Here is a 55,580-nt window from a genome sequence, read left to right on the forward strand (position 1 = left end):
GACGCTGCTGGACGCCCAGTGGGGCGACGGGCGCATCCCGCACATCGTGTTCAACCCCTCCGTGCCGCTCGACGCGTACTTCCCCAGCCCCGACTTCTGGCGCTCCTCGACCGCGGGGCGCGCCGCGGGCGCCCCGCGCACCGTACAGACCTCCGGCATCGTGCAGCCACCGGTGCACGCGCTCGCGGCCTGGCTGGTGCACTGCGCCGACCCGGGGCTCTCGCGCGCCAGCGGATTCCTCACCCGGGTGTACCCCCGGCTGGCCGCCTGGCACCGCTATCTGCTGCACCGGCGCGACCTGGGCGGGGGCGGGCTGGTGTCCGTCGTCCATCCGTGGGAACAGGGCATGGACAACGCACCGAGCTGGGACGCGCCGCTCTCCCGGGTCACCCCGGCCCCGGCCCGCTCCTTCCGGCGCGCCGACCTCGACCACGGGGCGCCCGAGGACCGTCCGACGGACCTGGACTACGGGCGCTACGTGCGGCTGGCCACGGAGTACCGGGACGGCGGATACCGCGACGGCGGGGTCTGGGACGACGGCCACCGGGACGGGCCCGGTGGGGGAGGTCATGGCGCCGGGGGCGCGGAGTTCGCCGTCGAGGATCCCGCCTTCAACGCGCTGCTCATCGCCTCCGAACACGCCCTGGCCCGCATCGCGACCGAGCTGGGCGCGACCGGCACGGCCCGCCACGCGCGCGCGGAACGGCTGACGGCGGCGCTCGTCGAGCGGCTGTGGGAGCCGACGGAGGGCATGTTCTTCTGCCGTGACCTGCGCGGCGGGGATGACCTGCGCGGCGGGGATCCGGACCCGGGCCGGCGCCCGCTCACCGGGGCCCTCGTCCCCGAGCGTGGCGTCTCCGGTCTCGTCCCCCTTCTCCTGCCCGGCCTGCCGCGCGAGGTGGCCGCCGCCCTCGTCGGCACCCTGCGCGGCCCGCACTTCGGTCTGGGCGCCACCACCCGCCTCGCCCCCAGCTACGACCTGCTCGGCGAGGCCTTCGACCCGCACCGCTACTGGCGCGGCCCGGCCTGGTTCAACACGAGCTGGCTGCTCGAGCGGGGCCTCAGGCTGCACGGCAACCAGGCCGACGCGGACGCGCTGCGCCGGGCCGTGCTGGACATCGCGGACACCTCCGACTTCGCCGAGTACGTCGACCCGTACACCGGCGAGGCCTGCGGCGCGACCGGCTTCAGCTGGACCGCCGCGCTCACGCTCGACCTGCTGCACGAGGACACCACGTCAGGCACGGGTGTCATGGCCGGCCCGGACATCACGGCCGGCACGGGTATCACGGCGCTCAAGGGAGGGGACCGGGGATGACGGACCGGCATCATCTGCTCGTGTACGGCGGGACGTTCGCCGCCGTGGGCGACCGCGGGGACATCAGCGGCGTACGGGGCTCCGGGGTGGCCGACGGGTCCCCCGAAGGGTTGTTCGTCCGGGACGCCCGGCATCTCAGCCGCTGGCAGCTGACGGTCGACGGCGCCGTGCCGGAGGTGCTCTCGCCGGTCGCGGACGGGGACACCACGCGGTGCGTGCTCGTCCCGCGCGGCGGCCGCAACGAGCCGCCGTCCTGCACGCTCTTCCGCGAACAGGCCGTCGGTGACAGCTCGTTCGTGGAGACGCTGCGGGTCGTCAGCAACCGCCCGGTGCCGACGACGGTCCGCCTCGCGGTCACCGCCGACGCCGACTTCACCGACCAGTTCGAACTGCGCTCCGACCACCGTACGTACGCGAAGACCGGCGTCGTACGCCGACGCCAGATCCTCGACGACGGCGTGGAGTTCACCTACCGGCGCGGCGAGTGGAAGTCCTGTACGACGGTGACGGCCGAGCCCGTGCCGGACGGCGTCGAGGAGACCGGCACCGGCGCCCGCCGGCTGGTGTGGAAGCTGGAGCTCGAACCGCACGGCTCCGCCGAACTGACCCTGCGGGTGATGGCCCGGCCGCACGGTGAGAAGCGGACCCTGCGGGTGCCCCGCTCACCGGCCTCGGTCACCGGGCAACTCCTCGCGCAGGAAGGCGAGTTCGCGGAGGGCGTGGCCTTCCCGACCGGCTGGCCCGAGCTGGCCGCGGCCTGTGCGCGCGGTCTCGCGGACCTGGCCGCGCTCCAGGTCCAGGCGACCGGCCCGGACGGCGAGGAGCTGCGCGTCCCGGCGGCGGGCGCCCCCTGGTTCCTGACCCTGCTGGGCCGTGACGCCCTGCTCACCTCGCTCTTCGCCCTCCCCTACCGCTCCCGCCCGGCCGCCGCCACGCTGCTCGCGCTCGCCGCGGCCCAGGCCACCGAGACCGGCCCGCGGGCGGTGTCCCAGCCCGGCAAGATCGTGCACGAGGTGCGGCACGGCGAGCTCGCCCACTTCGGGCAGGTCCCGTACGGCCGCTACTACGGCTCGGTGGACGCGACCCCGCTGTTCCTCGTCCTCCTCGGCGCGTATGTCGAGCAGACCCGTGACCTGGCGCTGGCCCGCCGGCTGGAGCCGCACGCCCGCGCGGCGATCGGCTGGATGCTGGACCACGGCGGGCTCACCTCCCGCGGCTACCTGGTGTACCGGGCCGACCAGGGCGGTCTGGCCAACCAGAACTGGAAGGACTCCCCCGGCGCCATCTGCTCCGCGGACGGCACCCGCGCGACCGGAGCGGTGCTGGCGGCGGGGGCCCAGGGCTACGCGTACGACGCGCTGCGCCGCACGGCGTGGGTGGCGCGCACGGTGTGGGAGGACGAGAAGTACGCGGCCCTGCTGGAACAGGCGGCCGCCGACCTGCGGGACCGGTTCCAGCGGGACTTCTGGATGCGGGAGCGGTCCTTCCCGGCGCTCGCTCTGGACGGCGAGGGCCGCCAGGTCGACGCGCTCGCCTCGGACGCCGGGCATCTGCTCTGGTCGGGCCTGCTGGACAAGGAGTACGGGGAGGTCGTCGGCCGGCGGCTGCTCGAACCCGACTTCTTCTCCGGCTGGGGCGTGCGCACCCTGGCGTCCGGACAGCCGGCGTACCACCCGCTCTCCTACCACCGCGGTTCGGTCTGGCCGCACGACAACGCGCTGATCACGCTGGGCCTCGCCCGCTACGGCCTGCACGACGAGGCCCGTACGGTCGCCCACGCGCTGGTCGACGCGGCGACCGCGACCGGGCACCGTCTCCCCGAGGTCCTCGCGGGCTATGGCCGCGACACCCACGCGGAGCCGGTACCGTACCCGCACGCGTGTGTACGGGAGTCCCGTTCGGCGGCGGCCCCGTTGGCGCTGCTCACGGCGGTCGGGGGCGCGTAACCTCCCCCGGTCCGGCCCCGGTCCGGCTGCTTGGCGTGCCGTTTGCGCGGTGTTTGCCGAGCGCTGGCCGAGGGGGGTTGAACGCGGGCCGAAGGCAGGCCGTACGAAACTGTGGCGGATCCGGCCCCATGCCGGATCCCCCGAACCGCCGGGCTTCGTACGGAAGGACCCTCGGGTGCCTGTCACCACTCACTCATCCCAGCTGCCCACACCGCAGGACCCCGAGGACGACACCCCGCCCCCCACGGCGACGGCCCAGCCGGAACCTCCATCACCAAAGACCCCGCCGGCTGCAACCCCGTCCGCCGAGCCCCGGTCGACGGAGACTCCGGCCGCCGACGGCGAGGCCGCCGAGTCCGATGAGCCCGGCGCTTCCGCCGAGGCCGCTGAGCCCAGCGAGTCCGGTGAGCCCGCCGAGCCCGCCGAGCCCGCCGCGTCCGGCGCGTCCGGCGCGTCCGGCGCGTCCGGCGCGTCCGCAGAGCTCAGCGAACCCGCCGAGGCCGCTGAGCTCAGCGAACCCGCAGAGCCCAGCGAACCCGCCGAGGCCGGCGGACCCGCCCAGTCCAGGCCTCGTGGGCTTCGGGCGCGGGTTTCGTACTGGCGGGGCTGGCGGGGGCGGTATCCGGGGGCGGCTCGGGTGGTGTGGTGGACGGCGACCGTCGTCTCCCTGGTGCTCGTATTCGGGGCGCTGTCGCTGCCGAATCGTCTCTTCGCGCTGCACCTGAGCCGGTTCGTGCGGCTGCCGGGTGAGGCGATCATCGGCGCGGCCGTGCTGCTGGCGCTGCCGCGCCGGCCCCGGGTGGCGCTGGCGGCGCTGGCCGGCGCGGCTCTCGGCGCGCTGACCATTCTGAACGTGCTCGACATGCAGTTCGTGGAGTACCTGGGCCGCGACTTCGACCTCGTCCTGGACTGGACCCTGCTGGACGACGCGCAGTCGTACGTGGCGGACTCGATGGGCGGGACCGTCGCGCTGGCCGCGTCGATCGGGCTCGTCCTGCTCGTCGTACTGATCATGGCCGTCATGGCGCTGGCGACGGTCCGGCTGAGCGGCATCCTGGTGCGCGACACCCGGCGGGCGACCCGGGGCACGCTGATCGCGGGCACCGTCTGGATCACCTGCTCCGTCCTCGGTGTCCAGTACGCCGCGCTGCCGGTCGCCTCCGACCAGGTCGTGAACACGCTCGTCTCCGAGGCCAGGCGGGTGCGGGTGACCATCCAGGACGAGGCGACGTTCGGGAAGGTGGCCCGCAGCGACACGTTCGGAGCCACCCCGGCCGCCCAGCTCGTGCCGGACCTGCGCGGCAAGGACGTGATCTTCACCTTCATCGAGAGCTACGGCCGCAGCGCCATCGAGGATCCGGGCATGGCGCCCGGCGTCGACGAGACCCTGGACACCAGCACCGCGGCCCTGGCGAAGGCCGGCTTCAGCGCGAAGAGCGGCTGGCTGACCTCGGCGACGTACGGCGGCAGCAGCTGGCTCGGCCACTCCACCACCCTGTCCGGCCTGTGGGTCGACACCCAGCAGCGGTACCGCACGGTCATGGCCAGCGACCACCTGTCCCTGACCAAGGCGTTCCAGAAGACCGGCGCCTGGGACACGGTCGGCATCATGCCGGGCGTGCAGAAGGGCTGGCCGGAGCAGGGGTTCTACGGCCTGGACAAGGTCTACAACGCCTTCCAGATGGGCTACCAGGGACCGAAGTTCAGCTGGTCGACCATGCCCGACCAGTACGCCCTGGAGGCGTTCCAGCGGCTGGAGCACGGCCGCACCGACCGCGACAAGCCGCTGATGTCGGAGATCATCCTGACCTCCAGCCACCAGCCCTGGGCGCCGATCCCGAAGATGGTCGGCTGGGACGAGCTCGGCGACGGCTCGGTGTTCGAGGACATCCAGGCGGCCGGCGAGAAGGCGTCCGACGTCATCGCCGACTCGGCCAGGTCCAAGAAGGAGTACGGCAGGTCCATCCAGTACTCGGTGACCGCCCTCACCCAGTGGCTGGAGCGCTACGGCACCGACGACACCGTTCTGGTGTTCCTCGGCGACCACCAGCCCATCAGCCGGGTCAGCGGCAACAACGCCAGCCGGGACGTGCCGGTCTCGATCGTCGCCAAGGACCCGAAGGTCCTCGACAAGATCGCCGCCTGGAACTGGACGGACGGTCTGAAGCCGGCCCACGACGCCCCGGTGTGGAAGATGAGTTCCTTCCGCGACAAGTTCCTGACGGCGTACGGCTCGACCCCGCACCCGTCGACCGGCTGAGCGCGCGACGGGACGTCAGCCGCCGGAGGTGTCCAGTTCCGCGTCCTCGCTGATGCCCGCGCAGTCGTACGGGTCCTTCAGCCAGCCGTCCGGCAGCACGACCCTGTTGTTGCCGGAGGTGCGGCCCCGGGGGCCGTCGGCGCCGGTGGGCCAGGGCTGGTCGAGGTCCAGCTCGTCGAGACCGGCCCGGAGTTCGGCGAGGGACGAGGTGATGGCCAGCCGCTTGCGCATCTCGGAGCCGACGGCGAAGCCCTTGAGGTACCAGGCGACGTGCTTGCGGAAGTCGATGACCCCGCGCGGCTCGTCGCCGATCCACTCGCCGAGCAGGGTGGCGTGCCGGACCATGATGTCGGCGACCTCACGGAGCGAGGGCCGTGCGATGTCGTCGGTCCGCCCCTCGAAGGCGGCCACGAGGTCGGCGAACAGCCACGGCCGGCCGAGGCAGCCGCGTCCGACGACCACGCCGTCGCAGCCGGTCTCGCGCACCATGCGCAGCGCGTCCTCGGCCGACCAGATGTCGCCGTTGCCGAGGACGGGGATCTCCGGGACGTGTTCCTTCAGGCGGGCGATCGCCTCCCAGTCGGCGGTGCCGCCGTAGTGCTGGGCGGCGGTGCGTCCGTGCAGCGCGATCGCGGTGACGCCCTCCTCGACGGCGATCCGGCCGGCGTCGAGGTAGGTGATGTGGTCGTCGTCGATGCCCTTGCGCATCTTCATCGTCACCGGGAGGTCGCCGGCCCCGCTCACCGCCTCCCGCAGGATCGCCCGCAGCAGGTGGCGCTTGTAGGGGAGCGCGGAGCCGCCGCCCTTGCGGGTCACCTTGGGGACCGGGCAGCCGAAGTTCAGGTCGATGTGGTCGGCGAGGCCCTCCTCCGCGATCATGCGGACGGCCTTGCCGACGGTGGCCGGGTCGACGCCGTACAGCTGGATCGAGCGCGGCTTCTCGGTCGCGTCGAAGTGGATCAGCTGCATGGTCTTCTCGTTGCGCTCGACCAGCGCCCGGGTCGTGATCATCTCGCTCACGAACAGCCCCTTGCCGCCGCTGAACTCCCGGCACAGGGTGCGGAAGGGAGCGTTGGTGATCCCGGCCATGGGGGCCAGGACGACCGGCGGGGTGACGGTGTGCGGGCCGATCCGGAGGGTCGTGTTCTGCGTGGGCGCGGTCGTGGGCATCCACCCATTGTCACGCATCGGACGGCGTGCCCGGCCGCATATTCCCCGTGGCCGCCGACGGATCATGTAGCGACCATTAGTTAGGCGCACTATTGATATCGGCGTACGATGGAGCGCATGCCCGAGCTCAGCCCTCGGCGACGTCTCCTGGTCCTCGCGATCTGCTGCATGAGCCTGCTGATCGTGAGCCTCGACGTCACCGTTCTCAATGTCGCCCTGCCCGCGATGCAGCGCGATCTGCACGCCTCCACCGCCGGCCTCCAGTGGACGATCGACGCGTACACGCTCGTGCTCGCCGTGCTGCTGATGCTCGCGGGGTCGACCGCCGACCGGATCGGCCGCAAGAAGGTCTTCATGGCCGGGCTGGTCGTGTTCACGATCGGCTCGCTGCTGTGCTCGCTCGCCCCGAACCTGGAGCTGCTGATCGCGGCCCGGATGGTGCAGGCGGTCGGCGGCTCGATGCTGAACCCGGTCGCCATGTCGATCATCACCAACACGTTCACCGACCCCCGCGAGCGGGCCCGCGCGATCGGGGTCTGGGGCGCGGTCGTGGGCATCTCGATGGCCGCGGGCCCGCTGCTGGGCGGACTCCTGGTGGAGTCCGTCGGCTGGCGGTCGATCTTCTGGCTCAACCTGCCGATCGGCCTGGCCGCCCTGCTGGCGACCCTGCGCTACGTCCCCGAGTCCCGCGCGCCCAAGGCCCGCCGCCCCGACCCGGTCGGCCAGCTGCTGGTCATCGCCCTGTTCGGCCCCCTCACCTACGCGATCATCGAGGCGCCGGAGGCGGGCGCCTCGACCAGCCTCCCCTTCGCCGCGGTGGCGCTGGCCGCGCTGATCGGCCTGCTCCGGTACGAGCCCCGGCGCGATGAACCCCTCGTCGACCTGCGCTTCTTCCGGTCGGTCCCGTTCAGCGGGGCGACCGTGGTCGCGGTCGCCGCGTTCGCCGCGCTGGGCGGCTTCCTGTTCCTGTCCACGCTGTACCTGCAGAACGTACGGGGCCTCGACGCCCTGCACGCCGGGCTGTGGATGCTGCCCATGGCCGTGCCGATGTTCCTGTGCGCCCCGCTGTCCGGACGGCTGGTCGGCAGCCGGGGACCGCGGCTGCCGCTGCTGATCTCGGGCGCCGCGATCACGACGAGCGGGCTGCTGTTCGCCGTCTTCGAGGCGGAGACGTCCGACGCGACCCTGTTCCTCGGGTACGTGCTGTTCGGGGTGGGCTTCGGGTTCGTGAACGCGCCGATCACGAACACGGCGGTGTCGGGCATGCCCCGCGGTCAGGCGGGGGTCGCGGCCGCGGTCGCCTCCACCAGCCGTCAGCTGGGCCAGACACTGGGCGTCGCGGTGATCGGCGCGGTCCTGGCGGCGGGCGTGAGCCCCTCGGCGTACCGCGACACCTTCGTCTCCGCGGCCCTCCCCGGCTGGTGGATCCTCACCGGCTGCGGTGTCGTCGTCCTCGCCCTGGGCGCCGTGACCACCGGGTCCTGGGCCCGGCGGACGGCGGAGCGGACCGCGCGGCGACTGGAGGCGCCGGAGATCCGGGAGGCGGCGAGCCTCAGCGCCTGACCCCGCTCCCGGCGGTCTCGGCACTCTTGGCGGTCTCGGCACTCTTGGCGATCTCGGCGATCTCGGCGGTCTTGGCGATCTCGGCGGTCTCGGCACTCTTGGCGATCTCGGCGATCTCGGCACTCTCGGCACTCTTGGCACTCTTGGCACTCTTGGCGATCTCGGCACTCTTGGCGGAGGCCGCCCGCGCGAACGCGTACAGCTTCTCCAGCCGCTCCCGCGTCACCTCGTCCGCCGGTGCGTACGTCACCAGGCGGGCCCCGAGTTCCGGGCTCAGCCAGAGGTCGGTGTGGGTGAGTTCGAGGAGGCCGACCTGCGAGTTGCGGAACTGTTTGGTCTTGCTGCGGGTCGCGACGACCTCGTAGCGCTCCCAGTTCTCGCGGAACTCCGGGGACTCCGACTGGAGCCGCTTGACCAGCATCTTCCAGGCGGGCTCGGTGAGATGGCCGGCCATGGAGGCGCGGAGCTTCGCGGCCATCAGGCGCATGGTCTCGTCGAGGTGGACGATCGACTCGCGCCACTGCGGGTGGGTGTGGACGAGGACCATGCAGTTGCGGTCCTCGGGCGGGATCGCGTCGAGGTCGCAGAGCAGACGGGCGTAGGTGCGGTTGTAGGCCAGGATGTCGTAGCGGCTGTTCTGGACGCAGGCGGGCAGCGGGTCGAGCTGGTCGAGGACCTCGCGTACGGCGTCGGTGACGCCGGTGCAGGACGAGGCGGGGGTCGGGTCGGTCGCGGCGGCCAGCTGGAAGAGGTGCGCCCGTTCGCTCGGGTCGAGCAGCATGGTGCGGGCGAGTGCGTCGAGGACCTGGACCGAGACCTGGATGTCCCTGGACTGTTCGAGCCAGGTGTACCAGGTGACGCCCACCGCCGAGAGATGGGCGACCTCCTCGCGGCGCAGCCCCGGCGTACGGCGGCGCGCCCCGCGCGGGAGCCCCACCTGCTCGGGCGTGATCCGCTCACGCCGGCTGCGCAGGAAGGCGGCCAGCTCGTGGCGCCGGATCTCCGAGCCCCCGGCGCCGTGCGACTCACGGGCCTTCTGAACCTCGCGGGCCTCCTGGGCCGCACGGCCCTCCTGGGCCTCCTGGGCCTCACGAGTCCTCTGAGCCCGGCGCACTGCCTGGGCCTCGCGCGCGCGTGTTTCCTGGGCCATCGTCGTCATGCCTCCAGCGTGCGGCCGCCCGGACCCTGTTGCCAGGTACTCCTTCTACCAGGATAAGACGAATCTGGTACCCGTCTGGGCGACGGCGCAGGCTCGGGGGCGTGACTGAAACCATCACCACCCCAGCCGCCGCACGGACGGTCGCGGCACCCCGCGCGCTCGGCTCGCTCGGGCTGTTCACCGTGCTGCTCGGCGCGGCACTTCCCCTGATCGACTTCTTCATAGTCAACGTCGCCCTGCCCACCATGGGACGGGATCTCGCCGCGAGCGAGTCCGTCCTCGAACTCGTCGTCTCCGGGTACGGGCTCGCGTACGCCGTGCTGCTCGTGCTGGGCGGCCGGCTCGGCGACCTGTTCGGCCGGCGGCGGCTCTTCCTGGGCGGCATGGCCGTCTTCGGCCTGACCTCACTGGCCTGCGGCCTCGCGCCCGACGCGTGGTCCCTGGTCGCGGCGCGGGTCGCGCAGGGCGCGTCGGCCGCCGCGATGGTGCCGCAGGTGCTGGCCACCATCCAGTCGTCCACCGAGGGGCCGCGTCGCGCCAAGGCGATGAGCCTGTACGGCGCGACCGCCGGGCTGTCCATGGTCGCGGGCCAGATCCTGGGCGGCGTACTGGTCGCCGCGGACCTCGCCGGCAGCGGCTGGCGGTCCGTGTTCCTCGTGAACGTCCCCGTCGTGGTCGTCGGGCTCGTCCTCGCCGTCCGTACCGTCCCGGAGACGCGCTCACCGCGCCCCGAGCCCGTGGACGGACCCGGCACCGTGCTCCTCGCCGCCGCCCTGCTGACGCTGCTCGCCCCGCTCACCGAGGGCCGGGCGGCGGGCTGGCCGCTGTGGACGTGGCTGTCGCTGGCCGCGTTCCCACTGGTCACGGGCGCGTTCCTCGCGGTGGAGCGGCGGGCCGACCGGCAGGGCCGTACCCCGCTGGTGCCGCCGAGCCTCTTCGCGCTCACCCCGCTGCGGCGCGGCCTCACGCTCATGGTGCCGTTCTCGATCGGCTTCAGCGGGTTCATGTTCGTCATCGCCGTGGCGCTCCAGAGCGGGGCGGGGCTGGGTCCGGTGCGGGCCGGACTCGCCCTCGCGCCGATGGCTCTGGCGTTCTTCCTGGTGTCGCTGGCCGGGCCGCGGCTGGTGGCGCGGTTCGGGGCCCGGGTGGTCACGGCGGGCTCGGTGGTCCAGGGCGTGGGCGTCGTCCTCATCCTGCTGGCGGTGCGCGCCGACTGGCCGGACGTGGGCTTCGTCGCGCTGCTTCCGGGCGCGGCGGTCGCCGGTGCGGGGCAGGCGCTCCAACTGCCCGTCGTCATGCGGATCGTGATGTCCGAGGTGCCGCCGGCCCGCGCGGGCGTCGGCAGCGGGGTGATGGTGACCACCCAACAGGCCTCGCTGGCACTGGGCGTGGCCACCCTCGGCACCCTCTTCCTCTCCCTGGTACCGGGGATGGGCATGCGGAACGCCCTGGTCACCACGCTGGCAGTGCAGTTGGGCGGGGTCGTCGTGACGGGGCTGCTGAGCCTGCGGCTGCCGCGCAAGGTGGGCTGACTCCGGCGCCCCGGACCCGACTCGGGAACGGCTCGGTCAACTCGACGGGCCGAAACCCCTGTTGATGTTGGTATTGCTGCACACTCCTTGCTGGCCGAGATTTCGGGAGGCGTGGTGCTGGAGATCAACACGAGCAAGGTGAGCCGGTGGGACCAGCACGGACGGGAGCATGTCGTCAGAGTGCGGCGCGCGGGTGTGCAGCGCACCATCAGATGCGACACCTGCGGCTGGCACCAAAGAGCGCAGTTCCTGCCCTGGCTGAAGGCCGAGGAACACCTCGTGGAGGCGCATCAGGCGACGGTGGACCCCTCGGAGGGCCGCGAGCCGCGATGACGTCCGGCCGCCCCGGGAGCCGCCGGTTCGCCGGTTCGCCGGTTCGCCGGTTCGCCGGTTCGCCGGTTCGCCGGCCAGGATGGAGCCGATGTCGGTGCCCGACAAGAGCGGGTACGGATCCCGGCCCGTCAGGCGCGGTTCGGTGCCGGCCCCGGCTCCGGCTCCGGCTCCAGCGCGGGCGCCGGCTCCGGCTCGGAGAGGCGCGCTGCCGCGCGGCGGGGCAGCAGCAGCGGGGTGGCCAGCAGGAACACGCCGGCCAGGCCGATGGCCGTACGCGGGCCGAGCAGGCTGCCCAGCACGCCCCAGACGGCCGTCAGGAGCGCGGTCGACGCCTTGGCCGTCACCGCCCAGGCGGACAGTGTGCGGGCGACCCGGTCGGTCGCGGTGCGCTCCAGTCGGTAGGTGGCGTGGACGGGGTTGAAGACCCCGCAGCAGAAGATGAGCCCGAGTTCGACGCCCACCACCAGCAGCAGCCCGCCGGTGCCCGGCCCGAGGAAGGCCAGGCCGACGGGCCAGACCGCGCGCAGCGCCCCCGACCCGACCAGGACCCGGTGCTGCCCGAACCGGGTGACGAGCGGTCGGGCCAGCCGCGAACCGAGCAGCCCGCCGATCGCGGGCGCGGCGAAGGCGAGGCCGTACTGCCAGGGTGCGAACCCGAGCCGGCCGAGCATCAGGACGGCCAGCAGCGGCTGGGCGGCCATCACCAGGCCGTTGAACAGGGCCGTGTTGAAGAACAGGGGACGCAGCGTCGCGTCGGCGAGGATGTACCGCCAGCCGTCGAGCAGGTCCCCTGCCCGCATCCGCGCGGCCTCCCGGGGCTCGGGCCGCTGCTCGTGTCCGCCCATCGCGCGAAGGCCCAGGGCCGAGAGCAGGTAGCTGACCGCGTCGGCCACCACGGTCGCCACCGGACCGAGGAGTCCGATCGCCGCGCCGCCCAGCGGCGGGCCGATGATGGTGGTCGTCCAGGCCGTGGACTCGAACCGGGCGTTGGCTACGAGCAGGTCCTCGGCCGGCAGCAGCGTCTTCAGGTACGCGCCGGAGGCGGCGCGGAAGGTGATGTCGGCCGCCGCGACGACGATCGAGACCAGCAGGAGCTGAAGGAAGGTGAGGACGCCGAGCGCGAACGCGGCGGGGATCGTCAGCAGCGCCGCGAACCGCACCAGGTCCATCGCGATCAGCACCGGCCGCTTGCGGCGGAACTCCACCCACGGTCCGAGCGGCACCGCCACGACCGCGCCCACCGCGGCCCCCGCGGAGGAGAGCGCGGCGACCTTGGCCGGTCCGGCGTGGAGCACCTGGACGGCGATCAGCGGGAACGCGCCGAAGGCGAGCCAGGTGCCGAGCGCGCTCGTCCCGTACGCCCCCCAGAGCCACCCGAACCGCCTCCCCAGCCGATGCCCGAGCAGACGTCTGCGCAGACCTCCGCGCAGCTGTCCCAGCCGGTGCCCGCTCCACATGCCCGCCCGCCCCTCGCCACTCACCCGCACAACCGATCCGCGTTCGGAAGCATCAAAGCGAGCACCGCACCCGGGATCAAACAACCGTGGGACCGCCTGGCCACAACCGACGGTTGTATCCATAGGGTGGGGACATGGACCTAGAAACCGTCCGGACCTTCGTCGCCGCCGCCGACGCGGGGCAGTTCCAGGAAGCCGCCGCCGAGCTGGCGGTCACCCAGCAGGCCGTCTCCAAGCGCATCGCGGCGCTGGAGCGCGACCTCGGGGTGCGGCTGTTCACCCGCACCCCGCGCGGCGCCGAACTCACCATCGACGGGCAGGCGTTCCTGCCCCACGCACGCGACCTGCTGCGCGTCACCGAGCGCGCGGTCGCGTCCGTACGCACCGGCCGGCGTCCGCTGCGCGTCGACGTGATCGCCTCACGCGGCGCGGCGACGGGCCTGATGCGCGGCTTCCACCGCGCCCACCCCGAGATCGACCTCGACGTGGTGATGCTGTTCGAGATCGAGACGGCCGTCGCCGCCCTCCGGTCCGGTGCCATCGACGCGTCCTTCCGCGCCGTCGCCGCCCCCGGCCGGCCCCTGCCCGAGGACATCGAGTCCGTCCGGGTGCTCGACGAGCCGCTCCAGCTCCTCACCGGCTCCGCCCACGCGCTGGCGGGCGTCCGGTCGGTGCCCCTCGCCCAGCTCGCCGGGCACCGGATCTGGATGCCCGGTCTCGCCCCCGGAACCGAGTGGGCTGCCTACTACGACGATCTCGTCGCCGAGTTCGGTCTCACCATCGAGGCGACCGGCCCCAACTTCGGCTCCGACGCCCTCCTCGACACCATCGCCGACACCCCGGCGCTGGCCACCTTCATGGGCGGGCGGACCCGCCTCGTCTGGCCCGCGGGCCACGGCCTGCGCCTCATCCCGGTGACCGACCCGACCCCCGTCTACCCGCACTCGCTCCTCTGGCACCGCGACAACCCCCACCCGGCGCTGGCCACCCTGCGCGCCCACCTCGACGCCACGGCGGCCGGCCACGACGCCGCCGGGACCTGGGCGCCGGGCTGGGTGATTCCGCGTTGAACTTGGGTCAGTTCGAGTGAGGTGCCCGGTCGCCGCGCGCGTCGAGGTCGCTGACCAGGCCCCGCAGCACCGGCCCGTACTCGGGGTGGGCCAGGGCGTGGGCCAGCTGGGCGACGAGGTAGTCGGCCGGGTTGCCGGTGTCGTACCAGCGGCCCTTGATGACCTGGCCGTACACCGCGCGGCCGCGGGCGTAGGCGTTGATGGCGTCGGTCAGGTAGATCTCACCGGTCCGGTGCTCGTACCAGCGGCGGGTCTGCTCGCGCAGTTCGTCGACGATGCCGGGGGTGATGACATAGCCGCCGATGGCCGCGTACGACGACGGCGCGCAGGCCGGGTCGGGTTTCTCGACGAGGCCGGTGATGCGCAGGGTCCCCTCGCCGAGGTCTTCCTTGACGACGGGGACGCCGTAGCGCTGTGAGTCGGCGGGGTCCATCGGCAGCAGTGCCAGCACCGGGCAGCCGGTCTGCTCGTAGGCGCGGATCAGCTGCTGGGCGCGGGGGGTCTCGGCGACGAAGACGTCGTCGGGCCACAGGACCAGGACCGGCTCGTCGCCGAAGGATCGGGCGGCGTTCAGCACCGGGGTGCCGTTGCCGTACGGGCCGCGCTGGTCCAGGTAGGTGATGTGGCCCTTGCGGGCCAGCTCGGCCACCTCCTCGACCGCGTCCGCGTAGGCGGTCTTGCCGTCGGCGCGGAGCTGCTCGACGAGGGCCGGGTTGGGGCGGAAGTGGTCCTGGATCAGGCTCTTGCCGCCGGAGACGACGATGGTGATGTCGGTGATGCCCGAGTCCACCAGCTCGCGCACGGTGTGCTCGATCACCGGCTTGTCGCCGACCGGGAGCATCTCCTTCGGGATCGCCTTCGTGAGGGGCAGCAGCCGGGAGCCCAGCCCGGCGGCGGGGATCACGGCCCGTCGGATCGTCGGGGCCATCAGACCGTCCCCCGCAGCCCGCGCAGCAGCAGGTCCACCAGCGCCGTGAAGTCCTCCTGGGCCCCCGGTCGCTCCCACACCCGGTGGTAGCCGGGGTCGTGGAAGCGGCCGGTGGCATGGAAGACGGCGCCGGCGGTGGTCCTCGGATCGGGGGCGGTGAAGTCGCCGGACGCGACTCCCGCCTCGATGATCCGGGTCAGCTGGCCGGTCAGGTCGGCGAGGTGCTCGCCGACCACCTCACCGGCCTCCCTGGTCAGCACCATGTAGGTGGCGAACAGTTCGGGGTCGTCGCCCGCCTTGCGCCGCTTGGCCTCGAAGAGCGCCGCGAGCCAGTCGCGCAGCCGGGTCTCCGGGGCGCGGGACTCGTCGGCCGTGATACCGGCGAGGGTCTCGAACATGCGGTCCAGCCACCGTTTCGTGACCGCCTCGCGCAGCGCCGCCTTCGTCCGGAAGTGCCGGTAGACACTGCCGTGACTGACACCGAGCGCACGGGCCACGTCGACCACGGTGGCCTTGGCCGGGCCGTGGCGGCGCAGCACCTCCTCGGTCGCCTCGAGGATGCGCTCGGCGGTCAGGGTCTCGGTGGTCGGTGACATGCTCAGACCGTACCCGGAGGGCGGGTCAGCGCTCGCTGTCGAGGTGGGCCATCGCGGCGGCCGAGTAACGGTCACCGGCGGCCGCGTCGGCCGGGACGGCGCCCTCGATCGCGGCGAGGTCGGCGGCGTCCAGGACGACGTCCAGCGCGCCCAGCGACTCCGCCAGCCGCTCCCTGGACCGCGCGCCGATCAGCGGCACGATGTCCTCGCCCTGGGCCAGCACCCAGGCGATGGCGATCTGCGCGACGGAGACGCCCTTCTGCTCGGCGATCTTCCGCAGAGCCTCCACCAGGTCCAGGTTGTGCCGGAGGTTGTCGCCCTGAAAGCGGGGCGAGTAGAGACGGAAGTCGTTCGCGGCGAGCTTGCGGTCGGCGGTGAAGTGCCCGGAGATCAGCCCGCGCGACAGCACGCCGTACGCCGTGACCGAGATCCCCAGCTCACGGGTGACCGGCAGGATCGACTTCTCGATGCCTCGCGAGATCAGCGCGTACTCGATCTGGAGATCGGCGATCGGCGCGGTGGCGGCGGCCTTGCGGATGGTCTCGGCGCCGACCTCGCTGAGGCCGATGTGCCGGACGTACCCCTTCTCGACCAGCTCGGCGATCGCGCCGACCGTCTCCTCGATCGGCACGTCGGGGTCGAGCCGGGCGATGCGGTAGACGTCGATGTGGTCGACGCCCAGGCGCTGTAGGGAGTAGGCGGCGAAGTTCTTCACGGCCCCCGGACGGCCGTCGTAGCCGCTCCAGCCGCCGTCCGGGTCGCGCAGGGCGCCGAACTTCACGCTGACCTGCGCCTGTTGGCGGCGGGCGGCGGGCGCGGTGCGCAGGGCTTCGCCGATCAGCAGCTCGTTGTGGCCCATGCCGTAGAAGTCGCCGGTGTCCAGCAGCGTCACGCCGGCCTCGAGGGCGGCGTGGATCGTCGCGATCCCCTCGGTCCGGTCCGCGTCGCCGTACAGCGCGGACATGCCCATGCAGCCGAGGCCGAGGGCGGAGACCTGGGGACCGGTGGTGCCGAGGGAACGGGTTCGCATCGTCATGCCCACCACCTTGACATGACAGCTGACAGATTTCAACATCTGTCAGCTGACAGTCGTCATCCGTTTTCCGCCATCTGCCATCTGCCATCTGTCATCTGCTGTCTGCCATTCGATATCTGTCCGGTCGACGGGGCGGGTGCTCCGAGGACAATGGGAGATGTCGGTGCGCAGTCACCTCGGCGGCGCCTGCCGCCGGCCGAGCGGCCCTTCTGCGCCGCCATGGAGGCCTGCCATGAGCATTCGCATCGCCACCTTCAACATGGAGAACCTCTTCCGCCGGCCCGCGGCCTTCCGCCTCACGGACCCGGTCGAGCGCAAGGAGATCCTCGACGACTTCGCCGCGCTGGTCGCCCTCCTCGACCTGCTCGTATACCGGGACGAGGACAAGACGGAGATCGCCAGGATCATCAAGAAGCACCGGGCGTACGACACCGACCCGAGGCACCCGACGCCGCCGATCTTCGTCAACCAGGTCCGGCCGGGCAAGGACGCCGGACTGTTCAAGACGTCCGGGTCGGGCAAGAGCACCGTCGTCGAGGTCACCGCCAAGGGCCGTACCGCGTGGGCCGGTTGGGCCGAGCTCGGGCAGGACGACCTCGATCTGGACGTGGTGCGCAACACCGGCCGGGTGGTCTCGGAGGTCGACGCCGACATCCTGCTCACCGTGGAGGTCGAGGACCGCCTCACCCTGGAGCGCTTCAACACGCAGGTGCTGGCCGGGGCGCTCGGCCGGCGGCCGTACCCCTACGCCCTGCTGATCGACGGCAACGACAGCCGGGGCATCGACATCGGGATCCTCAGCCGGTACCCGGTCACGTCCGTCCGGTCCCACCTCTTCGACACCCACCCGGACCGTCCCGACCAGCGCCTCTTCAGCCGCGACTGCCCCGAGTTCGAGATCCAGCTCAACGGCACGCCCCTGGTGATCCTCGGCAACCACCTGAAGAGCAAGTTCCACGACGACCCGGAGCTGCGGCTGGCCCAGGCGAAGCGGGTCGCGGAGATCTACCGGGCCGCGCTGGAGCGCACCCCGCACGTCATCGTCGCCGGGGACCTCAACGACGACCCGGACAGCGACCCGGCGGCGGCGCTGGGGGGCACCGGGCTGCGGGACGTGATGAGCCACCGGTCCTATCGCGGGCCGCTCGGCACGCACGGGAACTGCAAGAGCGAGCGGGACAAGATCGACTACCTGCTGCTCTCACCCGAGCTGTGGCCGGAGGTGCAGCACGTCGGCCTGGAGACCCGCGGCATCTTCGAGAACGGCATCAAGGCCTTCGACACCGTGACCTCGAAGGCCAACGCGGCCTCCGACCACGCGGCGCTCTACGCGGACGTCGACCTGTAGGCACGGACGAAGTGGCCCCAGGCGTCCGCCCCGAAGAGGAGCGCGCCTCGCGCGGGATCCTTGCTGTCCCGCACGGGGACGAGGGAGGGCACGTTGTCGGCGACTTCGAGGCAGTTGCCGCCGTCGGAGTTGCTGTAGCTGCTCTTGCGCCAGGCGGCGGCGCTGAGGAGGTCGTCGGAGACCTCGACACAGTTGCCGCCATCCGTGTTGCTGTAGGAACTCTTGCGCCACGTCACGCTGCTCAGGTCGATGGCTCGCACGGCACTTCCTCCAGCACTCGCAAGATGAACGTCCGCGACTCGGCAGGGCTCAGCGCCAGGTCACGCACCGCATCATATGTGCGGTGCAGGCGTTCAACCTTGCCCGTTTCCTCGACCAGTTCACCTCGCACGTCGTTTTCTGTATAGGCCACGGTACGGCCGTCCAGGAGCCGCAGGAACATCGTGTCCGTATTCATCAGGCCGTGCGGGCCGGTGCCGAACGGCAGCACATGAAGGGTGATGTTCAAGTACTCCGAGGCCTTCACCAGGTACTCCAACTGCCCCCGCCACGCTGCGGGGTCGCGCAGCGAATTGCGCAGCACAGCCTCGGAGAGGATCGCCCGGAACGGAGGGGCTTCCACCCCCTCCAGCAGCTTCCGCCGACTCGTGCGCGCCTCAACCTGCTGGTTCAGCTCCTCACCCTTGAGGCCGCCCGCCGTGAGCGCTTCGTGCGCATAACCGTCCGTCTGAAGCAGACCCGGCGGCGCACTCACCGAGTACTGCCAAAGCCCGATCGCCTCGGCCTCCAGCAACATGTACCGCCGATACTGCTCCTTGAACTGCGAAGGATCCGCGACCGCCAGCTCCCACAGCGTGAGCAGCATCGGGGTCGTCCCGTAGTGCTGGTCCAGCGCCTCCACGATCTCCGGGCTGCCCAGGCTCTGGCCGCCCTCCATCTTCCCGAACGTCGACGCGTTCCAGCCCAGGACGACTTCCAACTGCCGCAGGCTGTCGCCCTTCTCGGTCCGGAGCAAGCGCAGCTCCTCCGCGAAGCGTCGCCGAGGTTCCTGGCTGCGTCCCGTGATCACCCGCCTCGACGGCATCTCACCCCTCCGGAATTTGTGGAATATGCGCTACCCGACGACGCCGAGCCCCACGTCAGCGGCGTGCCGACCCCGATCGCGGGCCATCCTGACGACGACCCCCACCACGCAGAGTAGCCCAACTGTCACAATTAGTATGTAAGTTGGGTGAAAGGAGCGAAAGACATGCGCGACGCGCAGCCTGAGCCGGGCACCCTGTTCTACGACCCCGCGACGGACAAGGTCGGCGAGTACCAGGACCGGACCGGCCCCTACGCGATGCTGCGGCCGGTCGGCGGCGGCCGGGAGTGGCAGGCCGACCCGGCGGCGCTGCGGCCGGCGACCGCCGAGGAGCGGCTGAGCGCGGGCGTACGGGCGGCGAACCGGCGCGCCCGGACCGACGCGCCGTTCATGGTCGGCATCGGCACGCCGCGCCCGCCCGTACCGGAGCCGGACTGCACCGAGTGCGACGAACTGGCGTCGCGCCGGGAGAGCGCCCGCGCCACGCACGACTACAGCGCGGAGACGGACGCGAACGTGCTGCTGCGCGGCCATCAGCGGCGGGAGCACCGGGAATGACGAGTGCCGGGCCCCTCGGAAGGGGCCCGGCACCGGTCAGGCTACGAAGAGAGAACGCGAGGTCAGCAGCCGATCAGGCGGCCGGCGAGGTAGCTCTCGATCTGGTCGAGGGACACCCGCTCCTGCTTCATCGAGTCACGCTCGCGGACGGTGACCGCGTTGTCGTCGAGGGTGTCGAAGTCGACGGTCACGCAGTACGGGGTGCCGATCTCGTCCTGGCGGCGGTAGCGGCGGCCGATGGCGCCGGCGTCGTCGAACTCGATGTTCCAGTTCTGGCGCAGCGCGGCGGCGAGGCCCTTGGCCTTGGGCGACAGCTCCGGGTTGCGGGACAGCGGCAGGACCGCGACCTTCACCGGGGCGAGGCGGTGGTCGAGGCGGAGAACGGTCCGCTTCTCCAGCTTGCCCTTGGCGTTGGGCGCCTCGTCCTCGATGTAGGCGTCGAGGAGGAAGGCCAGCATCGCGCGGCCGACACCGGCCGCGGGCTCGATGACGTAGGGGGTCCAGCGCTCCTGGGCCTCCTGGTCGAAGTAGGAGAGGTCCTGGCCGGAGGCCTTGGCGTGGGCGGAGAGGTCGTAGTCGGTGCGGTTGGCGACACCCTCCAGCTCGCCCCACTCGTTGCCGCCGAACTGGAAGCGGTACTCGATGTCAGCGGTGCGCTTGGAGTAGTGGGAGAGCTTCTCCTTCGGGTGGTCGTACCACCGCATGTTCTCCTCGCGCAGGCCCAGGCCGGTGTACCAGTTCCAGCGCTGCTCCATCCAGTACTCCTGCCACGTCTCGTCCTCGCCCGGCTTGACGAAGAACTCCATCTCCATCTGCTCGAACTCGCGGGTGCGGAAGATGAAGTTGCCGGGCGTGATCTCGTTGCGGAAGGACTTGCCCATCTGCGCGATGCCGAACGGCGGCTTGCGGCGCGAAGTGGTCTGCACCTGGGCGAAGTTGGTGAAGATACCCTGGGCGGTCTCGGGGCGCAGGTAGGCGATGGAGCCGGTGTCCTGCGTGGGGCCGAGGTGGGTGGAGAGCAGACCCGAGAACTGCTTGGGCTCGGTGAACTGGCCCTTGTTGCCGCAGTTGGGGCAGTTCACGTCCGCCAGGCCGTTCTCCGGCAGACGGTTGTGCTTGGCCTCGTACGCCTCTTCCAGGTGGTCCGCGCGGAACCGCTTGTGGCAGGAGGTGCACTCGGTCAGCGGGTCGGAGAAAGTGGCGACGTGGCCGGAGGCCACCCAGACCTCGGGGGCCAGGATGACGGACGAGTCGATGCCGACCACGTCCTCGCGCGACGTCACCATGTAGCGCCACCACTGGCGCTTCAGGTTCTCCTTGAGCTCGACACCCAGCGGTCCGTAGTCCCAGGCGGCCTTCTGGCCGCCGTAGATCTCACTGCACGGGAATACGAAGCCACGGCGCTTGCTCAGGCTGACGATGGTGTCGATCTTGTCGGCGGCCACGGTGCTCTCTTCATAACGACGACGGGCGACGAAGCGAGATGCGCTTCCAGAGAAGACTTCAGGGTACCGGCGGGGACTCCCCCTCGACCAAATCGGATCCCTACCCAGACCCTTACCCAGCCGTTACCAGGCCTTGTTGACAACGGTTTCCATATTTGTTGAAAATGACTGTCATGAACGTACGACGACGACTCATATCCGGCACGGCGGTCGCCGCGGCCACCGCCCTCGGCCTCGGCACCCTCTCGGCCTGCTCCTCCGACAGCGCGGCCGCGGCCAACACGGACAAGTTCGACGTCGTCGCGTCGTTCTACCCGATGGCCTTCCTCGCCGAGCAGATAGGCGGGGACCATGTGAACGTCAGCAGCCTCACCGAGCCCGGCCAGGAGCCGCACGACCTGGAGGTCAGCGCCCAGCAGACCGCCGCGCTCCAGGAGTCCGACGCGGTGCTCTACCTCAGGAACCTCCAGCCCTCCGTCGACGACGCGGTGGCCCAGTCCGAGGTCAAGACCAAGATCGACGCGGCCTCCCTCACCACGCTGGAGAAGCACGGCAACGAGGTCGGCGGCCACGCGGCCGGGCACGACGACCACGAGAACGAGGAGCTGTCCGGCCTCGACCCGCACATCTGGCTCGACCCGGTGCGCTACTCCCAGGTCGCCGAGGGCGTCGGCAAGGCCTTCGAGAAGGCCGACCCGGACCACGCGGCCGACTACAAGACCAACACCGCGGCCCTCGTGAAGAAGCTCGACGCCCTGAACACACAGTTCGAGGACGGGCTGGCGAACACGAAGACCAAGGTCTTCGTCACCACCCACGCCGCCTTCGGCTACCTCGCCGAGCGCTACGGCCTGACCGAGGAGGCCATCAACGGCCTCGACCCCGAGTCGGAGCCCAGCGCCGCCCGCGTCAAGGAGCTTGAGAAGATGGCCAAGGCCGACGGCGTCACGACCGTGTTCTACGAGACGCTCGTCAGCGACAAGACCGCGAAGACCATCGCCTCCGACGCGAACCTGAAGACCGACGTCCTCGACCCGATCGAGGGCATCACGAAGAAGTCCCGGGGCACGGACTACTTCTCGGTCCAGGAGGCGAACCTCAAGGCGCTGAAGACAGCCCTGGGAACGAAGTGATCTCTACGGAGGGCGTCATGGACCCGAGCGTCACCGGCGTGAAGGCCGAGTCCGTCTCATCGGAATCCGTCTCATCGGAGTCCGTCCGGTCGGAGTCCGTCCGGTCGGAGTCCGTCCGGTCGGAGTCCGTCATCTCCCTGCGCGGGGTCCGCGCGGAGCTGGGCTCGCGCCCGGTCCTGCGGGGCATCGACCTCACCGTGCGGCGCGGTGAGGTCGTCGCCCTGCTCGGCGCGAACGGCTCGGGCAAGTCCACCGCCGTACGCACCGTGATCGGCCAGGTCCCGGTCGGCGCCGGGGAGGTCGAGCTGTTCGGCACCCCGCAGCGCCGGTTCCGGGACTGGGCGCGGATCGGATACGTGCCGCAGCGCACGACGGCCGCCGGCGGGGTCCCGGCCACGGTGACGGAGATCGTCTCCTCGGGCCGGCTCTCCCGCACCCGCTTCGGCGTCTTCCGCAAGGCCGACCGGGAGGCCGTGCGGCACGCCCTGGACCTCGTGGGCATGGCCGACCGGGCCAGGGACAACGTCGACGCCCTCTCCGGCGGCCAGCACCAGCGCGTGCTCATCGCCCGCGCACTGGCCGCCGAACCCGAACTGCTGATCATGGACGAGCCGATGGCCGGCGTCGACCTGGCCAGCCAGGAGGTCCTGGCGCGGACCCTGAAGGACCAGGTCGCGGCCGGTGCGACGGTCCTGCTCGTCCTGCACGAACTGGGCCCCCTGGAGCCCCTGATCGACCGGGCGGTCGTCCTGCGCGACGGCTGCGTCCTGCACGACGGCCCGCCCACTCCGGCCGTCGGCCAGCACGCGCTGCCCGGCCACGACCACGTGCACCCGCACGCACCCGCGGGCGCCGAACCGATCCGCACGGGACTGCTGAGCTGATGGACTTCCTGAACTACGCCTTCATGCAGCGGGCGCTGCTGGCCGCCGTCCTGGTCGGCATCACGGCCCCCGCCGTCGGCATCTACCTCGTCCAGCGCCGCCAGGCCCTCATGGGCGACGGCATCGGCCATGTCGCGATGACCGGCGTCGGCCTGGGCTTCCTGCTGTCCTGGTCCCCGGTGTGGATGGCCACCGCCGTCTCGGTCCTGGGCGCGGTGACCATGGAACTGATCCGCTGGTACGGGAAGACCCGCGGCGACATCGCCCTCGCCATGCTCTTCTACGGCGGTATGGCCGGCGGCGTGATGTTCATCAACCTCGCTCCCGGCGGCTCGAACGCCAACCTGACGTCGTACCTGTTCGGATCGCTGTCGACCGTCTCCGAGTCGGACGTGACCGCGATCTGCCTGCTCGCGGCCTTCGTGGTCGTCGTCACCCTCGGCCTGCGCCGCCAGCTCTTCGCGGTCAGCCAGGACGAGGAGTTCGCCCGGGTGACCGGCCTGCCGGTCCGCGCGCTGAACCTGCTGACGGCGATCACGGCGGCGGTCACCGTGACGGTGGCGATGCGGGTGGTGGGCCTGCTGCTGGTGTCGGCGCTGATGGTGGTCCCGGTGGCCGCGGCCCAGCAGCTCAGCCGCAGCTTCGCCGCCACCTTCGCGATCGCGGTGGCGATCGGCGTGACGGTGACCATCGGCGGCACGGTGACCTCGTACTACCAGGACGTCCCGCCCGGTGCGACGATCGTGCTGCTGACCATCGCCGCGTTCATCGCGCTGAGCGTGCTGGCCGCTCCACTGGCCCGCCGCCGCGCCCGCGCGCTGGCGTCGGCGCAACCCGCAGGCGATCCGGCGGAGTGTGCGATTCCGGCCACCCGGGCGGCGGGGGACGAGGTCGGCGTCTGACCGCGCACAGCGGGGGCTGGCACAATGGCCCGGCAAGCCGCAGACGTGAGGAGGCAACGGTGACAACCGCTGGACCGCCCGTGAAGGGCCGTTCCACCCGGCAGCGTGCCGCCGTGGCGGCGGCGCTCGACGAGGTCGACGAGTTCCGCAGCGCCCAGGATCTGCACGACATGCTCAAGCACAAGGGCGACTCGGTGGGCCTGACCACGGTCTACCGCACCCTCCAGTCCCTCGCCGACGCGGGCGAGGTCGACGTCCTGCGCACCTCCGACGGCGAGTCGGTGTACCGCCGGTGCTCCACCGGTGAGCACCACCACCACCTCGTCTGCCGCGTCTGCGGCAAGGCCGTGGAGGTGGAGGGACCGGCGGTGGAGAAGTGGGCCGAGGCCATCGCCGCGGAACACGGCTACGTCAACGTGGCCCACACGGTGGAGATCTTCGGCACCTGTTCCGACTGCGCGGGTGCCTCCGGCGGCTGAGCGGTCGTACGGTGCGGGTCGGGTGGGGTGACCGGACCCTGGGGGCTGCGCCCCCAGGCCCCGCTATCGGCCCTGAACGGGCCTCGTCCTCAAGCGCCGGACGGGCTGAAGACACTCAGCTGCGGCCGAAGCACCGTTCCAGTTCGTTCAGGTCGTAGAACTTGCCGCCCTTGGATATCGGGGTGCAGGCGGGAGGCTACGAGGTGACCTCTTCGTCCGGAGTCGTCCCCTCCATGGCCAAGAGTTCCTCGTTCGTGATCGCGCCGCCGAAACGGCGGTCCCTGGACGCGAACTCGACGCACGCCCGCCACAGGTCACGGCGGTCGAAGTCGGGCCACAGGACGTCCTGGAAGACCAGCTCGGCGTACGCGCTCTGCCAGAGCAGGTAGTTGGAGGTACGCTGCTCGCCGCTCGGCCGCAGGAACAGGTCGACGTCCGGCATGTCCGGGTAGTACAGGTACTTCGCGAGGGTCTTCTCGTTGACCTTCGACGGGTCGAGCCGGCCCGCCTTCACATCCTCGGCGAGCGCCTGCGCCGCGTCCGCGATCTCCGCCCGGCCGCCGTAGTTCATGCAGAAGTACAGGGTGAGACGGTCGTTGTCCTTGGTCTGCTCCTGGGCGACCTGGAGCTCCTTGGCGACCGACTTCCACAGCTTGGGCATCCGGCCCGCCCAGCGCACCCGGATGCCGAGCTCGTCGAGCTGGTCGCGGGTCTTGCGGATGAAGTCACGGTTGAAGTTCATCAGGAAGCGGACCTCGTCGGGCGAGCGCTTCCAGTTCTCGGTGGAGAAGGCGTACAGCGAGATGTTGCGCACACCCATCTCGACCGCGCCCTGGAGCACGTCGAGGACCTGCTCGGCGCCGACCTTGTGCCCCTCGGTGCGCGGCAGCCCGCGCTCCTTGGCCCAGCGGCCGTTGCCGTCCATGACGATCGCCACATGCTCGGGGACCAGCTCGCCCGGGAGCTTCGGCGGGCGCGCGCCGGACGGGTGCGGCTCCGGCGTCCTGTACTCCCGACGCTGCCGCCCCAGGAACCCGCGTACGACCATGTGCCTCTCGTCTCCTCTGACTTTCGCTTGCCGGTTTCTTCGTTGTTTCTCTGCGCTTGTTTTTCCGCGCTTGATCTCTGCGCCTATTTCTCTACGTACCTGAGCGAGCGCAGCCCGCGCTCCAGGTGCCAGTGCAGATAGGCGGACACCAGCCCGCTGCCCTCCCGGACGTGGCGCGCCTCGCACGCGTCCGCCGTCTCCCAGTCTCCCGTGAGCAGCGCGCCCAGCAGGACCAGGGTCTGCGGCGAGGGTACGACGCTGCCGGCCACCCGGCAGTCGACGCAGACGGAGCCGCCGGCCGCGACGGAGAAGAACCGGTTGGGTCCCGGCATTCCGCACTTGGCGCAGTCGCCGAAGCTGGGGGCGTATCCGTTGACGGCCAGCGACCGCAGCAGGAACGCGTCGAGGACGAGGTGCGGGGCGTGCTCCCCGCGGGCCAGGGTGCGCAGCGCCCCGACGAGCAGCAGGTACTGCTGGACGGCCGGTTCGCCCTCGTGGTCGGTGAACCGCTCGGCGGTCTCGAGCATGGCGGTTCCGGCGGTGTAGCGGGCGTAGTCGGTCACGATCCCGCCACCGTAGGGAGCGATGATCTCGCTCTGCGTGCACAGCGGCAGCCCGCGTCCGACCAGCTCGCTGCTGCCCCGCGCGAAGAACTGCACGTCGACGTGGGAGAAGGGTTCGAGGCGGGCGCCGAACTTGGACTTCGTCCGCCGCACCCCCCGCGCCACGGCACGCACCCGCCCGTGCCCGCGCGTCAGCAGCGTGATGATGCGGTCGGCCTCGCCGAGCTTCTGGGTCCGCAGGACGACGCCGTCGTCCCGGAAGAGACTCATCGGGCACCGCCGGGGACGGCCTGCCGGGGGCGCGGGAGGCCGCGGTCCGCCGCACCCGGCTGCCGGGTGCGGGGCGCGTTGCCGTCGTCGCTGAACAGGCTCATACGGCCATTCTCGCCTACGCCGGAGGGGCTGTGTGCCCGCCCGCCACGATCCCTCGGGCGACGCGGCGGGCGCCGGTGCGCGGCTTCGGGTGGCTGACCAGGGACGGCGCAACCGAGGGGAGCGCAGAGGCGTCCGTGACAGAAGAAACCATGATCCTCGACGGATGGAGAGAACGATCTTAAGCTCGCGCCTTTCCCCCAGGCCCTCCCGCCGCACCCTGCTGACGGCCGGCGCGGCCACCACGGCCGTCCTGCTCACCGCGGGGCCCGCGGGGGCCGTCACGGACCCCGTCACCGACCGCCTGCGCGACCTCGAAGCCGGGCACGGCGCCCGGCTCGGCGTGTTCGCGTACAACGTCCGCACCGGGCGCTCGGTCCGCTACCGGGCCGACGAACGCTTCCCGGTCTGCTCCCTGTTCAAGACCCTGGCGGTCTCGGCCGTTCTGCGGGACCTGCCCGAGGGAACACTGGACCGCCGCGTCTTCTGGACGACGGCGGACGTGGTGGAGAACTCCCCCGTCACCCAGGACCATGTGGCCGACGGCATGACGATCGCCGAGCTGTCCGCCGCGGCCATCCGGCGCAGCGACAACACGGCCGGCAACCTGCTCCTGCGCGAGCTGGGCGGCCCCACGGCGATCACCCGCTTCGCCCGCTCCGTCGGCGACCGCGTCACCCGCCTCGACCGCTGGGAGCCGGAGCTCAACTCGGCGGAGCCGGACCGGATCACGGACACCACCAGCCCGTACGCGATCGGCCGCACCTATGCCAGGCTCGTCCTCGGCAATGCGCTGGCCCCCGCCGACCGCCGCCGCCTGACCGACTGGATGCTCGGCACGATCACCAGCGCCAACCGCTTCCGCGCCGGACTCCCCCCGGCCTGGACGATCGCCGACAAGACCGGCGGCGGCTGGTACGGCGCGAACAACGACGCCGGAATCGCCTGGACCCCGGACGGCGCCCCCGTCGTCCTCGTCGTCCAACTCACCAAGCCGGACCGGGACGCCGCCTACGACAACGAACTGATCGTGAAGACGGCGGGGGTGCTGGCGGAGACGCTGGGCCAGGGCCGGGCAGGCCCCAGGACCTAGGACCCGCTCGGCCTCAGCCGGACGCTGTCGGGGGTGCCGTTCGGGGAGGTGCCCGGGGCGGCGGCCTCCCACAGCTGGTCGAACCGGCGGATCAGGGGCTGGACCTCGTCGGCCCGGGCGTTCACCGTCGTCGAGGTGTTCACACTCAGCTGGTCCGCGTGGATCTCGTACGACAGCACCCCGTCGAAGACGATGCAGTCGATCATCTTGCCGCGGCGCAGATAGAGCGGAAGCTCTTCCAGGGCCACCACCTGGACCTGGATGCCCATCTCCCGCTGCTCCGCGCAGATCGGTTCCAGGGCGGCCAGCTCTTCGGGCCGCTTCACGATGAACAGGCGCCGGACCGCGATGCGCCGCTCGAGGATCGCCTCGCGCTGGGCGGTCAGATAGCGTCCCGCCGGTTCGGTGTTCCAGAACCCGTCGTCGACGACGGTGGTGCTGATGGCGTCGATGGTGGTCCTCGCGCACTTGGTGAGGGTCAGGAGCCAGTCGTGGTTCTCGCCCGCGCACTCGGCGCTGAGGTTGGTGAAGTCCTCCATCTGCGCGGCGAGACGGTCGATCTCCGTATGCGCGAACTCGTGCAGGATGTCGGGCCCCATGGACACGACCTTGGTGGCGTGCTCGGCGAGCCGGGGCACCCCGTCGCCGCGCAGCTTCTCCACCTCGGTGAAGAGCTTCGTCGCCTCGCCTATGTCGGCGAACCGCTTGTCCACCGACTCCCGGAGATCGCCCAGCTGGCTCACGAAGGACGCCAGGAACTGCACGATCAGCACGATGCCACCGCACAGCACGGACAGCACGAGCTGCCACGGACCGTCCTCCTCGGACGGTCCGACGACATTGGTGAGCAGATAGACACCGCCACCCGTCACCACGGTGATCAGGATCTTCTGCGTCACATGCCGGGCGCCTTCGCCGTCCCGGATCCGGTCGCCCCGGAAGTTCGGATTCGTCGGTGCAGGCATCTCTCTTTTCCCCCCGTCGGGATGCTGCGCGAGCAGCTGTCGTGGTGCGTCAGGACAGGGCCGGCACCTCGCCCCGCACGAGGTTCTGCAGTGCCAGCTGGTCCCGGATGCGCTGTGCCATGGTGTTCCACTGTCTGCTGAACCCCGGGTGCCGCTCCAGCTCCTCCCAAGGCGGACTCAGGTCACGGTCCAGGCGCGCCTGAGGCATCCACAGGTGCAGCAGATGCTCGACGAGCGGACGCAGCACCTTCATCGCGGCCGTCTGGTTCTCGGAGCCGGGCGGCAGGCCGTCGAGCTTGTCCCCGACGGTCGTCAGCAGCCAGTCGTGCAGGGCGAGGTCCTCGCACAGCGTGGCCGCAGCCACGGGCGTGGTCCCTCGTGGCAGCCGCAGTTCGACGATCCGCAGGCCCGATCCGAGTTCGGTGAAGAGCGCCGACGCCGGCTCGCCGTCGTCGGCCGGTGACGCGGTCCAGCGCAGGCTGGTGTCGGTCGTGGTGAGCGGGGCGTCGTGGTCCAGGAGGTCGTGCCGGCGGGAGATCCTCGCCAGCAGACTCTCGGCGATCGAGCCGACGTCCAGCCGGTCCTGCTGATGTCCGGTCAGGAAGCCCTCGGTGACGGACTTCTCGGGCAGCCTGCCGACCGGGACCAGGGACCCGGGCCTGACCAGGTAGTACCCCCAGGGCCGGCGCCGGTCGGGTCCGGTGGCCGGGGCGGAGAAGTACGCGGTCGACTGGAGGACGCGGCCCTCGACGAGCCCCGCGTGCGCCGCGACGGTGCCGACGGCGCGGATCTTGGCCCCGGTGGCGGTGGGCAGCCGGCAGTCGACGCCGGTGAGGACGTCCGGGGAGAGGGCGTGCCGGTTGGGGCGCCGGGAGGTCCGGACGGGTTCGTCGGCGCGCAGCCGCAGCAGCCGCACGGCCGTCCGCTCGTCCACCGCCCTGCGGGTGGGCAGCAGACAGGTCCGCACCTCGCCGCAGACGAGGACGGGACCGGAGGTCGTGCCCAGGCCGCTCATGTCACAGCCCCGGCGGGAACACGTAGGACGTGCGGTCCACGACCCCCGCGGGCATCGTGAAGCCCTCGCCGGCGGACCGCTCGGCGACCTGTTCGAGCGCCTCGGCCTCGACGTGGACCTGGTCGAGGATGACGCGCACGGCGTGCTCGACGGGCAGGAACCGGCCCGGCAGGACGCTGCACGTGCCGTAGGCGGTGAAGGGCGTCGCGGAGGGGTTGAGCTGGAGGACCGGCGGCAGCGCGTCCCACTCGGCCGGGAACTCCTCGCCCTGCCAGCGGGTGGGGGTCAGCACGGCCGCGCCGTTGTCCCGCAGCAGCCCGAGCCGGACCAGTTGCCAGACGGAGGCCAGGAAGGCGCAGGACCAGGTGCGCGCGTCCTCGGGCCCGTTCCACAGTTCGACGTCCAGGAACACGGAGTGGCCGCGCGCCTCGGTCTCGCTCGGCGGCTGCCAGACGCCGCTGGAGTCCAGGGCGGCCGAGGTCCGCTGGGAGGGGGCGCGGCGGCCGTTGGTGAGCCAGCCGGTACGGCCGACGGGCGGGCGGAAGCCGTTGCTGCCGGGCGGCGGGGACTCCACCAGCCGGTGCAGTACGGACTCGGCGAGCGCGGCCCGGTCGCGGTGCGCGGAGCCGCCGGGGGCGAGGGCGGGGCCGGCGCACCCCGACTCGCGGGCCAGGTAGTCGATGGTCAGCCCGGCCTCGGCCGCCGCCTCCAGCAGGGGCGGGATCAGCTCGGCGGGGGTGGACAGCCGGGAGAAGTAGTCGTCGATCAGGAAGCAGGTGCTGATCCGCGGCCGGCGGCCCGGTGGGAGCGGGCCGAGACCGGCCCGGGCGGCGTCCACCCAAGGACGTACGCCGGCGAAGTGACGACGCAGCCGCGTGGCCCCCTCGGCGAAGTCCTCCATGTACAAGTGGCCTAATTCCAGGGAGAGATGGGAGAAGGGCACGGATTCGGTGCGCGGGTCGGCGCTGCTCTCCCGGAAAACGGTGCCCGGCCCCTTCACAACTGCCCCCAGAACTTGTCGTCGGTCAGCCGTTGCGCGAGATCCCCCATGGCCTGCCAGGTCTCGTTGTTGGCGATCCGGCGGTCGTGCACGTCCTCGTCGGTGATGAGGCGTTCCTGCCACTGGAGGACGGGTTCCAGGGGAATGGACGCCAGCACCCTGGTTCTGCCGATGCCCCGGCCGGCCGCGAGTTCCTCGAGCTCCTTGTCGCACTGCCGCATCCACGCGTACTGCGCGGGCGACACCTGGGACCACAACGGCGACTCCAGATCGGGCACCGCGGCGCGCACGAACCTGATGGCGCCGCCCAGCACGTCCGGGTCGTGGCCGATGGCCGTACCGGCTTGCACAATGCCCTGTTTTCCGAATACGAGTTCGGCTGCCGCCATGACGTGCTGGCGGGTCCAGCGGTGATAGACGAGCCAGCGGTTCTTGAGGCGGCCGAGCCCGCCCCGGGGCGAAGTCGCGGCGAGCGCGAGGTCCATCGCATAACTGCGTCCGGCGCTCAGGTCGATGATGATGACGTCGAATTCGCGTTTCAGCCGAAGGACGAGGTCCACACAGCGGTGCAGGTTCTCCTCGTCGGTGACGAATTCACCGGCCGTGCGGTCGCCGGGCAGCAGCACCAGCCGCCCGGACCCACCGGGCCTGCCCCGCAGCACCGGGTGCTCGGTGCGCGCCCAGACGTCGACCCGCAGCGGCTCGCCCGTCTTGCCCTTCAGATAGGAGTGCAGGCCACGCCCCTCGGCCTCGGAGAGGACGTCGGGCAGGTCGAACACGGCGGCGGCGGTGGGCGAGCCGAAGTCGAAGTCCAGGTAGCAGACGTCGTCCCCGTCCAGCGCGCGGTGGTACGCGAGGTTGGCGCTGGTGACGGAACGGCCGGTGCCTCCCTTGTCGGAGGCGGCGAAGACGATCACCTTCACACCTCCCGGGCGTCGGCGCCCCGGGCGCGGGCCAGGGCGTAGAGCCGGGCGAGGACGCCGAGGGCGAGCGAGTGGGCGGTGCCGGGCTGTTTGTCGACGAGCTGACGGGCGCGACGCAGGTCGGCCTCGATGCCCTTGATCTCTTCTCCCTGGGGGCTCTTGGGGGCGGGGGCGGGCTGCTCCAGCTGCTCCTTGCCGAACAGGTGGGCGGCCTCGCTGAGCGCCGCCTGCGCGAGGGCGGTCATCTCGGAGCTGCGGATCGGGTCCTGCGCGTAGAGGGCGTGCGCGGCGACCATGCACTCGGTGACGCGCTCGGTGATGCTCCAGGACAACGGTCCTGTGCGGACCGGTGACTCGGGGTACACGGCGTGCACGTTGTCCCACAGGCCGACGCCCTCACCGTCGCTGACGCGGCGCGCCCAGAGGTGGTCGAGGATGTCCTCGGCCAGCGTGAGCAGACGGTCCTGCGAGCCGATGTTCCGCGACAGCGCGCAGAGTTGGACGGTCCGCTTGAGCAGCTGTGCGGAGAAGTCGCCCATCGTCCACTTCATGGCCGGGCCGATCTCCTCACTGCCCAGCAGCGGGAGGGTGACTCCGGGGTTGTGCAGACCGATCGCCGGGTCCTCGCGGGCCGTGCGGCTGGTGATGCGGCCGCGTTCGGCGAGCCGTTCCATGACGGCGACGGTGCGGGTGAGGTCGTCGTCGGTGGCGCGGCGGCGCAGCAGGTCGTGGACGAGGATCGAGGCCACGGACAGGGAGAAGTACTCGGACTCCAGCTGCTGGAGCGTCGTACGCCAGGGGATCTCCTCCAGCGGCCAGGTGGCGGCGTCGAAGCGGGCGATGCCCGACCAGTACTGCTGAGTGATCTCCCAGCGCAGCCGCAGCGCGTCGGCGAGCTTCTGCTGTTCGGCGGTGAGCAGGCCGAGGACGAGGGTGCGCTCGGAGGACAGGTCGGGGATGCCGTCGAGGGCGACGACGGTGAAGTACAGGTACGGCACGGCGTGGGCCACGCCCTGGGGCTGCTTGCCGATGTCCTGGGCGGTCTGCGCCTCGACCTCGACCTCGGGGGCGTCCTTCACCAGGCTCCAGGCCCAGCCGCACTCGAACAGCCGGTTCTCGTTACGGAGTTGGTCGGCGACATCGGTGTCCAGGCCGAGGGTGACGCTCTCGCTGATGAGGGCGCGCAGCGACTTGAACCGGTCCTGGAAGCGGTGCAGGACCTGGCGGTCGGACAGCCGGCCCCGGCCGAGCAGCCGGGCGAGCGCCTGCCCCTGGTCGGAGGCGATGTCGACGACGTTGACGGTGAAGGAGCGCAGCAGGCTCACCATGGCCGCGGTCAGGCGGGCGCTGGTCGCCTCTCTCAGCTTGTCGATGCGGGCGAGGGTGCTCGCCCGCTGGGTCTTGCCCCGGTACACCTTGAGGAAGCCGAGGGTGGCCAGGCAGAGGGTGATCGACATGGAGTAGGAGTCGACGACTCCCACTTCCTCCTGCTCCTTGGAGAGTTCCTGCTCCGGGTCCTCCGGGGCGAAGTAGTAGCCGCCGGCGAAGGTGGGGCTCTCCTCGCCGCGGTGGTTCTCCATGAAGTCGCCGAGGATCTCCAGGAGGTTCATGGGGATCTCGCTGGAGTCACCGGCGTTCCTGAGGGCCCTCTCCACGTCCAGCTGTGTGGTGTCGGGGTCGTCCAGGCGGAACGGTTCGATTTCGGTGGCGGGGTACAGAAGGCAGAGCAGACGCTCCGCGTCGGCGACGCTGCTGCGACCGCCCCATTCGCCCCATTGCCATTCTCCGTTGTCGAAGGAATGGCGGGCGATGGCCTGCCACACCTCGAGCAGATTCTGTCTCGGTTTGATCTGCATGCCCATTCCCCTCGCACAGGCCCGTCACCATGTAGAAGAACTCCGACATCTCATTCGTCGCGTCGCTCTTTACGTTGCCCGCAGGCCAGGATCATACCCGTGTAGCCGTCCCGTACAAGTTGCTTGGGATTGGCTGTGCGGTGGATCTCCACATGGTCCGCGTAACCGCCGAGAACCGCCCGCACTTCGGATTCGTCGATATCGCGGGCGGGGAATACATGGGGGCCGACACGGTATCCTTCGGAATGCTCCATGAAGGCGGCCGCGAAAGGCGCACCGGAATTCAGGGCGTTCATGAAGCATCCCACCCCTCGCCGGAATTCGGCGAGCGAGGTGGTGATGGATTCGGCGACGAAGAACATCGTGCCGAGGTCCCAGCGGCGCTTGTCGGCGCAGAGATCGAAGAGACTGCCCGACTCGGGCTGCTGGACGGCCTCCTTGAACCGGACCCTGGGCGTCATGCCGAGCGTGGCATATGCCTCGTCCTTGCACAGGACGTTCCAGAACTGATCCCAGTGGGGCGCATAGTCGGGGCACTGCCCCCGGAGGTAGTCCAGATTCCGGGCGGACCGCTCCAGAAGCGTGATCCGGTCGCACCAGGGGAGCATGGCCAGGGCCGGATAGAGATTGGGCCCCGCGCCGACGTCGATACCGGAAGCCACCCGCCCGCGACCTCGGAAGTGATCACTGAAGTGATCGCGCACATGGGAGAGGATCTCCTCGTCCACGGCCTGCATCTCGAGGTAATTGTGGCTGATGTACACACCGGGATCGAAGTCGTCCCAGAGCACATCACCATTCAGCTTTTGGTCAGCGGCGGGCGGTACCGAGGTCATGATTCAGCGTAGCAGGACGCATGGGTCTTGAAGGAGTGGCTGCACGGAGCAATGATGGAGATCAGGTACGCAAATCGCACTGGCTGCAATTCGATTTGTCGACATTCACAAGGGGACGGCATGACTCCTCTTCCCGGAGATCGTTTTCCGTCGGGCACCGGTTCGATAATGAGCCAGATGTCCGGAGAAAGACCCTTACGGATCAGAGCGGTCACCGAGGCGGATCTACCCCATATCGTGCGCCTCGATGCCGATGCCTTCCCCCACGGCCCCTACCCCTACTTCGTCCTGCGCCAACTCCTCGCCGCCTGCGTTGACCTCGTGTATGTCGTGGACGACGGCTCGGACCTCTACGGATACGTGCTCGGGACCTCGCCGAACGACGCGCAGAGCTGGGTTCTCAGCCTCGCCATCACCCCTGGACTGCGCGGAAAGGGGTTCGGCCGGCAACTGCTGACGAAACTGCTCGGTCAGCTACGGGCGAAGGGCGCCCATTCCGTCCGGCTCTCCGTGGAGCCGCGCAACGACTCGGCCATCGCCCTGTACCGCTCCCTCGGCTTCGTCGCCGACCCCGACGGGCCCCGCGCGGACTACTTCGGCCCCGACGAGGACCGTCTCCTCATGACGCTCACTCTGTGAGTCCCCCGAACCCCCGCACATACCTGCGCTGCCAGGGCGTCTCCACCGCGCGCCGGTCGTAGTGACGTCGGACGTAGTCCACCGCCTCGCCCGGCGGTACGCCGTCCAGGACCGCCAGGCACGCCAGGGCCGTTCCGGTGCGGCCGCGGCCGCCGGCGCAGGCCACCTCCACGCGTTCGCCGGCCGCGCGGCGCCATGCCTCGGTGAGGGTCTCCCGGGCCTGCGCACGGTCGCCGGGCAGGCGGAAGTCGGGCCGGCGGAGCCAGCGGGACTCCCAGGGCGGGTGCGGGGGCCGCGCGCCGAGTAGGTAGACGCCGTACGCGGGTGTGGGGGCCGTGGGGTCGAGGGGCCGGCGCAGGCCGCGGCCGCGGATCAGCCGGCCGGACGGCAACAGGAGCACCCCGGGCTCACCCTCACGCCAGGCCCACGCATTGCTTCCCATCACCCCATTCGAACGTGGTCACGGGGGATGGGCAACCGATTCGGCGCGATCGGTGGTCTGGGGGGCGAGGAGGGTGCTTGATGCAGGCCGAACAAGAGGACCGGTTCCAGGAGTTCGTCAGAGCCCGGTGGTCCCGGCTCGTACGGACCGCCTATCTGCTCACGGGGGACGTCCACCACGCGGAGGACCTGACGCAGACCGCGCTGGCCAAGGCGTACCGGTCGTGGCGACGGATCTCGCGCAGCGACAACCCCGAGGCGTACGTGCGCCGGATGCTGGTCAGCTGCAACAGTGACCGGTTCCGCAAGCGGCGGGTCACCGAGGCGCTGACCGCGGCGCCGCCGGAGCGGGCGGGGCTCGACGAGGGCGCGGGGCGGGTGGAGGAGCGTGGCTCCCTGCTGGCCGGGCTCGCCCGACTGCCTCCGAGACAACGGGCGGTGGTGGTCCTGAGGTACTGGGAGGACCTGTCCGAGGCGGAGGTGGCCGACGTGCTCGGCTGCTCGCCCGGCACGGTCAAGAGCCAGGCGTCCAAGGGGCTCGCGAAGTTGCGCATGTACCCGGGGCTGGCCGCCGACCGCACGGTGTCCGGTGGTCGGGGTCAGGAGCGGGAGCAAGAGCGGGAGCGGGAGCAGGGGCAGGGGCAGGGGCAGGTGCAGGGGCAGGTTCGGATTCAGGGTCGGGTTCAGGGAGGCAGCAGGTGAACGGGGCGGGAAAGCAGGTGCACCAGGGGGACTTCGGGTTCGAGGAGAGGATGCGTGAGCTGCTCGCCGAGGACGCGTACACCATCCAGCCCTCGTCGGCGCCGTATCCGGCGATCCGGCGGCGTGGACTGGCCGAGCGGCGGCGGCGTGTGGCGATGACCGGGGCGGCGTTGATGACGCTGGCCGCGGTGCCGGTGGGGGCGTACGCCGTGGCCGGGGGGAACGGGGAGCGGGGCTCCGACACGGCGGCGCCGAAGCCGTCGGTCAGCGCCCCGCACAGCCCGGCCGGAAGTACAGCGGGAAGCACGGGTGGAAGCACCGGCGGAAGCCCGTCCGCGACCTCGACGGGCACGGCGGGCGGACCCGCGCAGCCCGCCACGGACGGGCAGCTGCTCGACGGGATCACCTTCGCGCAGGCGGCGGACGGGCTGGAGGAGTGTCTGACCGCCGAGGGCGGACCGGCCGGCGGCGCCGGCGATCTCGGCAAGGCCGACGACTACCGGATCATCCTGGCGCTCAAGAGCACCGGTGACTCCAACGACCCCGGCGACGGCATCTACGTCGTCGCGGTGAAGGAGCGGCCGGCGGGCTTCCGGGTGGTCTGCTCCCTCAAGGACGGTGTGGCGTCGGGCATCAGCACCAGCTCGAGCGAGGCCGACGCGCCGGGCGCGGGCCCGGTCGTGGCCGACATCAACGGCGGCAAGCTGTACCAGCAGTCGTTCATCGACAAGGGCAAGTGGAAACTGCCGTTCCGGTGGGGGGTCATCGGCACCGTCGAGACGTCGGTGGCCAAGGTGACCGTCTCCTACGGCGACGGCGGCCCCGTGGCAGCGGCCTTGGACCACGGCTGGTTCGTCGCCGCCGGCCTGCTGGACCAGCAGGTCACCCTGGCCCCGCACATCAAGGGCTACGACGGCTCCGGCAAGCTGGTCTACGACTCCGACGAGGACGAGACCTACGAGCGGACGCTGCCCTAGCCGGCACCGGTCACGGCCGGCACCGGTCAGGGAGCGCTCGGCCCCGGCGTCACCAGCCCCGACCCGTAGGCCACGATGACGCGCGCGAGGGCGAGTTCGGGCGTACTGCCGGGGGTGACCGGGCGAGGGGACTACTCCCTGGGGAGTATCAGGACGGCGTCCGGGCCGCGACCAGCAACCGGGTCACGTCTTCCGCGCGGATCGTCAGGGCCGCGCCCACCGTCGTGAGGACCTCGCGTTCGGCCGGGGTGTACGGGCCGTCCGCGAGGGCGATGCGGGCGCCCTGGAGCAGGATCGATTCGCGGCCGACCGCGGCGAGGTGCGGGGCGAGCGGGTCGAGGGCCTCGTGGAGCTCTATGGCCAGTCCCGGGCCGTACGGTTCGCCGTAGTTCTGGCTGGTGTCGGAGGCGAGGGCGGCGACGAGCGCGGCGAGCTGTTCCTCCGTGCAGTCGGTGAAGCCGGCCGCCCGCACCGCGCCCGCCGCGGTCTCCAGGGACGTACGGGCGCAGGCGCCGCCCGCGGACAGGACCGCGAGGGCGACGGTGTGGACGGCGTCGCGGAGCATCGCCGAGAAGCGGATGGTGGTGGGGTGGTCGAGGACGTCGGTGCCGAAGTGGCGGCGGCAGGCCGCGCACTCGACGACCGGGCCGGTCTCGCCGCGTGGCACGACCGGCATGCCGAGGAGGGTGAAGCGGCGCTGGCCGGTCAGCCGCTGGTAGTTGCGGTCGCCGCCGCAGCCCGGGCAGAAGAACTCGCCGTCGCCCGCGGGTGTCCACGCGGTGCGGGTACCCAGGATGCGGGCAAGCCCGGTGACACGGCCGTCACGTCCCCGTTCTGGCAGCACGTCGCACCTCCGTAACCCCGCGGCAACATCGCCGCACGCCTCCGTGATGTTAGCCACATCCATGAGGTGTAGTCAGCACCCGGGACGAGACCTTTCCGTGACCTCCACCGGGGTATGGCCGATATACGTCGGGGCCCCGACCGCCGTATACAGCGGTCGGGGCCCCGAAAGTCCCGGTCAGGCCGGTCAGCGGGTCGCGCGGTTGACAGCGGAGACGACCGCCTTCAGCGACGCACGCGTCGTGTTCGCGTCGATGCCGATCCCCCACAGGATCTTGTCGTCGATCGCGCATTCGATGTAGGAGGCGGCCTGCGCGGAGGCGCCCTCGCTCATCGTGTGCTCCTGGTAGTCCAGCAGGCGTACGTCGATGCCGACGGACTCCAGGGCGTTGAAGAAGGCCGAGATCGGACCGTTGCCGGAGCCGGTCAGGACGGTGTCCTCGCCGTCGACCGTGGCCTCGACGGTCAGGGTGTCGACGCCGTCGGTGTCGGTCGTGGACTGACCGTTGCGGACCTGGATACGGCCCCAGGGGTTCTCCGGGTTCGGCAGGTACTCGTCCTGGAAGGCCGCCCAGATGGCGCCGCCGGTGACCTCGCCGCCCTCGGCGTCCGTCTTCGCCTGGATGAGCTTGGAGAACTCGATCTGCATCCGGCGGGGCAGGTCCAGCTTGTGGTCGTTCTTCAGGACGTACGCGATACCGCCCTTACCGGACTGCGAGTTGACGCGGATGACGGCCTCGTAGGAACGGCCGACGTCCTTCGGGTCGATCGGCAGGTACGGGACCGCCCACTCGATGTCGTCGACGGTGACGCCCTTGGCGGCCGCGTCGGCCTCCATCGCGTCGAAGCCCTTCTTGATGGCGTCCTGGTGGGAGCCGGAGAAGGACGTGTAGACCAGGTCGCCCACGTACGGGTGGCGCGGGTGGACCTCCATCTGGTTGCAGTACTCCCACGTACGACGGATCTCGTCGATGTCGGAGAAGTCGATCTGCGGGTCGACGCCCTGGGAGAACAGGTTCATGCCGAGGGTGACCAGGTCGACGTTGCCGGTGCGCTCGCCCTGCCCGAACAGACAGCCCTCGACGCGGTCGGCGCCGGCCATCAGCGCCAGCTCGGCGGCGGCGACGGCCGTACCGCGGTCGTTGTGCGGGTGGACGGAGACGCAAACGTGCTCGCGGCGGGAGAGGTTGCGGCTCATCCACTCGAAACGGTCGGCGTGGGTGGAGGGCGTGGAGCGCTCGACGGTGGCCGGCAGGTTCAGGATGATCTCGCGGCCCGGGCCGGGCTGCCAGACGTCCATCACCGCCTCACAGACCTCCAGTGCGAAGTCCAGCTCGGTGTCGGTGAAGATCTCGGGGCTGTACTGGTAGCCGAACTCCGTCTCGGGGCCCAGCAGCTTCTCCGCGTACTCGACGACCAGGCGGGTGCCGTCGACGGCGATCTGCTTGATGTCGTCCTTGGAACCGCGGAAGACGACCCGGCGGAACACGGGGGCCGTGGCGTTGTACAGGTGGACGGTCGCCCGCTTGGCGCCCTTCAGGGACTCCACGGTCCGCTCGATCAGGTCCTCGCGGGCCTGGGTCAGTACGGAGATCGTCACGTCGTCCGGGATCGCGCCCTCTTCCTCGACGATCGAACGCACGAAGTCGAAGTCGGTCTGACCGGAGGCCGGGAAGCCGACCTCGATCTCCTTGTAGCCCATCGTGACCAGCTGGTCGAACATCCGGCGCTTGCGCTCGGGCGACATGGGGTCGATCAGGGCCTGGTTGCCGTCACGCAGGTCGGTGGAGAGCCAGCGAGGCGCGACGGTGATCCGGTTGTCGGGCCAGGTGCGGTCGGGGATGTCGACCTGGTCGTACTGTCCGTACTTGTGGATCGGCATGCGGCTGGGCTGCTGGCGGTTCGCCATGATGCGGTGGCTCCTCGGGGTGACCGGAGAATGTCCGGACGGAAGGACGGCCGACGCGCAACACCAAGCACCGCGGGGAGGGGGTCGGCCTCGACTACAGGCCCTCGCCGCGGCAGCTAAGGAGAAGCAGCCCGAAATGCATAGTGCTCCGCAGCCTAGCCGAGCCGCTTGCGTCGCGCGGGACCGTTCCAGTATGCGGGACCGACGGGAGGAACCACAGGAAAAGGTACAGAACGTGCGCCACGCCACTCTCCGCCCTTCCGCCATAGCACCCGGCACCGCAGATCAGGCACCTTTGTCACCGTATTTCACCAATCATGGTTGCCGGTGGTGACAGCGGTGTGACGCAGTGCGAAGGTGCCGGACATGACGACTCACGGGGGCTTCGAGCCCGTCTTCTGCACCGTCGTACCGCCGCACGTCCTCGACCGGCTTGCGCGCAGCGACGACCCCGCTCTCTCCGGTCCCGCCCGGCGCACCATCCTGCGCGACAGCGAGCTGCGTGCACTGCGCCAGGTGAACACCGAGTACGGCCTCCTGGCCGCCCCGACGGTGAAGGCGCCGTCGGACCAGCCGCTGCGCACCCTCTACGACGCCGAGCACGGCACCTCCCTGCCCGGCACCAAGGTCCGCGCCGAGGGCCAGGACCCCGGACAGGACGCCACCGTCAACCGCGCCTACTCCGGACTCGGCGCCACCTTCGACCTCTATCTGAAGGCCTACCAGCGCCACTCGATCGACGGCGACGGCCTGCCCCTCGACGCCACCGTCCACTACGACGAGGGCTACAACAACGCCTTCTGGAACGGCGAGCAGATGGTGTTCGGTGACGGCGACGGCGAGATCTTCGTCGACTTCACCAACTCCATCGACGTCATCGGGCACGAGCTCACCCACGGCGTCACGCAGTACACGGCGAACCTGACCTACAACGGCCAGCCGGGCGCCCTCAACGAGTCGATGTCCGACGTCTTCGGCTCGCTCATCAAGCAGTACTCGCTCGGCCAGACCGCCGCCGAGGCCGACTGGCTGATCGGCGCGGGCCTGCTCGCCCCGGACGTCACCGGCACCGCCCTGCGCTCCATGAAGGCGCCGGGCACCGCGTACGACGACGACGTCCTCGGCAAGGACCCGCAGCCCGCGACGATGGACGAGTACGTCCGCACCGGCCGCGACAACGGCGGCGTCCACATCAACTCCGGCATCCCCAACCACGCGTTCTACCTGGCCGCCACCGCCCTCGGCGGCTACGCCTGGGAGAAGGCCGGCCAGCTCTGGTACGACGTCCTGACCGGCGGCGAGCTCTCCGAGCGGGCCTTCTTCACCGACTTCGCCAAGCTGACGGTGAAGGCCGCGCGCGAGCGCTTCGGCAGCGGCGGGGAGGAGCTCCAGGCCGTGGAGAAGGCGTGGGAGCAGGTGGGGGTGCGGATTCTCTGAGTCCGTAATAGACAGGGACCCATGCGTATTCAGGTGAGTCGCACGGGCGGGTTCGCGGGCATCGAGCGCCGTGCCGAGGTCGACACCTCGGGACGGCCCGACGCCCACGAGTGGCACGCCCTGGCCGAGCGGGCGGTCGCCGCCGGCCGGGGCGCGCCTTCGGTCGGCGTACCGGACGGCTTCAGCTACGAGATCACCGTGGACGGCAGGACGGTGTACGCGGCCGATCCCCGGCTCACGGAGGAGCAGCGCGAGCTGATCTCGCGGGTGCTGAAGGAAGGCGCCTGAGGGGGGGCGCGCGAGGGCTTGCGAGACGCTTGCGGGAGGGGCATAACTGGCAGTTCACGCCGGGACGTTGACTTCCTTACCCAGCGGTAAGCATGATCCCGCCCATGGCGAACGATCCGCGCGACGCGGCGAACCCGATGCCCCGGTTCCCGGCAGACTTCCTGTGGGGCGTGTCCACCTCCGCGCATCAGATCGAGGGCGCGGCGGAGATCCGCGAACCTTCGGTCTGGGACACCTTCACCGCCGTGCCCGGACGGGTGAAGGACGGCTCCACGGCGGCGGTGGCCTGCGACCACTACCACCGCTACCCCGAGGACGTGGCGCTCCTGTCGGGCCTGGGCGTGGACGCATACCGCTTCTCGATCTCGTGGCCGAGGGTGAACTCGCCCGGCGGTCTCGACTTCTACGACCGGCTCGTCGACGAGCTGTGCGCGGCCGGTGTGCGCCCGGTCCCCACCCTCTTCCACTGGGACCTCCCGGCCCGGCTCGACTGGCTGGAGCGGGACACGGCGGCCCGGTTCGCCGAGTACGTGTCGGTGGTGGCCGGGCGCCTCGGCGACCGCGTGCAGAAGTGGATCACCATCAACGAGCCCGCCGAGCACACCCTGCTGGGGCACGCCCTCGGCACCCACGCGCCCGGCAGGCAGCTGCTGTTCGACGCGCTCCCGGCCGCCCACCACCAGCTGCTGGGCCACGGCCTCGCCGTCCAGGCGCTGCGCGCGGCCGGCGCCACGGACATCGGCATCGCCAACTCCCACGGCCCGACCTGGCCGGCCTCCCGGGAACCGGCCGACATGGAGGCGGCAGCCTTCTACGACGTCCTGCTGAACCGGCTGTTCGCGGAGCCGGTCCTGCTGGGCGAATACCCCGAAGGCCTCGGCGAGTTGATGCCGGGGGACGTACAGGCCGACCTCAAGGTGATCTCGGAGCCGCTCGACTGGTACGGGATCAACTACTACGCCCCGACGAAGGTGGGCGCCCCGCAGGGCACGGAGATCGAGTTCGGCGGCATCCGCATGCCGGCCGAACTGCCCTTCTCCGTGCGGCAGATAGAGGACGTCCCGGTGACGGACTTCGGCTGGCCGGTCGTCCCGGAGGGCCTGACGGAACTCCTCACCACCTTCCGCGACCGCTACGGCGACCGGCTCCCCCCGGTCGTCATCACCGAGAACGGATGCAGTTACGAGGGCGTGGACGACCAGGAGCGCATCGCCTACCTGGACGGTCATCTCCGGGCCCTGCACCGGGCGGTGGAGGCGGGCGTCGACGTGCGCGGCTACTTCGTGTGGTCGCTGCTCGACAACTTCGAGTGGGCGGAGGGGTACGAGCGCCGCTTCGGCCTGGTCCACGTCGACTTCGAGACCCGGGACCGGACCCCGAAGGCGTCGTACGCCTGGCTGCGGGACGTCCTGCGGGCGCAGAGATGACGACGGCGGACAGGGCTCCGGCGGACAGTGCTCCGGGGGCCGCAGCCCTCGCCGAGCCCGTGGAGCGGGTGGGCCGGGGCTGGACGTCGGCCCTGTCCCTCGCCAACGGGGCGATCTGGGTGGGCTGGTACGGCCCCCTCCAGATCCTGCTGGCCTCCCAGGCCGAGGACTTCGCACCCGGCTCGGGCATGTCGAAGGAGACGATGCTGGCCTGGGTGACGGGCGTGGGCGCGGTGGCGTCCCTGGCCGCGAACCCCCTCTTCGGCGCGCTGTCGGACCGTACGACCTCCCGCCGGGGCCGCCGTACGCCGTGGATCGTGGCGGGGACGGCGGGCGGCGCCCTCTCGCTGCTGCTGCTCGCGGGAGCGGACGGGGTCTGGACCATGGCGGCGGGCTGGTGTCTGGTCCAGCTCACGCTGAACGCGGCCTTCGCGGCGGTGACGGCCGCCGTCCCCGACCGGGTCCCCCGGCTCCAACGGGGCTCGGTGGGCGGCTGGTTGGGCGCAGCGCAGATCCTGGGCGTGGTCGGCGGCACCGGGCTCGCGACGGCCGCCGGGGGCGTCGGCGCGGGGTACGTGGCGTGCGCGGTGTTCACGACGCTCGGCGTGCTGCCGTACGTGCTCCGGTACGAGGATCTGCGGCTGGCGGTGGAGGACCGGCCGGCGTGGTCCTGGCGGGGCTTCGCGGCCGGCTTCTGGCTGAGCCCGCGTACCTACCCCGACCTGGGCTGGGCGTGGCTCACCCGCTTCCTGATGAACCTGAGCAACGCGCTGGTGCTGCTCTACCTCCTCTACTACCTGCGCGACCGCCTGCACCACTCCGACCCCGAGCAAGGCGTGCTGATCCTGACGGCGGTGAACGGGCTGACGCTGCTCGCCACGGTGGTCGTCGGGGGCGCATGGTCGGACCGGGTCGGCAGGCGCAAGCCGTTCGTCATCTGGTCGGGCGTGCTGATGGCGGTGGCGACGGCGGGACTGGCGCTCTGGCAGACCTGGCCGGGGGCGATCGTCGCGGCGGCGGTGCTGGGCATCGGCTTCGGCGTGTTCACGTCGGTCGACTTCGCGCTGATGACGGACGTGCTGCCGAAGGCCGGGGACCGGGGCAAGGACCTGGGCGTCATCAACGTGGCCAACGCCCTGCCCCAGGTCGCGGCCCCCGCCCTCGCCGCGCCGATCGTGACCTACCTGGGCGGCTACCGGGCGCTGTACCTGGTGGCGGCGGTGGTCGGGCTGGCGGGGGCGGTGCTGGTGGGCCGGATCCGGGGGGTGGACTGACCGTCAGAGGGCTCCGGCGTCCCGGGCCGCCCAGACACTCGGATAGAGGGGCCGGAAGCCGAGGTCACGGCGGATCCGCTGGGTGGACATGATCCCGAACCACGGGTCGGGATCGGTCCGGGTGCGCAGCTCGGCGGGCACCTCGACGCCGTTGAGCTGGTGCAGCTCGACCGCCGTCACGGGGGCGTCGTCGGCGATGTTGTAGACCGGGCCCGCGACGCCCGGCGCGTACAGCAGGCGCAGCAGGCCCTGGGCGACGTCCGCGTGGTGGGCCATCTGCAGCCGCTGGGTTCCCGCCCAGTGCGCGGCCCAGCGCAACGACTGGGCGAGATGCGGATCGCCCTCGCCGTAGACGAACGGCAGCCGGCCGACGCGCACCTCCATGCCCTCCGACGCGAGCAGCTCCCGCTCGGCCGCCGCCTTCGACTCGGCGTAGGCGCCCCACATCTCGCCGCCGGGCCGGATCTCGTCCTCCTCGGTCAGCGGGCGGCCCCGCCCGACGCCGTACACGATCCCCGTGCTGACCTGCACGAACCGCTTCACGCCGGAGACCACCGCGGCGCTGCCGAGTGCCACCGCCGCGTCCCGGTTGACGGCCCACGCCTCCTCGTCCGGCACCCCGCGGAAGGACGCCGCGACATTCACGACCGCGTCCACCCCGGCCACCGCCTTGCCGAGCGCCTCCGCGTCCCGCAGATCCCCCACCACCACCTCGGCGCCCAGCTCCGCGAACCGCTCCGCCCGGGCGGCGTCACGCACCAGCACCCGCACCTTCCCCGGTCCCGCCTGCGCCAGCAGCCTCGGCACGAAACGCCGTCCGACCTGCCCCGTCGTACCCGTCACCAGTGTCAACATCGTCATCCGCTCCATTCGGTCTGGTTCCTCCACCCTCGGGCGGAGCCGCAGCGGCCGGGAGAGACCCGTCGATCAGGGGACCGGCAGTCCCTGGATATGGGCGGCGGGATGCCTCAGCCTGGAGGGGTGAACCGAGCCGAACTCGCCGACTTCCTGCGCCGCGAACGGGCCCGTCTGACCCCCTCCGACGTGGGTCTGCCGGCGGGCGCCCGCCGTCGCACGTCCGGGCTGCGCCGCGAGGAGGTGGCCCAGCTGGTGGGGATGTCGGTGGACTACTACACGCGGCTGGAGCAGGCCCGGGGGCCGCGCCCGTCCCGCCAGATGCTGACGGCGCTGGCCCGCGCGCTGCGGCTGACCGCCGACGAGCGCGACCATCTGTTCCACCTGACCGGCGAGGAGCCGCCGCGCCGGGAGACGGCGTCGACCCATGTCGCGCCCGGGCTGATGCTGATCCTGGACCGCCTGGACGACACCTCGGCGCAGGTGGTGACCGACTGCGGGGAGGTGCTGGCCCAGAACGCGATGGCCCGTGCGCTGACCCGCGATGTCATGTCCCGCCCCCGGCGGGCGCGGAACCTGGCCCGCATGTACTTCCTGGACCCGGACGCGCGCGGCTTGTTCCCGGAGGAGGACAGGGCGGACCACGCCCGCGCCCATGTGGCCAATCTGCGCGCGGTGGCCGCCGCCCGTCCCGACGACCCGGAACCGGCCGCGCTGGTCGCCGAACTACGCGCCGGCAGCGAGGAGTTCGCCCGCCTCTGGGACGAGCATCAGGTGTCCCTGCGGCACAAGGCGACGAAACGCTTCCTGCACCCGGTGGTAGGCCTGCTGGACCTGGACTGCGAGGTCCTGCTCAGCCACGAGCACCGCCAGCTCCTGATCATCCACACAGCCCGCCCGGGGACGGACTCCTACGAGCGGCTCCAACTGCTCCGGGTGGTGGGACTCCAGGACATGTCCCCGCAGCCGACGCCCCTCGACGGATGAGCTAGAACCCCAGCTTGCGCAGCTGCTTCGGGTCGCGCTGCCAGTCCTTCGCCACCTTCACGTGCAGGTCCAGGAAGACAGGCGTGCCCAGCAGCGCTTCGATCTGCTTGCGGGACTTGATGCCCACGTCCTTCAGGCGCTTGCCCTTGGGGCCGATGATGATGCCCTTCTGGCTGGTGCGCTCGATGTAGATGTTCGCGTGGATGTCGAGGAGCGGCTTGTCGGCCGGACGGTCCTCGCGCGGGAGCATCTCCTCGACGACCACCGCGATGGAGTGCGGGAGCTCGTCCCGTACGCCTTCCAGCGCCGCCTCGCGGATCAGCTCGGCGACCATCACCTGCTCGGGCTCGTCCGTCAGGTCGCCCTCGGGGTAGAGCGGCGGACTCTCCGGGAGCATCGGGGCGAGCAGGTCCGCCAGCAGCCCGACCTGCTGGTCGGCGACCGCCGAGACCGGCACGATCTCCGCCCACTCGAACCCCAGCTCCTTGCCGAGCTGGTCGATCGCGATGAGCTGCTCGGCGAGCGTCTTGGAGTCCACGAGGTCGGTCTTCGTCACGACCGCGACCTTCGGGGTCCGCTTGATCCCGGCGAGCTCCTTGGCGATGAAGCGGTCGCCGGGGCCCAGCTTCTCGTTGGCAGGCAGGCAGAAGCCGATGACGTCGACCTCGGCCCAGGTGGCGCGCACGACGTCGTTGAGCCGCTCGCCGAGCAGGGTGCGCGGCTTGTGCAGGCCCGGGGTGTCGACCAGGATCAACTGGGCGTCAGGGCGGTGCACGATGCCCCGTACCGTGTGCCGGGTGGTCTGTGGACGGTTCGAGGTGATCGCCACCTTCTTCCCGACCAGAGCGTTCGTGAGGGTGGACTTGCCCGCGTTGGGACGGCCCACGAAGCAGGCGAAGCCGGCGCGGTGGAGGGCCTCGGCCGACTGCTCGGATGACTGGTTACGGACGCTCATGGCCCCCATTCTCCCTGATCCACGGAGCCCCGCCGCACACACGAGCGGCAGTGCCCTCCATCGTGAGCTCCCGGAAACCTCCACGCAACGAAACGTCATGGAAACACACCTGTACGCGACCGGAAACCGGGACCGGTGAACCTCTGACGAGCCCCCGCATCGTTGGAGACCCCCGTGACTCTGGCCGCCGCCCATGCCGACACAGGCGACACCGCCTGGCTGCTCGCCGCCACCGCCCTCGTCCTGCTGATGACCCCGGGTCTGGCCCTCTTCTACGGCGGCATGGTCCGCACGAAGAGCGTCCTCAACATGCTCATGATGAGCTTCGTGTCGATCGCGCTGGTCACGGTGGTGTGGCTGACGGCCGGCTACTCGCTCGCGTTCGGCGACGACGTCGGGGGCGGGCTGATCGGCGGGCTGGAGCACGCCGGGATGGCGGGCCTCGGCCCGGACAGCGTGCAGGGCACGGTCCCCACCCTCCTGTTCGCCACCTTCCAGCTCACCTTCGCGATCATCACGGCCGCCCTGATCAGCGGCGCGATCGCGGACCGGGCGAAGTTCGGCGCGTGGCTGGTCTTCGTACCGGTCTGGGCACTCCTCGTATACGTTCCCGTCGCGCACTGGGTGTGGGGCCCCGGTGGCTGGATCCTCGACCGGCTGGGCGCCCTCGACTTCGCCGGCGGTCTCCCCGTCGAGATCACCTCGGGTGCCTCGGGACTGGCGTTGTGCCTGGTCCTGGGCCCGCGCCTGGGCTTCAAGAAGGACGCGATGCGTCCGCACAACCTCCCCATGGTGATGCTGGGCGCGGGTCTGCTCTGGTTCGGCTGGTTCGGCTTCAACGCGGGCTCCGCCCTCGGCGCGAACGGTCTGGCGGCCGCCGCCTTCCTCAACACCCTGGCCGCCGGCTGCACCGGTCTGCTCGGCTGGCTGTTCGTCGAGCAGAAGCGTGACGGCCACCCGACGACGCTGGGCGCGGCGTCCGGCGCGGTCGCGGGCCTGGTGGCCATCACGCCCTCCTGCGGCTCGGTCTCCCTGCTCGGCGCGCTGGTCGTCGGCCTCGCGGCCGGCGTCGTCTGCTCCTACGCCGTGGGCTGGAAGTTCCGGCTCGACTACGACGACTCCCTCGACGTGGTCGGGGTCCACCTGGTCGGCGGGGTCATCGGCACGCTCCTCATCGGCGTCTTCGCCGTGGACACCATGACCGGCGGCGCCGAGGGCCTCCTCTACGGCGGCGGACTCGCCCAGCTCGGCAGGCAGCTGGTCGCCGTGATCGTCGTGGGGGCGTACGCCTTCACCGTCACGTACGGCATCGGCAAGGTTCTCGACAAGGCGATCGGCCTGCGGGCGCACGAGGACCACGAGCACACCGGCCTGGACCTTACGGTGCACGCCGAGACGGCATACGATCACGGCGTCCTGGGCCACGGCGCCCCGGTCGGCTCGCACTCCGTCCTCTCCGCCCAGAAGGTCAAGCCACAGGAATGAAGCTCATCACCGCGATCGTCAAGCCCTACCGCCTCGACGAGGTCAAGACGGCCCTCCAGGAGCTCGGCGTGCACGGCCTGACCGTGACCGAGGCCAGCGGCTACGGCCGGCAGCGCGGCCACACCGAGGTGTACCGGGGCGCCGAGTACCAGGTCGACCTCGTGCCCAAGGTGCGTATCGAGGTCGTCGTCGAGGACGCGGTGTCCGATGCCGCGATCGACGCGATCGTGCGCGCCGCGCACACCGGGAAGATCGGTGACGGCAAGGTGTGGGCGCTGCCCGTCGAGACGGTCGTGCGGGTGCGGACGGGTGAGCGGGGGCCCGACGCGCTTTAACCTCCGGCGGTTCGGCTGAGTTTCGGCTGCGGGTCCGTGGGGGCTGATCGCGCCCCGCGGCGGAGCCGCAGAATGTCAGCGCCCCGCGCCCCCCGGCGGCTGGGCCCTGCGGGCCCTCGCCGCCGTCTGATCAGGAACCACACCCCTGCTGCGATCGCCGCCGTCACTACCCCCACCACCAGCCACGGCACCGCCACGAAGGACGCTGTCGCCGACTCCTTCGTGTTCTTGGCGGTCGCCGTGAGCCTGACGTCGGTCCAGTCGAGCTGGGGGGCGTCGCGCCAGCGTTCGGTGAGGCGGACGCGTTGGCCCGGGAGGAGCTGGGAGGGGAGCTTCGTCAGGTCCCGGGTCAGGAGCGTACGGCCGAACAGGCCGCTCGCCTTCAGCTCCACCTTCGGCGCGAGGGTGACGTTGCCGGTGTTGTGCAGGGTGTAGGAGATCGTCGCGGTGCTGTCGCCGAGGCCGGGGATCAGCGGCTGGCCGTGGCTGATCTCGACGTTCTCGACGGCGAGCGCGGGCAGCGTGGGCCCGCCGACCTGGAGGTAGACCCTGGCGCCGACGGCCCGCTGGACGCCCAGCGCGACCCCGCCGTCGCCCTGTTCGACCCGTTCGTCGAGGGCCACGATCGCCCCCGGATGGTCACCGGGCTCGGCGCCCTCGGGCACCCGGACGGTGAACGGCACGGTGACCGTCGCGCGGCCGGGCACGGTGACCCGGTCCTTCGGCAGTTCGGCCCACGCGCCCACGCCGCGCATCTTCTCGCCGAGCGATTTCACGGCGAACCCGCCGTCGCGGGCGGTGTTGTAGGCGTCGGCCGCGTACAGCCGGAAGGTGAGGGGCTCGTCCGTCTTGTTGGCGACGACGACCTTGTCCTCGATCGTCTGGCCGGGATCGGCGGAGACATAGAAGTAGGGCCGCGCGGCGACGGCCGAGGAGACGGGGTAGACCGACCAGCTGCCGTTGTCGGCGGCGCGGGCGGGGGTCGCGAGCGTCAGGAACAACAGCAGCGGCAGGAGGAGGACGTACGGCTTGCGCATGGGTGCGGACCCCCCAGCGAACGGGCCCCGGCTGACGGGCCCCGACGAACGGGCTTCGACGAAGGGGCTTCGACGAACGGGCTTCGACGGTGGGGCGGACGGGCGGGTGCGGACCTGTGGGGCGGGCGCCCGGCCACCGGTGGACGTGGTGCGTACGCTCAGGTGAGCGTAAGGGTCAGGACGCCCGCGTAGCTGCCCGGAGGCGTGAACGACGGTACGTCGAGGGACAGTTGGGCGTCGGTGGTGAACTCGCCACCGGTGGCCGTGCCGTCGGGCGTGGACGCCAGGGTCGCCCCCGCGGCGCCGACCGTACCCGCCGAACCGGCCTGACAGGTGCTCGGGCTGCCCGCCTTGGTGGTGCACGCGGGCGTCCAGCTCAGCTTGCCGGCGTCGATCTTGGCGCCGGGGCCGCTGAAGTCGGTGACCTTGCCGGTCAGGGACCAGCCCGCGGGCCCGCCGCGGAAGTCCTTGACAGTGACCGTCTGGAGCGCGCCGGTCGAGGCCCCGCCCTGGCCGAAGTCGACCGCGGACAGCTGGACGGCGTCCCCGGCCTGGGACATCGACAGCGTGCCCGCCCGGACCGTGGTGGTCACCTTCTGGCTGCCCTCCGGTACGGGCTGGTCGTCGATCACGACGTACGCGACCGGTCCCGCGCCGAGGTCCGAGCTCCACGCGCCGCCCTCGTACGCCACGACACCGGTCGTGGTGAGGTCGCTGACGACGAGCGAGCCCGAGATGCCGCCCTGCGCGTCCGCGGTCACGGTCGCCGTGTCCGCGGTCTGGGCGGACGCGGAGCGCCCGGCCAGCGTGACGCTCGCGCCCGCGGTGAAGCCGCTGCCGGTGACGGCGACGGCCGCGCCCGGACTACCGGAGGCCGAACCCAGCGAGATCGCGCGGGTGTTGGCCGGCGGGTTGTCGGCGGCGGTGATCGTCTCCGACACCGGGGCGGGCGGGTTGGTCACCGTGCAGGGGGTGTCCAGCTCCAGGATGTAGCTGGTGTGGATGTTGTAGTCACCGGGCGAGAGGGTGATCGCGCCGGGCGTGGTGACCGTGAAGGTGCCGGTCATGGAGAACGACGGGAAGGCGCCCTTGCCGGGCACCGGGTCGTTCTTCTTCGGCCCCGTGACCGTGACGCTGCCGGTCTGCGCGCCACCGAGGGTGACCTTGCCCGTCGGCGTCATGATGTCGGCCGGCAGGGCCAGGTCGGTGGGGTTGCTCGCGGCGGGCGTGACCACCGTGTACGTGACGGCGACGGTGTCGCCGACCTCGGGAGTGGTGTTGTCCACCGTGATCTTCGCGGTGGTCGTGCCGTCGATCGGCGGGAGACCCGCGATGGCCGGCGGGATGCAGTGCGTGGGGTAGTCCACGTTGGACGCGGCGCCGGCCGGGGCCGCCAGCGCCCCTCCGGCGGTGACCGCGAGCGCGGTCGCCCCGAGCAGTGACGCCCAGCGCCGTCTTCGGGAACCTCGGGTGCTTCCGGAACTTCGGGGTGAACCCATGTTGCCCCCTCCTCCAGGGTGCGGGCGCAGCGGCTCTTCTGCGCCGACAGGGGGCATTGAGATGCGGATCGCGTGAGAAGTCAATGGACATCACGCGGTGAACTGATGGGCCGTCAGCTCCCTGATACTGCCAGGGAGCTGACGGCCTGTCGGCTCAGTTTCCAACCGCTATCAGCTGAACACGAACGGGCCGGGCGCCTGCGCCGCGTTCGCCGTACAGGTGACGGTGATCCCGAAGACGACCATCTTCAGGGAGCCGCCGTAGAAGTTCAGGCTGTCACCGGAGGCCACGGTCCCGTTGAGCGGACCGACCGTGATCGAGGAGCCGGCGGCCATGGCGGGGTTCACGGTGCCGGAGAAGACCCTCGCGGCGCCGGTCGAGTTCGCCATCGTGAGCGTGGAACTGATGCTGTTCGCACCGATCGCGATCGGCGTGGTGATCGCGGTGGACGTCAGCTTGAGGGTGGCGGCCGTGCCCGTCTGGGTGGCCGTGAGGGTGGCTGCGCCGCCTCCGAAGAGACCGCAGTTGGCGGTGACTGTCGCCGTCAGCGGGGTGACGGCGACAGCCGAGGGCGCGAGGGCCAGTCCGGTGACCGCGAGGGCCCCGACCAGCATTGCCGCACCTGATCCGATTCGCTTGCCTCTCATGGGATCCGCTCCCTTCCCGAGTACGGGAATCCATGTGGGGGGTGGATGGACGGGAGATGCCGACGGACCACCGCCCGGGAGGGATGGGTGCGGACACCCTGCCCGGGTTCAGATCTGACGGTCGGGTCCGATGATCAGGCCTGACGGTCGAATCTGACGGTCCGTCGGAACTTGCGGTTCCATTGATGCGCGAGCGGTACGAGAACGGCAAGGTTGAAATCCGGCCTACCTCCGGCCGGCCCCCCGACGAGCCGCTTCCGGCTCCCGTCAGCCCGCGGAGACGGTGAGCCGGACGGTCCCGTCCGGCGAGGCCACCAGCACCGGCGTCCCCGCCCCGCCGAGATCCCGTACGGCGGCCAGATCGGCCTCGGCGGCCGCCTCCGACGAGGTCACCACCGCCGCCGCTTCCAGCGACTCCGCCCCCGAGGCCACCGCCATGGCCACCGCCGTCTGGAGCGCGCTCAACCGCAGCGACGGCAGATCCACCGTCCCCGCGACATACGTGCGTCCGGTCTCGTCCCGTACGGCAGCCCCCTCGGGCACACCGTTGCGGGCCCGCGCGGAACGGGCCAGGGTGACGATCTTGCGGTCCTCGGGGTCGAGCGCGTTGCTGTCGGTCATGCCCCGAGCATACGAAGAACCGATCCGCTCACCGCGTCTGCCCTGCGCGTCCACGTGACGGGTGGTGCCGCCACCACCAGTAGGGGCGACTCCCCTGCCGTCGCGATGGCCGGAAAGGGATCGGGCCGCGCGGCCGCGGGGGACTCAGGGCCGGTCGAGCCGCAGCCGCTCGGCCCGCGGCAGACCGGCGACCACCAGGTCGTAGGAGTCCTCGACGAGTTCCTGGACCAGCCGGTCCGGGAGTTCCGCGTCGACCGTCACCGTGTTCCAGTGCCGCTTGTTCATGTGCCACCCGGGGACGATCAGCCCCTCGTGCTCCCCGCGCAGGCGCACCGCGTCGTCCGGGTCGCACTTGAGGTTCACCGTCAGGGGCCGCGCGTCCAGGGTCGTCAGGGCGAACAGCTTGCCGCCGACCTTGAAGACCGAGGTCTCCGGCCGGAAGGGGAAGTCCTCCACGGCCGCGTTGAAGGAGAGACACAGGGCACGCAGTTCCTGAGGTGTCACTCCGTCGCTCCTTCACTCCGCACTCGGTCACTTGGCCACCCGGTGCCGTGGCTACGGCACCGGGACCCCGTCATTCGGCTTTCGTCTCGCCGTCCGGCCGGTCCGCCGGTTTCACCGGCTCCACCAGCACCGTGACGATCTTGTTCCGGCGGCCGGCCGCGGTCTCCGCCGTCAGCCGCAGCGCGCGCCCGTCCGGCAGGTCGACCACGCTCGACGCCCCGGCGATGGGCACCCGGCCCAGGGCCTTGGCGAGCAGCCCGCCGACGGTCTCCACGTCCTCGTCGTCGTACTCCTCGATGCCGTACAGCTCTCCGAGGTCGGTGATGTCGAGGCGGGCGGTGACCCGGTGCCGGTCGTCGCCGAGCTCCTCCACGGGCGGGAGTTCACGGTCGTACTCGTCGGTGATCTCGCCGACGATCTCCTCGAGGATGTCCTCGATGGTGACGATGCCGGCCGTGCCGCCGTACTCGTCGATGACGACGGCGACGTGGTTGCGGTCCTGCTGCATCTCCCGCAGCAGGTCACCGGCGTTCTTGGTGTCGGGGACGAAGGCGGCGGGCCGCATCGCCGTCGACACCAGCTCGCCCTCGGCGTCGCGGTTGATGTGCGTCTTGCGGACCAGGTCCTTCAGATACACGATGCCGACGATGTCGTCCTCGTTCTCCCCGGTCACCGGTATGCGGGAGAAACCGGAGCGCAGGGCGAGGGTCAGAGCCTGGCGGATGGTCTTGTACCGCTCGATGACGACGAGGTCGGTCCTCGGGACCATGACCTCGCGTACGAGGGTGTCGCCGAGTTCGAAGACGGAGTGCACCATGCGGCGCTCGTCGTCCTCGATCAGGGACTCCTTCTCGGCGAGGTCGACCAGCGCGCGCAGCTCCGCCTCGGAGGCGAAGGGGCCCCGGCGGAAGCCCTTGCCGGGGGTCAGCGCGTTGCCGATGAGGATCAGGAGTGACGGGATCGGGCCCATGATGCGCGCCAGCGGGAGCAGCACGTACGCGGCCGCCGTCGCGGTGTTCAGCGGGTGCTGGCGGCCGATGGTGCGCGGGGACACGCCCACGGCGACGTACGACACGAGGACCATCACGCCGATCGCCGCGAACAGGGCCGGAGTCGTGCCGTCGATCTGCTGGAGGCAGGCGTAGGTGACCAGCGCGGCGGCCGCCATCTCGCAGGCGACGCGGACCAGCAGCGCCACGTTCAGATAGCGGGTGGGGTCGGCGGCGATCTGGGCCAGCTTGGCGCTGCCCCGCCGGCCGGAACGTACGGCCTCCTCGGCGCGGAAGCTGGAGACGCGCGCGAGGCCCGCCTCCGCGCAGGCGGCGAGCCAGGCGACGACGACCAGGGCGATCGCGCCGGCGACGAGGGTGGGACTCATGAGACGGTCGGGGCCGGGGACGGGCCGGTCAGGCCCTTCTCCGCACGCCAGCCGTCGACGATGGCGGCCTGCAGACCGAACATCTCGGCCTTCTCGTCGGCCTCCTCGTGGTCGTAGCCCAGCAGGTGCAGCACCCCGTGGACGGCGAGCAGTTGGAGCTCCTCGTCCATGGAGTGCTGCGTCGGCGCCTCCGTGCCCTGCCGGGCGGCGACCTCGGGGCACAGCACGATGTCACCGAGGAGGCCCTGCGGGGGCTCGTCGTCGTCCTTCGACGGCGGACGCAGCTCGTCCATCGGGAAGGACATGACGTCCGTCGGCCCCGGCAGGTCCATCCACTGGATGTGCAACTGCTCCATGGCGTCGGCGTCCACGACGATCACCGAGAGCTCGGAGAGCGGGTGGATGCGCATCCGCGCGAGCGCGTAGCGGGCGATGTCGAGGATCGCCTGCTCGTCGACCTCGGTTCCGGACTCGTTGTTGACGTCGATCGACATGGTGCTGGCTTGTCTACTTCCGCTTGTTACGGCTGCCCTTGTGGGTGCCGTTCTCCGTACCGTTCTCGCTGTCGTACTGCTCGTACGCGTCGACGATACGGCCGACGAGCTTGTGCCGGACGACGTCCTGGGACGACAGGCGGGAGAAGTGGACGTCGTCGACCCCCTCCAGGATGTCCTGGACCTGCCGCAGACCCGACTTCGTGCCGTTCGGCAGGTCGACCTGGGTCACGTCACCAGTGATCACGATCTTCGATTCGAAGCCGAGCCGGGTGAGGAACATCTTCATCTGCTCGGGGCTCGTGTTCTGGGCCTCGTCCAGAATGATGAAGGCGTCGTTCAGGCTCCGTCCCCGCATGTAGGCGAGGGGCGCGACCTCGATCGTCCCCGAGGCCATCAACTTGGGGATCGAGTCCGGGTCCAGCATGTCGTGCAGCGCGTCGTACAGCGGGCGCAGGTACGGGTCGATCTTCTCGTACAGCGTGCCCGGGAGGAAGCCGAGCCGCTCCCCCGCCTCGACCGCCGGGCGGGTCAGGATGATGCGGTTGACCTGCTTGGACTGGAGGGCCTGGACCGCCTTGGCCATGGCCAGATAGGTCTTGCCGGTACCGGCCGGGCCGATGCCGAAGACGATCGTGTGCTTGTCGATCGCGTCGACGTACCGCTTCTGGTTGAGCGTCTTGGGTCTGATGGTGCGACCGCGCGAGGACAGGATGTTCTGGGTCAGAACCTCGGCCGGGGTCTCCTGGCCGTCACTCGTCCCGTTCTCACTCGCCCGCAGCATGGCGATCGAGCGTTCCACCGCGTCCTCCGTCATCGGCTGTCCGGTGCGGAGCACCAGCATCATCTCGTCGAACAGGCGCTGGACGAGAGCGACTTCCCGTGGGTCGCCGACCGCGCTGATCTCATTGCCCCGGACGTGGATGTCAGCCGCCGGGAAGGCCGTCTCTATCACGCGCAGGAGGGAGTCTCC

52 protein-coding genes and 2 pseudogenes (2 of these 54 only partly in view) are annotated in these 55,580 nt (G+C 71.0%); 24 read left to right on the forward strand and 30 right to left on the reverse strand.

Annotated features, from left to right (window positions below; all coding sequences use genetic code 11):
• The 3 genes from ACFWBD_RS03475 to ACFWBD_RS03485 all read left to right on the forward strand — a co-directional run.
• Positions 1–1,318: the 3' portion of a hypothetical protein gene (locus ACFWBD_RS03475; RefSeq protein WP_385661995.1), read on the forward strand. The gene continues 281 nt to the left of window position 1, outside the view; only the last 1,318 of its 1,599 coding nucleotides appear in the window; the start codon falls outside the window, past its left edge; the stop codon is at positions 1,316–1,318.
• A complete protein-coding gene (locus ACFWBD_RS03480; protein WP_385661997.1) occupies positions 1,315–3,264 on the forward strand; it encodes a glycogen debranching N-terminal domain-containing protein in 1,950 nt (649 codons plus the stop codon). The genes ACFWBD_RS03475 and ACFWBD_RS03480 overlap by 4 nt, the downstream gene beginning before the upstream one ends.
• A gap of 175 nt (positions 3,265–3,439) precedes the next feature.
• Positions 3,440–5,524: a CDP-alcohol phosphatidyltransferase gene (locus ACFWBD_RS03485; RefSeq protein ID WP_385662000.1), complete on the forward strand. Its 2,085-nt coding sequence runs from the start codon at positions 3,440–3,442 to the stop codon at positions 5,522–5,524.
• Between the two features lie 15 nt (positions 5,525–5,539).
• Here the strand turns inward: ACFWBD_RS03485 and dusB are convergent, their stop codons facing one another.
• The gene (gene dusB / locus ACFWBD_RS03490) at positions 5,540–6,694 is read right to left on the reverse strand and encodes a tRNA dihydrouridine synthase DusB (RefSeq protein ID WP_385662003.1); all 1,155 of its coding nucleotides are present in this window, start codon (positions 6,692–6,694) and stop codon (positions 5,540–5,542) included.
• Positions 6,695–6,811: 117 nt separating this feature from the next.
• Between dusB and ACFWBD_RS03495 the strand changes: the two genes are divergently transcribed.
• A complete protein-coding gene (locus ACFWBD_RS03495; protein WP_385662006.1) occupies positions 6,812–8,257 on the forward strand; it encodes an MFS transporter in 1,446 nt (481 codons plus the stop codon).
• Between the two features lie 187 nt (positions 8,258–8,444).
• Here ACFWBD_RS03495 and ACFWBD_RS03500 read toward each other — a convergent pair.
• Positions 8,445–9,416, reverse strand: a pseudogene (locus tag ACFWBD_RS03500) (helix-turn-helix domain-containing protein); the annotation flags it as partial.
• A gap of 101 nt (positions 9,417–9,517) precedes the next feature.
• Between ACFWBD_RS03500 and ACFWBD_RS03505 the strand changes: the two are divergent.
• The gene (locus ACFWBD_RS03505) at positions 9,518–10,948 is read left to right on the forward strand and encodes an MFS transporter (protein ID WP_385662007.1); all 1,431 of its coding nucleotides are present in this window, start codon (positions 9,518–9,520) and stop codon (positions 10,946–10,948) included.
• 114 nt (positions 10,949–11,062) lie between these two features.
• The gene (locus tag ACFWBD_RS03510) at positions 11,063–11,281 is read left to right on the forward strand and encodes a hypothetical protein (RefSeq protein ID WP_385662010.1); all 219 of its coding nucleotides are present in this window, start codon (positions 11,063–11,065) and stop codon (positions 11,279–11,281) included.
• Between the two features lie 128 nt (positions 11,282–11,409).
• Here ACFWBD_RS03510 and ACFWBD_RS03515 read toward each other — a convergent pair whose 3' ends face one another.
• Complete coding sequence (locus tag ACFWBD_RS03515) at positions 11,410–12,738, reverse strand: MFS transporter (protein WP_385662013.1); 1,329 nt, start codon at positions 12,736–12,738, stop codon at positions 11,410–11,412.
• 134 nt (positions 12,739–12,872) lie between these two features.
• Between ACFWBD_RS03515 and ACFWBD_RS03520 the strand changes: the two genes are divergently transcribed.
• Positions 12,873–13,808 (forward strand): LysR family transcriptional regulator, encoded by a 936-nt coding sequence (locus ACFWBD_RS03520; protein WP_385662016.1) that lies wholly within the window; start codon positions 12,873–12,875, stop codon positions 13,806–13,808.
• A gap of 7 nt (positions 13,809–13,815) precedes the next feature.
• Here ACFWBD_RS03520 and ACFWBD_RS03525 read toward each other — a convergent pair whose 3' ends face one another.
• From ACFWBD_RS03525 to ACFWBD_RS03535, 3 genes are read right to left on the reverse strand one after another with little or no spacing between them, the layout of a single operon-like run.
• The gene (locus tag ACFWBD_RS03525; RefSeq protein WP_385662019.1) at positions 13,816–14,736 is read right to left on the reverse strand and encodes a UTP--glucose-1-phosphate uridylyltransferase; all 921 of its coding nucleotides are present in this window, start codon (positions 14,734–14,736) and stop codon (positions 13,816–13,818) included.
• A complete protein-coding gene (locus tag ACFWBD_RS03530) occupies positions 14,736–15,332 on the reverse strand; it encodes a TetR family transcriptional regulator (RefSeq protein ID WP_385662022.1) in 597 nt (198 codons plus the stop codon). The genes ACFWBD_RS03525 and ACFWBD_RS03530 overlap by 1 nt, the downstream gene beginning before the upstream one ends.
• Before the next feature lie 25 nt (positions 15,333–15,357).
• Positions 15,358–16,368 carry an aldo/keto reductase gene (locus tag ACFWBD_RS03535; RefSeq protein ID WP_385662025.1) on the reverse strand — a complete coding sequence of 337 codons (1,011 nt, stop codon included), beginning with the start codon at positions 16,366–16,368 and terminating at the stop codon, positions 15,358–15,360.
• A gap of 232 nt (positions 16,369–16,600) precedes the next feature.
• Here ACFWBD_RS03535 and ACFWBD_RS03540 point away from each other — a divergent pair, with 232 nt between their 5' ends.
• Positions 16,601–17,716, forward strand: a complete 1,116-nt coding sequence (locus tag ACFWBD_RS03540) for an endonuclease/exonuclease/phosphatase family protein (RefSeq protein ID WP_385662028.1) — start codon at positions 16,601–16,603, stop codon at positions 17,714–17,716.
• On the opposite strand, the gene ACFWBD_RS03545 is transcribed toward ACFWBD_RS03540, so the two are convergent.
• Both ACFWBD_RS03545 and ACFWBD_RS03550 read right to left on the reverse strand, forming a co-directional pair.
• The gene (locus tag ACFWBD_RS03545) at positions 17,695–17,976 is read right to left on the reverse strand and encodes a DUF397 domain-containing protein (RefSeq protein WP_385662031.1); all 282 of its coding nucleotides are present in this window, start codon (positions 17,974–17,976) and stop codon (positions 17,695–17,697) included. The genes ACFWBD_RS03540 and ACFWBD_RS03545 overlap by 22 nt on opposite strands.
• Positions 17,958–18,800: a helix-turn-helix domain-containing protein gene (locus ACFWBD_RS03550; RefSeq protein ID WP_385662034.1), complete on the reverse strand. Its 843-nt coding sequence runs from the start codon at positions 18,798–18,800 to the stop codon at positions 17,958–17,960. The genes ACFWBD_RS03545 and ACFWBD_RS03550 overlap by 19 nt, the downstream gene beginning before the upstream one ends.
• A gap of 165 nt (positions 18,801–18,965) precedes the next feature.
• Here ACFWBD_RS03550 and ACFWBD_RS03555 point away from each other — a divergent pair, with 165 nt between their 5' ends.
• The gene (locus ACFWBD_RS03555) at positions 18,966–19,358 is read left to right on the forward strand and encodes a hypothetical protein (protein ID WP_385662036.1); all 393 of its coding nucleotides are present in this window, start codon (positions 18,966–18,968) and stop codon (positions 19,356–19,358) included.
• Between the two features lie 62 nt (positions 19,359–19,420).
• On the opposite strand, the gene ACFWBD_RS03560 is transcribed toward ACFWBD_RS03555, so the two are convergent.
• The gene (locus tag ACFWBD_RS03560) at positions 19,421–20,803 is read right to left on the reverse strand and encodes a glycine--tRNA ligase (RefSeq protein ID WP_385662038.1); all 1,383 of its coding nucleotides are present in this window, start codon (positions 20,801–20,803) and stop codon (positions 19,421–19,423) included.
• A gap of 173 nt (positions 20,804–20,976) precedes the next feature.
• Here ACFWBD_RS03560 and ACFWBD_RS03565 point away from each other — a divergent pair, with 173 nt between their 5' ends.
• From ACFWBD_RS03565 to ACFWBD_RS03580, 4 genes are read left to right on the forward strand one after another with little or no spacing between them, the layout of a single operon-like run.
• Entirely contained in the window at positions 20,977–21,936 is a 960-nt protein-coding gene (locus ACFWBD_RS03565) for a metal ABC transporter substrate-binding protein (RefSeq protein WP_385662040.1), read from the forward strand.
• A 17-nt stretch (positions 21,937–21,953) separates the two neighbouring features.
• A complete protein-coding gene (locus ACFWBD_RS03570; protein WP_385662043.1) occupies positions 21,954–22,820 on the forward strand; it encodes a metal ABC transporter ATP-binding protein in 867 nt (288 codons plus the stop codon).
• The gene (locus ACFWBD_RS03575) at positions 22,820–23,722 is read left to right on the forward strand and encodes a metal ABC transporter permease (RefSeq protein ID WP_385662045.1); all 903 of its coding nucleotides are present in this window, start codon (positions 22,820–22,822) and stop codon (positions 23,720–23,722) included. The genes ACFWBD_RS03570 and ACFWBD_RS03575 overlap by 1 nt, the downstream gene beginning before the upstream one ends.
• Before the next feature lie 59 nt (positions 23,723–23,781).
• Positions 23,782–24,201 (forward strand): Fur family transcriptional regulator, encoded by a 420-nt coding sequence (locus ACFWBD_RS03580; RefSeq protein WP_028806487.1) that lies wholly within the window; start codon positions 23,782–23,784, stop codon positions 24,199–24,201.
• A 196-nt stretch (positions 24,202–24,397) separates the two neighbouring features.
• Here ACFWBD_RS03580 and ACFWBD_RS03585 read toward each other — a convergent pair whose 3' ends face one another.
• Both ACFWBD_RS03585 and recO read right to left on the reverse strand, forming a co-directional pair.
• Positions 24,398–25,249 carry an isoprenyl transferase gene (locus ACFWBD_RS03585; RefSeq protein ID WP_385662048.1) on the reverse strand — a complete coding sequence of 284 codons (852 nt, stop codon included), beginning with the start codon at positions 25,247–25,249 and terminating at the stop codon, positions 24,398–24,400.
• An 83-nt stretch (positions 25,250–25,332) separates the two neighbouring features.
• Entirely contained in the window at positions 25,333–26,082 is a 750-nt protein-coding gene (gene recO / locus ACFWBD_RS03590; RefSeq protein WP_351753746.1) for a DNA repair protein RecO, read from the reverse strand.
• A gap of 268 nt (positions 26,083–26,350) precedes the next feature.
• Between recO and bla the strand changes: the two genes are divergently transcribed.
• A complete protein-coding gene (gene bla / locus ACFWBD_RS03595; RefSeq protein WP_385662052.1) occupies positions 26,351–27,277 on the forward strand; it encodes a class A beta-lactamase in 927 nt (308 codons plus the stop codon).
• On the opposite strand, the gene ACFWBD_RS03600 is transcribed toward bla, so the two are convergent.
• The 6 genes from ACFWBD_RS03600 to ACFWBD_RS03625 are packed head-to-tail and all read right to left on the reverse strand — an operon-like array spanning position 27,274 to position 33,872.
• Positions 27,274–28,242, reverse strand: coding sequence for a hypothetical protein (locus ACFWBD_RS03600; protein ID WP_385662055.1), 969 nt, complete (start codon positions 28,240–28,242; stop codon positions 27,274–27,276). The two genes, bla and ACFWBD_RS03600, sit on opposite strands and share 4 nt — an antisense overlap.
• Before the next feature lie 49 nt (positions 28,243–28,291).
• Complete coding sequence (locus ACFWBD_RS03605; protein WP_385662058.1) at positions 28,292–29,257, reverse strand: SCO2521 family protein; 966 nt, start codon at positions 29,255–29,257, stop codon at positions 28,292–28,294.
• Position 29,258: 1 nt separating this feature from the next.
• Positions 29,259–30,257, reverse strand: a complete 999-nt coding sequence (locus tag ACFWBD_RS03610) for an SCO2522 family protein (RefSeq protein ID WP_385662061.1) — start codon at positions 30,255–30,257, stop codon at positions 29,259–29,261.
• Positions 30,254–31,174, reverse strand: a complete 921-nt coding sequence (locus ACFWBD_RS03615; RefSeq protein ID WP_351753754.1) for an SCO2523 family variant P-loop protein — start codon at positions 31,172–31,174, stop codon at positions 30,254–30,256. Before ACFWBD_RS03615 ends, ACFWBD_RS03610 begins: the two co-directional genes overlap by 4 nt.
• Before the next feature lie 2 nt (positions 31,175–31,176).
• Complete coding sequence (locus ACFWBD_RS03620) at positions 31,177–33,036, reverse strand: SCO2524 family protein (protein ID WP_385662064.1); 1,860 nt, start codon at positions 33,034–33,036, stop codon at positions 31,177–31,179.
• A 50-nt stretch (positions 33,037–33,086) separates the two neighbouring features.
• Entirely contained in the window at positions 33,087–33,872 is a 786-nt protein-coding gene (locus tag ACFWBD_RS03625; protein ID WP_385662066.1) for an SCO2525 family SAM-dependent methyltransferase, read from the reverse strand.
• A 177-nt stretch (positions 33,873–34,049) separates the two neighbouring features.
• On the opposite strand from ACFWBD_RS03625, the gene ACFWBD_RS03630 reads away from it, so the two are divergent.
• On the forward strand, positions 34,050–34,511 hold the full coding sequence (locus tag ACFWBD_RS03630) for a GNAT family N-acetyltransferase (protein ID WP_385662068.1): 462 nt from the start codon (positions 34,050–34,052) through the stop codon (positions 34,509–34,511).
• Here ACFWBD_RS03630 and ACFWBD_RS03635 read toward each other — a convergent pair.
• The gene (locus ACFWBD_RS03635; RefSeq protein WP_385662071.1) at positions 34,501–34,953 is read right to left on the reverse strand and encodes a protein phosphatase; all 453 of its coding nucleotides are present in this window, start codon (positions 34,951–34,953) and stop codon (positions 34,501–34,503) included. The two genes, ACFWBD_RS03630 and ACFWBD_RS03635, sit on opposite strands and share 11 nt — an antisense overlap.
• Positions 34,954–35,033: 80 nt before the next feature.
• Here ACFWBD_RS03635 and ACFWBD_RS03640 point away from each other — a divergent pair.
• Both ACFWBD_RS03640 and ACFWBD_RS03645 read left to right on the forward strand, forming a co-directional pair.
• Positions 35,034–35,531: pseudogene (locus ACFWBD_RS03640) on the forward strand (SigE family RNA polymerase sigma factor); the annotation flags it as partial.
• A gap of 119 nt (positions 35,532–35,650) precedes the next feature.
• Complete coding sequence (locus tag ACFWBD_RS03645) at positions 35,651–36,631, forward strand: hypothetical protein (RefSeq protein WP_385662074.1); 981 nt, start codon at positions 35,651–35,653, stop codon at positions 36,629–36,631.
• A gap of 148 nt (positions 36,632–36,779) precedes the next feature.
• Here ACFWBD_RS03645 and ACFWBD_RS03650 read toward each other — a convergent pair whose 3' ends face one another.
• Complete coding sequence (locus ACFWBD_RS03650) at positions 36,780–37,475, reverse strand: TerB family tellurite resistance protein (RefSeq protein ID WP_385662076.1); 696 nt, start codon at positions 37,473–37,475, stop codon at positions 36,780–36,782.
• Between the two features lie 186 nt (positions 37,476–37,661).
• On the reverse strand, positions 37,662–39,383 hold the full coding sequence (gene leuA / locus ACFWBD_RS03655; RefSeq protein WP_385662078.1) for a 2-isopropylmalate synthase: 1,722 nt from the start codon (positions 39,381–39,383) through the stop codon (positions 37,662–37,664).
• A 366-nt stretch (positions 39,384–39,749) separates the two neighbouring features.
• On the opposite strand from leuA, the gene ACFWBD_RS03660 reads away from it, so the two are divergent.
• From ACFWBD_RS03660 to ACFWBD_RS03675, 4 genes are all read left to right on the forward strand, one after another.
• Positions 39,750–40,820, forward strand: coding sequence for a M4 family metallopeptidase (locus ACFWBD_RS03660; RefSeq protein ID WP_385662081.1), 1,071 nt, complete (start codon positions 39,750–39,752; stop codon positions 40,818–40,820).
• 21 nt (positions 40,821–40,841) lie between these two features.
• The gene (locus tag ACFWBD_RS03665) at positions 40,842–41,108 is read left to right on the forward strand and encodes a protealysin inhibitor emfourin (RefSeq protein WP_385662084.1); all 267 of its coding nucleotides are present in this window, start codon (positions 40,842–40,844) and stop codon (positions 41,106–41,108) included.
• Between the two features lie 104 nt (positions 41,109–41,212).
• The gene (locus ACFWBD_RS03670; protein WP_385662087.1) at positions 41,213–42,535 is read left to right on the forward strand and encodes a GH1 family beta-glucosidase; all 1,323 of its coding nucleotides are present in this window, start codon (positions 41,213–41,215) and stop codon (positions 42,533–42,535) included.
• Positions 42,532–43,809 (forward strand): MFS transporter, encoded by a 1,278-nt coding sequence (locus ACFWBD_RS03675; RefSeq protein WP_385662090.1) that lies wholly within the window; start codon positions 42,532–42,534, stop codon positions 43,807–43,809. Before ACFWBD_RS03670 ends, ACFWBD_RS03675 begins: the two co-directional genes overlap by 4 nt.
• Positions 43,810–43,812: 3 nt before the next feature.
• On the opposite strand, the gene ACFWBD_RS03680 is transcribed toward ACFWBD_RS03675, so the two are convergent.
• On the reverse strand, positions 43,813–44,664 hold the full coding sequence (locus tag ACFWBD_RS03680; protein ID WP_385662268.1) for an NAD-dependent epimerase/dehydratase family protein: 852 nt from the start codon (positions 44,662–44,664) through the stop codon (positions 43,813–43,815).
• Between the two features lie 126 nt (positions 44,665–44,790).
• Here ACFWBD_RS03680 and ACFWBD_RS03685 point away from each other — a divergent pair, with 126 nt between their 5' ends.
• Positions 44,791–45,651 (forward strand): helix-turn-helix transcriptional regulator, encoded by an 861-nt coding sequence (locus ACFWBD_RS03685; protein ID WP_385662093.1) that lies wholly within the window; start codon positions 44,791–44,793, stop codon positions 45,649–45,651.
• A gap of 1 nt (position 45,652) precedes the next feature.
• Here the strand turns inward: ACFWBD_RS03685 and era are convergent, their stop codons facing one another.
• Positions 45,653–46,606: a GTPase Era gene (gene era / locus ACFWBD_RS03690; RefSeq protein ID WP_385662096.1), complete on the reverse strand. Its 954-nt coding sequence runs from the start codon at positions 46,604–46,606 to the stop codon at positions 45,653–45,655.
• A gap of 174 nt (positions 46,607–46,780) precedes the next feature.
• On the opposite strand from era, the gene ACFWBD_RS03695 reads away from it, so the two are divergent.
• Together ACFWBD_RS03695 and ACFWBD_RS03700 are read left to right on the forward strand one after the other, a co-directional pair.
• On the forward strand, positions 46,781–48,091 hold the full coding sequence (locus ACFWBD_RS03695; RefSeq protein ID WP_385662099.1) for an ammonium transporter: 1,311 nt from the start codon (positions 46,781–46,783) through the stop codon (positions 48,089–48,091).
• Positions 48,088–48,426 (forward strand): P-II family nitrogen regulator, encoded by a 339-nt coding sequence (locus ACFWBD_RS03700; protein WP_385662102.1) that lies wholly within the window; start codon positions 48,088–48,090, stop codon positions 48,424–48,426. The genes ACFWBD_RS03695 and ACFWBD_RS03700 overlap by 4 nt, the downstream gene beginning before the upstream one ends.
• On the opposite strand, the gene ACFWBD_RS03705 is transcribed toward ACFWBD_RS03700, so the two are convergent.
• The 8 genes from ACFWBD_RS03705 to ACFWBD_RS03740 form a co-directional block, all read right to left on the reverse strand.
• Positions 48,423–49,463 carry a WxL protein peptidoglycan domain-containing protein gene (locus ACFWBD_RS03705; RefSeq protein ID WP_385662105.1) on the reverse strand — a complete coding sequence of 347 codons (1,041 nt, stop codon included), beginning with the start codon at positions 49,461–49,463 and terminating at the stop codon, positions 48,423–48,425. The two genes, ACFWBD_RS03700 and ACFWBD_RS03705, sit on opposite strands and share 4 nt — an antisense overlap.
• 158 nt (positions 49,464–49,621) lie before the next feature.
• Complete coding sequence (locus tag ACFWBD_RS03710; RefSeq protein WP_385662107.1) at positions 49,622–50,962, reverse strand: beta-xylosidase; 1,341 nt, start codon at positions 50,960–50,962, stop codon at positions 49,622–49,624.
• A 171-nt stretch (positions 50,963–51,133) separates the two neighbouring features.
• A complete protein-coding gene (locus tag ACFWBD_RS03715) occupies positions 51,134–51,610 on the reverse strand; it encodes a hypothetical protein (RefSeq protein ID WP_385662110.1) in 477 nt (158 codons plus the stop codon).
• 267 nt (positions 51,611–51,877) lie between these two features.
• Positions 51,878–52,231 carry a cytidine deaminase gene (locus ACFWBD_RS03720; RefSeq protein ID WP_355701267.1) on the reverse strand — a complete coding sequence of 118 codons (354 nt, stop codon included), beginning with the start codon at positions 52,229–52,231 and terminating at the stop codon, positions 51,878–51,880.
• 144 nt (positions 52,232–52,375) lie between these two features.
• Positions 52,376–52,735, reverse strand: a complete 360-nt coding sequence (locus ACFWBD_RS03725) for an MmcQ/YjbR family DNA-binding protein (RefSeq protein ID WP_385662113.1) — start codon at positions 52,733–52,735, stop codon at positions 52,376–52,378.
• Between the two features lie 70 nt (positions 52,736–52,805).
• Complete coding sequence (locus tag ACFWBD_RS03730; protein WP_385662116.1) at positions 52,806–54,113, reverse strand: hemolysin family protein; 1,308 nt, start codon at positions 54,111–54,113, stop codon at positions 52,806–52,808.
• Positions 54,110–54,607, reverse strand: coding sequence for an rRNA maturation RNase YbeY (gene ybeY / locus ACFWBD_RS03735; protein ID WP_351753819.1), 498 nt, complete (start codon positions 54,605–54,607; stop codon positions 54,110–54,112). Before ybeY ends, ACFWBD_RS03730 begins: the two co-directional genes overlap by 4 nt.
• Before the next feature lie 13 nt (positions 54,608–54,620).
• A protein-coding gene (locus ACFWBD_RS03740; RefSeq protein ID WP_385662119.1) for a PhoH family protein crosses the window boundary here: on the reverse strand, positions 54,621–55,580 show its 3' portion. 99 nt of this gene lie beyond the right edge of the window; 960 of the gene's 1,059 nt are visible here — the last part of the coding sequence; its start codon lies beyond the right edge, outside the window — the gene reads right to left on this strand; it ends in the stop codon at positions 54,621–54,623.

This window comes from Streptomyces sp. NPDC060002 (assembly GCF_042737245.1).
Classification (GTDB): Bacteria; Actinomycetota; Actinomycetes; order Streptomycetales; family Streptomycetaceae; genus Streptomyces.

Bases quoted from the DNA above. Each gene is read 5' to 3' on its own strand.
- ACFWBD_RS03480 (WP_385661997.1), top strand. From the start codon at position 1,315: ATGACGGACCGGCATCATCTGCTCGTGTACGGCGGGACGTTCGCCGCC.
- dusB (WP_385662003.1), bottom strand. From the start codon at position 6,694: ATGCCCACGACCGCGCCCACGCAGAACACGACCCTCCGGATCGGCCCG.
- ACFWBD_RS03495 (WP_385662006.1), top strand. From the start codon at position 6,812: ATGCCCGAGCTCAGCCCTCGGCGACGTCTCCTGGTCCTCGCGATCTGC.
- ACFWBD_RS03515 (WP_385662013.1), bottom strand. From the start codon at position 12,738: ATGTGGAGCGGGCACCGGCTGGGACAGCTGCGCGGAGGTCTGCGCAGA.
- ACFWBD_RS03520 (WP_385662016.1), top strand. From the start codon at position 12,873: ATGGACCTAGAAACCGTCCGGACCTTCGTCGCCGCCGCCGACGCGGGG.
- ACFWBD_RS03525 (WP_385662019.1), bottom strand. From the start codon at position 14,736: ATGGCCCCGACGATCCGACGGGCCGTGATCCCCGCCGCCGGGCTGGGC.
- ACFWBD_RS03530 (WP_385662022.1), bottom strand. From the start codon at position 15,332: ATGTCACCGACCACCGAGACCCTGACCGCCGAGCGCATCCTCGAGGCG.
- ACFWBD_RS03535 (WP_385662025.1), bottom strand. From the start codon at position 16,368: ATGACGATGCGAACCCGTTCCCTCGGCACCACCGGTCCCCAGGTCTCC.
- ACFWBD_RS03540 (WP_385662028.1), top strand. From the start codon at position 16,601: ATGAGCATTCGCATCGCCACCTTCAACATGGAGAACCTCTTCCGCCGG.
- ACFWBD_RS03550 (WP_385662034.1), bottom strand. From the start codon at position 18,800: ATGCCGTCGAGGCGGGTGATCACGGGACGCAGCCAGGAACCTCGGCGA.
- ACFWBD_RS03555 (WP_385662036.1), top strand. From the start codon at position 18,966: ATGCGCGACGCGCAGCCTGAGCCGGGCACCCTGTTCTACGACCCCGCG.
- ACFWBD_RS03565 (WP_385662040.1), top strand. From the start codon at position 20,977: ATGAACGTACGACGACGACTCATATCCGGCACGGCGGTCGCCGCGGCC.
- ACFWBD_RS03570 (WP_385662043.1), top strand. From the start codon at position 21,954: ATGGACCCGAGCGTCACCGGCGTGAAGGCCGAGTCCGTCTCATCGGAA.
- ACFWBD_RS03575 (WP_385662045.1), top strand. From the start codon at position 22,820: ATGGACTTCCTGAACTACGCCTTCATGCAGCGGGCGCTGCTGGCCGCC.
- ACFWBD_RS03585 (WP_385662048.1), bottom strand. From the start codon at position 25,249: ATGGTCGTACGCGGGTTCCTGGGGCGGCAGCGTCGGGAGTACAGGACG.
- recO (WP_351753746.1), bottom strand. From the start codon at position 26,082: ATGAGTCTCTTCCGGGACGACGGCGTCGTCCTGCGGACCCAGAAGCTC.
- bla (WP_385662052.1), top strand. From the start codon at position 26,351: ATGGAGAGAACGATCTTAAGCTCGCGCCTTTCCCCCAGGCCCTCCCGC.
- ACFWBD_RS03600 (WP_385662055.1), bottom strand. From the start codon at position 28,242: ATGCCTGCACCGACGAATCCGAACTTCCGGGGCGACCGGATCCGGGAC.
- ACFWBD_RS03605 (WP_385662058.1), bottom strand. From the start codon at position 29,257: ATGAGCGGCCTGGGCACGACCTCCGGTCCCGTCCTCGTCTGCGGCGAG.
- ACFWBD_RS03620 (WP_385662064.1), bottom strand. From the start codon at position 33,036: ATGCAGATCAAACCGAGACAGAATCTGCTCGAGGTGTGGCAGGCCATC.
- ACFWBD_RS03625 (WP_385662066.1), bottom strand. From the start codon at position 33,872: ATGACCTCGGTACCGCCCGCCGCTGACCAAAAGCTGAATGGTGATGTG.
- ACFWBD_RS03630 (WP_385662068.1), top strand. From the start codon at position 34,050: ATGTCCGGAGAAAGACCCTTACGGATCAGAGCGGTCACCGAGGCGGAT.
- ACFWBD_RS03635 (WP_385662071.1), bottom strand. From the start codon at position 34,953: ATGGGAAGCAATGCGTGGGCCTGGCGTGAGGGTGAGCCCGGGGTGCTC.
- leuA (WP_385662078.1), bottom strand. From the start codon at position 39,383: ATGGCGAACCGCCAGCAGCCCAGCCGCATGCCGATCCACAAGTACGGA.
- ACFWBD_RS03660 (WP_385662081.1), top strand. From the start codon at position 39,750: ATGACGACTCACGGGGGCTTCGAGCCCGTCTTCTGCACCGTCGTACCG.
- ACFWBD_RS03665 (WP_385662084.1), top strand. From the start codon at position 40,842: ATGCGTATTCAGGTGAGTCGCACGGGCGGGTTCGCGGGCATCGAGCGC.
- ACFWBD_RS03670 (WP_385662087.1), top strand. From the start codon at position 41,213: ATGGCGAACGATCCGCGCGACGCGGCGAACCCGATGCCCCGGTTCCCG.
- ACFWBD_RS03675 (WP_385662090.1), top strand. From the start codon at position 42,532: ATGACGACGGCGGACAGGGCTCCGGCGGACAGTGCTCCGGGGGCCGCA.
- ACFWBD_RS03680 (WP_385662268.1), bottom strand. From the start codon at position 44,664: ATGTTGACACTGGTGACGGGTACGACGGGGCAGGTCGGACGGCGTTTC.
- era (WP_385662096.1), bottom strand. From the start codon at position 46,606: ATGAGCGTCCGTAACCAGTCATCCGAGCAGTCGGCCGAGGCCCTCCAC.
- ACFWBD_RS03700 (WP_385662102.1), top strand. From the start codon at position 48,088: ATGAAGCTCATCACCGCGATCGTCAAGCCCTACCGCCTCGACGAGGTC.
- ACFWBD_RS03705 (WP_385662105.1), bottom strand. From the start codon at position 49,463: ATGCGCAAGCCGTACGTCCTCCTCCTGCCGCTGCTGTTGTTCCTGACG.
- ACFWBD_RS03710 (WP_385662107.1), bottom strand. From the start codon at position 50,962: ATGGGTTCACCCCGAAGTTCCGGAAGCACCCGAGGTTCCCGAAGACGG.
- ACFWBD_RS03715 (WP_385662110.1), bottom strand. From the start codon at position 51,610: ATGAGAGGCAAGCGAATCGGATCAGGTGCGGCAATGCTGGTCGGGGCC.
- ACFWBD_RS03720 (WP_355701267.1), bottom strand. From the start codon at position 52,231: ATGACCGACAGCAACGCGCTCGACCCCGAGGACCGCAAGATCGTCACC.
- ACFWBD_RS03730 (WP_385662116.1), bottom strand. From the start codon at position 54,113: ATGAGTCCCACCCTCGTCGCCGGCGCGATCGCCCTGGTCGTCGTCGCC.
- ybeY (WP_351753819.1), bottom strand. From the start codon at position 54,607: ATGTCGATCGACGTCAACAACGAGTCCGGAACCGAGGTCGACGAGCAG.